The organism is Rubripirellula reticaptiva, assembly GCF_007860175.1.
GTDB lineage: Bacteria > Planctomycetota > Planctomycetia > Pirellulales > Pirellulaceae > Rubripirellula > Rubripirellula reticaptiva.
The window spans coordinates 1-57671 of the sequence record NZ_SJPX01000005.1; the positions used below are offsets into that span (position 1 = coordinate 1).

The window sequence follows — 57671 nt, forward strand, 5'->3', positions numbered from 1 at the left end:
GCCGTAGGGGAACCTGCGGCTGGATCACCTCCTTTCTAAGGATTCTTAGAATATGGTGACACCGGGTGACCGGTATCACTGAATCTGTGAAAATGACTCTCCAAACAACTCAACAGAAAACAGGTTCTTCGGAACCACTTCATCACCAATGAATCTCGAATGACCCGCTCTGGAGCGTCGCCTGCCAGAGCGGGTTTTTTCGTGCGCGCATCGAATGCCCGACGAAACGCAGAACAGACTGCTAGCCTACTCCACGGATCCGCAAAATACCGAAACTCGCCAAGAGTCTCCGCGTGCGCGTGATGAGCTGAATTTTCTGACAATTTTTCGGCGGTCGGAGCGCGGTCCAGGCGGACGGCGCGGCAGCCAGATCCGATGGGTTTGTGGGCTAGGATGTTTGCTTTGGCCACAGTTATTTCGACGACTTGGAAATGCCTGCCTTGAAACATTCGTTGCGACGGACGGTGCACTTTGGCCTGATGTTGGCGGTCATTGTCTTGGGATTGGCGTCCCGCCAATATTCGCTGTCGTTGCCAAACTTCGTTGCGTCGTACGCGGGTGACCTTTTGTGGGCGTTGATGGTTTACCTGGGGCTGGGTGTTTTGATTCCAGCGACGAAGATACGCCGCCGAGTGATCATTGCGTTGCTGTTTTCCTACGCGATTGAATTCTCGCAGCTCTATCACGCACCTTGGATCAACGAAATCCGACAAACCCGACTCGGCGGACTCGTGCTGGGATTTAGTTACTTGACGAGCGACTTGGTCTGCTACACGCTGGGCATCGCAATTGGTGCAGCGGGTGAAATTGGTTTGAACCGATGGACCTGTGGTTCGCCCGAGCATGACAGCGAGAGCTCGACTTAGATTCACCCGGCCAAGTATTCGGCACGTTGGCGTTCAACCGCCCGAACGTTCTTGAGCATCCTGAAGTTTGTGGAATTGGCGGCATCGAACAGCTATGATGCAGCCCCGCCCTAACCCATTTCCCTCCTTTTGGATGAGTGTCGTCGCATGCGTCGTTTGCTTCTTGTTCCCGCCTTGTTGCTGTTTTCGTTTTCCTTTGCCGGTGTTGTTGACGGCGAGGAGTATTTGAATGGCATCACCTGGACGCCAACGCCCATCGTTGCACCAGGTGCGACCGATGATGCACCGCCGGCTGATGCAGTTGTCTTGTTCGACGGCACGGATTTTTCGCACTGGAATGGCGCCGAGAGCTGGACGATCGAAGACGGCGCGGCTGTGGTCGGCAAACGTCAAATCACCAGCAAGGAAGAGTTTGGCGATTGCCAAGTTCACGTCGAATGGTCAGCCCCGCTTCCCGCAAAGGGAAAAGGGCAAGGCCGCGGCAACAGCGGAATTTTCTTGATGGGACGATACGAGCTGCAGGTGCTCGATTCCTACGACAACGAAACCTATTTCGATGGCCAAGCGGGCGCGATTTACAAACAAACACCTCCGGCCGTGAACGCGATGCGGCCACCGGGCGAGTGGAACACGTACGACATCGCCTGGACGGCGCCGCGCTTCAACGAAGACGGAACGCTGAAGTCGCCCGCTGCGATCACAGTGCTGCACAATGGCGTGTTGATCCAAAACAATTTTCAGTTGAAGGGTGACACACCGTTCAATCGGGCACCTGAATACAAGGCACACGGCGAGAAGGGACCGATCTCGATCCAGGACCACAACAACCCGGTCCGTTTCCGCAACATTTGGGTCCGTGAATTCAAAGCGGCACAGGGCGAGGCTACTGAAGCGCCGCATCTGCGATAAACGGTCGTTTGGACCGTTTCGAAATTGATTTTGTCGCGTTGCACTTGCCGCCCCTTGGATGCCATGAAAACCGCTCTCCTTTCGTTTTTGTTTCTCGTCCTAGCCGGCGCGCGAGCGTTCGGCACGGATCAACCAAACATCGTTTTCTTGTTTGCCGATGACCAAACAACCAGTACGGTTGGTTGCTACGGCAACGACATAATCCAAACGCCGAATATCGACGCGTTGGCTGCACGTGGCACTCGGTTCGAGAACGCATTCGTTTCTCAATCGATCTGCTGGGTCAGCCGAACAACGATCCTGACGGGTTTAACAGGACGCAGTTACGGAACGGCGTCAAATCCAGAAATGGCTCGCGCCGATGCTGTCGAGACTCTGTACACCGACATCCTGCGCGACCACGGTTATCGGACAGGATTCTTCGGCAAGTGGCACGCCAAGATGCCCAAGGGATTCCGGACCGAAGATCACTTCGACGAAATGAAGGTAATCGGCCGAAATCCTTACTACAAACGACAAGCCGATGGGACTCTTCGGCACGAAACCGATGTGATTGTCGATCGCGGGATCGATTTCGTTCGGTCACAGCCCAAGGACAAGCCGTTCGCGTTGAACCTGTGGTTCAACGCCTGTCACGCTGAAGATAGCGACCGACGGCCCGGCATCGGCCATTTCCCTTGGCCGCGAGAACTCGATGGGATGTACGAGGATGTCACGATCGCGCCCCCTCGGCTTAGCGATCCGGCCGTTTTTGATGCGTTACCCGATTTTTTGAAAACGACGATCAATCGCGAGCGTTACTTTTGGCGTTGGAACACGGACGAGAAGTATCAAACCAACATGCGAGCTTATTACCGAATGGTGACCGGCATCGACCGCGCGATTGGTCGCTTCCTGGGCGCACTGGACGAGGCCGGGTTGGCAGAAAACACGATCGTCGTCTACACGGCCGACAACGGTTACTACCTTGCTAACCGGGGCCTTGCTGGCAAGTGGTCGCACTTCGAAGAATCGCTGCGAGTTCCGATGATCATCGCTGACCCGCGCGTTCCGGCCGATCAACAAGGGAAAACGTCCGACGCGATTGTGCAAAACTTGGACTTACCTTCGACGTTTCTGGATTGGTCCGGTGCCGAAATCCCCGAGCGATATCAGGGGCGAAGTTTGACGCCGATCGTCAATGACAAGAAGCCTGCGGATTGGCGTACTGAATCTTTCCACGAACACTTTGCCGTTCGCAATCGAATTCCGGCGTTTGAGGGACTGCGAAACGAGAAGTTCAAGTATGTGCGTTACTTTGACAACGACAATCACGAGTTTTTGCACGATCTGCAGCGCGATCCGGACGAGTTGGTGAACCTGGCTAGCGATCCGGCGCATGCTAAAATGGTCGCGGCGATGAGATCTCGCACGACAAAGTTGGTCGACGAATTGGGCGGGCCGCTGGATCCGTTAGCCGGACAGTTTAGCGACTCAACCGTTCCCCATCCCGCTGCATCGGCAAGTGTCGGTGCTCGTGCTGACAAGGATGGCTTTATGTCGGTCTTTGACGGCAAGTCGCTGCGTGGTTGGTCGGCGATGTCCGACGATGCGGATGCCAAGTACTGGACCGTCGAAGATGGCGCGATGACAGGCCGAACGGACGGATCGCTAAAGATGAACCACTTCATTACCTGGGAAAACTCGACGATTCAAAACTTTGATCTGCGAGTGAAGGTGAAAGTGTCCGCGGGTGGGAACAGCGGACTGCAGTATCGCGGAACGTCGCGCCCAGACTTCGGTCTTGATGTCGTGACGGGATACCAGTGCGATGTGGTGGCAGACAATCCAAACTACAACGGCATGCTGTACGAAGAAAAGGGACGCCGCATTCTGTCGCACACAGGCGAGAAGGTCATCATCGACACCGACGGATCACCCTGGGTCGTTGACCAATTCCCGGTCAAAGAATTCGAAGCCGACCAGTGGCACGACTACCGCGTGCTGGTCCAAGGAAATCATCACCAGCATTGGATCGACGGTCATCCGACAGCAGATCTGATTGACCTGGACGAGAACGGCCGGTCGCTCGAAGGAGTGCTGGCGGTTCAAGTCCACGTCGGACCACCGATGAAGATTCAGTACAAGGACTTCAAGATCAAGCATCTGCCCGACGATCTGCCACTGATTGGTGCCGACAAAGCAAAAATCCCTCCAACCGCCCACGGCGTTCGTCCTCAAGCCAAGCTGCCCAAAGATTGGCAACCGCCGATTTACGGCGACCGGAACTAGCGCGTTGGCAACGTCTCGACTGCTTAGTCGTGGTGCACGAATTCTATTTAACAGGAAACCGCTATGCGTCGAATTATCAAACTTCTTGGTTTCGGTTTTCTGTTGGCAAGCGTTCTTCGGGTCGCGCACGCTGATGATGCAGCGGCAACGACGATTCGAATCGGGTTGATCGGGCTCGATACATCTCATTCGCCGGCGCTGGTGAAGACGTTCAACGACCCGAATCCGAAAGACGACTCGTTTGCTGGCCAGCGGATTGTGGCGGCGTATCCGTTTGGCAGCCGAACGATCGAATCGAGTGCTAGCCGAATCCCGAAGTACACCGAAGAAGTCAAACAGCAGGGCGTCGAGATCGTTGACTCGATCGAACAACTTCTCGCCAAAGTGGACTGCGTGCTGCTAGAGACCAACGATGGGACACTGCATCTCGAACAAGCGTTGCAGATTTTCCGAGCGTCCAAGCCGGTCTTCATTGACAAGCCGACGGGGTCGAACCTGGCGGAAGTGCTCGCGATTTTTCGAGCCGCAAAACACTACGACGTGCCAATGTTTTCTTCTTCATCACTGCGGTTCAGCAGCGGGGCTCAGGCCATTCGAAACGGGAAAGTCGGCCGCGTCTTAGGTTGCAATAGCTACAGCCCCTGCGCGATCGAGCCATCGCACGTTGATCTGTTTTGGTACGGCATCCACGGCGTCGAGACGTTGTACACGTGCATGGGATCCGGTTGCGAGTCGGTGGCTCACACGTCGACGGGCGACTTTGAATTTTCCAGCGGCGTGTGGAACGATGGACGCATCGGAACTTTCCGCGGCATTCGATCTGGAAAGTCAGGCTACGGTGGAACCGTTTTTGGCGAAACCGCCATCGAAGGCATCGGTTCCTACGATGGCTATCGACCGCTTTTCGTGGAAATCGCAAAGTTCTTCCGCACGCATCAATCGCCAATCGACGACGCCGAAACGATCGAGATCTACGCCTTCATGCAAGCAGCCTCTGAAAGCAAGAATGCCGGCGGCATTCCCATCAGGATCGATCACGTTATGAACCAGGCCGAGCAAGCGGCGACAAAATTACTGGCGAACGAGTTGCAGTAGTTTGCGGTGTTGCCGTGATCCCGTTGCTAGCTCTCATCAATCGAAAATTTCTAATGCACCCCATTCGATTCAAACTCTCCGTCACGTTGGTGTTGGCATCATTTTCATTGCTGCGTGTTTTGCCAACGGTAGCCGACGATGGTCGTCCAAACATCATTTTGATCTTCACGGACGATCAAGGCTACCAGGACCTGGGTTGCTTTGGTTCGACGACGATCAAGACGCCGAACTTGGACGCAATGGCAAATGAGGGCGTGCGACTGACCAATTTTTATGCACAGCCGGTCTGCGGTGTTTCGCGTGCGGCGCTGATGACGGGGTCGTATCCGATCCGCGTCGGCGAACCGGGCAATGTCAAACGACTGCATACGGTGCCGCATCCGCAAGAAACGACGATCGCCGAAATGTTGAAAACGGCGGGCTACGCTACTGGCATTATCGGCAAGTGGCACTTGGGTTTGAGCGGCCCGGCGGGCGACGACGCATCGACAATGCCGAACGCACAGGGGTTTGACTATTTCTACGGCACGCCGAGATACAACGGAGCCACGGTTTACGTAGACGACTCGAAACTTCGCAGTCCTATCCTGCGGAATCAGGAAGTAGTGGTCGAAGCCGTTGCGGACTGGGACCACATCACGGCAGACTACACCCGCGAAGCGATCAAGTGGATCGAAGCCAAACGCGATCAGCCTTTCTTCCTGTACCTGGCTCACAACATGCCCCACATTCCCCTGGGTGCATCGGAGAATTTTAAAGGCAAGTCGGCCGGTGGTTTCTATGGCGACACGATCGAAGAACTTGATTGGTCATGTGGTCAGATCTTTGAAACGCTAAAACGGCTAAATATCGACGAGAAAACGTTGGTGGTTTTCACGTCTGACAACGGGCCGTGGGTTGAAACAACGCGAGCGATGCAGCCCGACGCGGCCGCGTTCATCCCTCGCGACCATAGCGGCAACGCGGATCCGCTGCGTGGTTGGAAAATGTCGGCTTGGGACGGTGGTTGCCGTGTGCCCTTCATCGCCCGCTGGCCGGGCATGATTCCGGCCGGCTGGACATCGGCCGAGCTACTCAGCACGATGGACTTGATGCCGACGTTTGCGAAACTTGCGAAAGCCAAACGACCAACTGTAACGATCGATGGCAAGGATGGTAGTGATTTCTTGCTAAGGAAAACACCAACGAGTCCACGAAACGAATACTTTTATTACTCCGGTTGCCTGCTAACCGGTGTCCGCAGCGGACAGTGGAAGTTGGTGCTTCCGCGAGCGAAATCGCCTCAAGGTTTGGGATGGTGGGGTCGGATGATCGAAGCGGTTCCGGAATCGATGCTTTTCGATCTGGAAGCCGATCCAGGTGAGACAACGAATGTCGCTAGCCAGCATCCGCAGACGGTAACGGAACTCATGAAGCGGATCGAATGGGCGAGAACCGAACTCGGTGATCTCGACCGCACCGGCAGCGGTGCGAGGATGTTCGAGAAGGGCCCTCGAAAACTGCAGGTTTCACCCAGGCGAAAAGTGTCGGCAAAATGAGTACGCAATCAACGAGGCTACTCTGAAAAGGACAAACCGTCGTCAACATGCTAGCGATCAATACCGCTCTACCTCATCACGTCTCCCCGTCTCGAACCCGACGACTCTCCATGAACTCAATTTGCTCAGCTTTCACATTCACACTCATGCTTGTTGGACTGGCTGTCCATCCGCCGATTTCGGCCTTGGGTGCCGACCAAGAAACGCAACCTAATTTCGTTGTCTTCCTGGTCGATGATCTCGGGTACATGGACGTGGGTGCGAACAATCCCGATTGCTTCTACGAGACTCCGAACATCAACCGCTTGTCGGAATCGGGCATGCGTTTCACCGACGGATACGCCGCCAATCCAGTCTGCTCGCCGACACGATTCAGTTTGATGACTGGCCGATATCCGACGCGTGTTCGCGCCACAAACTTTTTCTCTGGCAAGCGTAGTGGCCGGTTCAATCCTGCGCCGCTGAACGACAACATGCCGTTGGACGAAATAACGATCGCCCAGGCACTGAAAGCAAACGGCTACGGAACTTTCTTCGCCGGAAAATGGCACCTCGGTGAATCGAAAGAGTACTTTCCTCAGAACCGTGGCTTCGACATCAATATCGGCGGTCACACTAAGGGCGGCCCTTACACGGGCAAGAAGTACTTTGCACCGTTCGAAAATCCTGAGATGGAAGTCGAAAGTCCCGCTGGCGATCACCTGCCCGACCGCTTGGCTCGTGATACCGCTGCGTTCATCGATGCGAACAAAGACAAACCGTTTCTCGCCTATTTGTCGTTCTATTCGGTTCACACTCCGTTGATGGGACGTCCCGATTTGGTCGCAAAGTACAAAGCCAAAGCTGATAAAATCAATGGTGTGGAGTTTGCGGAAGAAGAACAAGTGACTGGCGTCACGCCACGAAAGGTACGTGTGCTGCAAAAACATGCCGTCTATGCAGCCATGGTCGAAGCGATGGATCAAGCGGTCGGCAAAGTGCTGAAACAACTTGATGATTCAGGCGTCGCCGACAACACAGTTGTAATCTTCACGTCCGACAATGGCGGACTTTCAACATCCGAAGGATCACCGACCAGCAACTTGCCACTGCGCGGTGGAAAGGGCTGGGTCTACGAGGGCGGGATTCGTGAGCCTTGGATCATTCGATATCCCGGCGTCACGACGCCAGGTTCCGTGTCGGCGGAACCGATTTGTTCCATCGATTTGTTTCCTACGATCGCTTCAGCCGCCAACATCAAAGTTGATCACGAAATCGACGGGATCGACGTTCGGCCTGCGCTTGACGGCAAATCGCTTGATCGTGAAGCTTTGTTTTGGCACTACCCGCACTACAGCAATCAAGGCGGCATACCGGGCGGTGCGATCCGCATGGGCAACTTTAAATTGTTCGAACGCTACGAGGATGGCCGTGTTCATCTCTACGATCTTGCATCCGACATCGGCGAATCACATGACTTGGCAACCGACATGCCCGATCGCGTAACGATGATGCGAAACCGTTTGCATCAGTGGTACGAATCCGTCGATGCAAAGTTCCTGCAACCGAAGGGGAACGCGATCCCATGGAGTCCCGCTTCCGCCGAATAGCGTTGTTCGTTAGCGACCCTTATTTTCGTTGCGAAACCCTGAACGGAAATCGGAGTTGAATCGTTACTCCGATCGGCCACTTATCAACGGCCAAGATTCTCTTCTCTTTCGCTTGATGGAATATCGCAATGAAAACGTCAATTCAGCGTTTCGCATTTTCAGCACTTTTGTTGTGCCCCGCCGTTAGCGTCAGCGCGCAAGAACGCGGCGGACGTGGCCCAGGCCATGGTCCCGAACGCGGCCACCGACCGAGCGATGGTGAAGTCGATGAACATAGAGAGCACGATCGTATCGACCATGCACGTGATGACCACGAGCGGGGCAGAGGTGAACACAGTGCTCGTGAACCAGGCCCAGGTGGACGCCGCTTGGGCGGCGGACCTGGTGCCCCCGGAACCAATGGTGGCCCTGGCCCGGGGATGATGCGAATGATCCCTGTATTGAACGTGCTTGATATTGACAGAAACGGTGAAATTTCGTCTGGCGAAATTGATCTCGCGATCGTCTCGTTGAAGAAGCTCGATCGGAACCACGATGGCAAGCTGACCGGCATCGAACTGCGACCATCCTTCGCCGGCCCACCTAGTCGCGGCCCAAGCGGTCATGAAGAACACGCCGAGTCAGCAGGCCCCGCCAGAAGCGGCGGGCCGCTTGGAGTACGTGGTCCACGTGGACCTCGCGGTCCATTGGACCAAATCGACGGCGTACGCGGTCCCCGCGGCCGACGTGGCGCGGGTCCAGGTGGTCCCGGTGGCCCAAGAAACCATGGCCGCCCGGATTCAGGCGAGCACGGTCGTGATCACAGCGAATCGAAATCCAAGGACACAAAACAAGCCACCGGCGCTGATTCGGAAGCTAAGCCAGTCGTCGTCGAACGAGAGGACGCAAAACCCGAAGAAGCTGAATCAGTTGTCGAATAACATCACAACGTGCGCACGTGCAACGGCCTACGCGATGGCGTAGGCCGCTGTGACCGCCGATCGGCAAAGTAACTGTGCTGCGAAGTTTCTTGGGATAATTCTGCACCCTCGAGTGACATTGCGGTGCCACAGCGCCCCTTTGAGAGTAGGACAGCAATGATCGTCCGACGACGCATTGTTCGCCTTCTTCTCTTCTCAAACCCATGAGGGTAGCGTGATGGCAAAATTCTGGAACCATTGGAATGTACGTCCCAAACCGTCTCAAAGAAACGGGCGTAAACGAAAGTCTCAGCATCGCCGATCGCGAGCAGAGAATCTAGAAACACGCCAACTGCTGGCCGCCAATCTCTTTCACAATGAGCTGATGCCCGAAGACGTCAACGAGGACGGCGTCGTATCGGCACTCGACGCGCTCGCAATCATCAACCAGATGAGTCGCCAATCAGCCGATGGCAATACTGCTTCGACGGATTCTGCGACCGATACCCAACCCAGTCGTGGACGGATGACAGACGTCAATAACGACGGGCGGAACAGTTCGCTAGACGCGTTGATGGTCATCAACCGAATAGCCCGAGATCGCGGTCGACTTAATACACCAAGCGATCGTCCGCCAAACGATCAAACGCCAACGGACGAAACAGACGCCGAGGCTGCCGAAGTCCGCTCGATCGATGGTACTGGAAACAACGTCGAGAACCCGGAACTTGGTTCCACCGATACTGCATTGCTACGCGTAGTCGAAAGCGACTACGCAGACGGCATCTCGAAACCATCCGGCGAAGACCGCCCCAGTGCACGTGAAATCAGCAACACGCTTTCGGCGGCTGATCCTGAAGGCACGACAAGCCAGCGCAATCTGACCTCGTTCGTGTTCGCTTGGGGACAGTTCCTGGATCACGACATTGACCTGTCCCTGTCCCCCGCCGATTCCGACGACGCCGAATCGTTTGACATCGAAGTTCCTCTAGGTGATCCGCTGTTCGATCCGTTCTCGACCGGCGAGGCAACGATCCACTTGACTCGGTCAGCCGTCGCCGATGGAACTGGCACGTCGACGGACAATCCGGCCGAACAAGTCAATTCGATCACCGCGTGGATCGATGGTTCGCAGGTCTACGGCAGCGATCAGGAAACGTCAGATTCGCTTCGTGAATTCGTCGGTGGTCGATTACTCGTAACTGATGACGGTTTGCTGCCAAGCAACGATAACGGAGGTATTCTGGCGGGCGACATTCGGGCCGCTGAGAACATCGTGCTGACGTCGATGCACGCTCTGTTCGTGCGCGAACACAACCGTTTGGCCGAAGAAATCTCGACCGCAAATCCAGATCTCACTGACGAAGAAATCTTCCAAGAAGCACGTGCCCAAGTGATCGCTGAAATTCAGTCGATCACGATCAACGAATACTTGCCGGCTCTGTTGGGCGAGGACGCGTTGTCCGAATACGAGGGATATGATTCGACCGTGGATCCATCGATCGCGAATGAATTCTCGACCGCCGCGTTCCGTTTCGGTCACACGACGCTGAACGACAACTTCCGTTTAGTTGACAATGACGGCAACGACATCGCCGAACCAATCGCACTTGCCGATGCGTTCTTCCAACCCAACATTTTGGATGAAACGGGCATCGACTCGCTACTGAAGTACGCATCGTCGACGCTGTCGCAAGAGATCGACTTGGAAGTTGTTGATGGGTTGCGAAACTTCTTGTTCGGTGCACCCGGTTCAGGCGGATTGGACTTGGTTTCGCTGAATATTCAACGAGGCCGCGATCACGGGCTGGCCGACTACAACTCGACCCGTCAAGCATACGGGTTGGATCCCGTTGAATCCTTCGCCGAGATCACCAGCGATACAGAAGTGCAAGCGAAACTTGAATCGCTCTACAGCGACGTCAACAACATCGACTTGTGGGTCGGGTTGTTAGCTGAAGATCATACCGAGAACGGATCGCTTGGCGAAACAGCCACGGCAATCATCACGGACCAGTTCGAACGACTGCGTGATGGTGACCGGTTGTGGTACGAGAACGTGCTGAGCGAAAGTGAAATCGCAGAAGTCGAAAGCACGTCGCTTGCTGACATCATCGAGCGGAACACCGGACTGGATTCGTTGCAAGAAAACGTCTTCTTCTTCGCACCCACGGTGACAGGAACCGTACTCGCTGAAACCACTGTCATTCAAGACGACACGCTCCTGAGCGCGAATTCGGTCAGCGAAGCGGATCTGGATTTGTTGGCCGCCGATCAGGTGCGAAGTGCGCCTGGTCAGCCCAGCGGGCCACTATCTGCCGATCCGCTTGCCGGTGGCCGAGGAAACAATGGGCAGCGTCCCGGCAATTCTAAACCGAACGGTCAACCCACAGACCAACTGAGTCCGCTTGCGGGCATGACGGTCGAGTTGCTTGATTCGGACGGCAACGTCGTCGATACTGCGGTTACTGACGACGCGGGCGTTTTCATATTCAACGACTTCGATCAATCGGGATCGTACGTCATTCAAATGGCGGCAACGAATGAGGTTACCACCACCGGCAATGACACGTTCGAATTTACGATCAGCAGCGGCAAAGAACGCTTGGCCGGCCTGAACTTCTATGTGACCGTCTAGTTCCCCATTTCAAAATACCTTCGTCGATTCAGTTTCGCCACGCCGCCTTGCCAAAGGCGGCGTGGCTCGTCTACCAACGACGTCAAAATCGGAAACCGAGATGACGAAGCTAACGACACCCAAAGTCATCTGGTGCAAAAGGAGTTCTCGTTTCCGTGCTAGGACTCCTCGCGGCAGGCTGGTTGATCGCCCGCACCGCCGAGTGAGAAACGACGCTGTTGCTGACGATCACTTTTTTGGGCGTTCTGTCGCGCGTACTATTTTGCCTTCTATGTGATCCAGCGTTATGTCGATCCCTGAATTCGATTCGCCCGACTGATCGACTTTGCACAGTACGCGGTGCGGGGAAACCAGCCGATCGCCAGCAACAGAATTCACGCGAGCCAAAGTAGTACTGAGATCCATAAACTATGGCTTCTCGACGTCGATCACCGTTGTTCGATTACCGTAGCGAACCAGTTGAGCGGCATTGACCGACGTCCCACTCGGCAAGTCTCGTGTCTCGAACGGATACAGATCCCTTGCTTCGTCAGGAATTCCGAACGAGGTCAACAGCGAGACGGCGTCTGCTTTATCGAAGTCTGGCAAAGTAGCTTGCGTACGATCAAGTGACTTTTCTGCCGTAACCCAAGCCGCTTTCATCGTTTTGATTCCACCGGTCCATTCGACTGAGGTCAAGTATCCGAGACTCAGTTTATCGCCGACGCGTCTCACGAACAGATCGCGGACCGGATGTCCGTCAAGCATCGGCAACACTTTTACAAAACCGCGCAGTTCGACGTGTCGATCAGTAACTGCGACGTTACCGATCAAATGATGCGGTTCAGCATCGTCAACGGCAACCGCCAAACTGCCCGAGGGCGCGAACGCGTTCTTGAAACTGGCCGCATGGCTGAGCACGAAGTCGCCCGTCCATGACGGCCCGACAGTGTTGAAGATGACGCAGCGACCGTCGTCTTGAAACCGAACGCCAAAATTGGGACCGGAACGGTCGGAGTCCTGGTGAATCCAGTCACCCAGCATCGATGTCCGCGCCATCGGCTGAACGGTCCACGCTGAGTATCCGCAACTGATTCCTGCCAACATCAACAACGTTGCGACGATCGAAATGGCGAGTCGCGGTCGATAGAAACGCCGCATCCCGAGGATCGTCTGACAGATGAACGACGGACTCTGAATTTCCAGGGCTGCTTCCTTGCAAATTTTCTCCGCAGACTTAGCAATTGCCTCGCGAGACCTCACCGTTGCTTCGGCTGCCTCTTCCGCCTCTGCTGCCGACCTTTCTGCGTCCGTCACCACAAGCATTGGCCGATTGGCAGCATCACGTACGGCTTCCTTTGCGAGCGAACGTGGAACTTTGGCATTCGCAGTCAAACTGGTCACATGCGTAGTTGCCGAAGTCCGTGAAACAACTTGCCCGCGATTACCAACCAGCACCAATTCGCCGTTCAAACAAGACGCCAAAATCGGAATGCGATCCGCGGCAAGCGATCTGGTTGAATTAGTCTTTTCAATCGCTGGACTTAGCTCATTTGTGCCTGCGACATCAATCTCTACCACTGCGTCAGGCGGCAGCAGTCCGCGGGCGGCGAAACCAATCAACTCGCGTAACTTGAACGCACAGTCGTTGCCGCCCGCCATGCCTCGGACACGATACATCGTGATTTTTACATCTGCTGGATGCGGCAGCGGGACTTTTTTGTCGGAAAACAATCCGACGTTCATCACACTTAGCCAAGGCCCAATGCGTGATCCGCCAATCACCGCATCGGATCGAATGATTCCCGCCAATGCCGCCTCACGCACTTCGACCCCCGTAAAGGGACCGGCAACCGATTGATCCGTTTTGACAAAGAAGTCAGTCATTGAAGACACTTTCGTGCAGCAAATCAGTGGAACCTACTGGACGTTTTCGCCTATAACGGGATGGGCGTCAACCAATTTTTGTCGGCACTCTCAGCGATCGGTTTCCTAAAACTAGTCCGGTTCACCTTCGAGAAAAGCACGATGCAACGAAAACGAATCTCGACCGGCTTGGGACGAACCGCCCTGACGATGATTGAATTGCTGGTCGTGATTTCGATCATTGGCGTGATGATGGCTCTGTTGTTGCCGGCCGTTCAGGCTTCACGAGAATCAGCGAGACAAACCAAGTGCATCAACAACTTGAAACAGATCGGTTTGGCGATTCACAATTTTGAATCCCAGCGAAAAGAACTCCCGCCCAGTCGCAACTATGACCACTTCACTTCGTGGGCGTTCTTGATCCTTCCCCATCTGGAACAAACCGCGCTTCCGGACCAATGGGACGCCCAACTGAAGTACTACTACCAGAGCGATACTGCGCGGCTGACTCAGATCCCCTTTTACTATTGCCCGTCTCGTCGCGATGCGAATGTCATCAGCACGGCAGGCGATGACATCGTGTCACCGTACGAGAGCAGCGACCATGTTCCAGGTACTGTTTCCGACTACGCCTGTTCAGCGGGACACGGCCCGCCCGGGATTTGGAATTGGATTCATTCCAATGGTGCGTTCATCATGGGAGACGGAGTGACTGATCCACCGACCGTTCCGGCTGGCAACTTCCCGCCGCCGCAAGCTCGCCTGGTGACTTGGAAAAGTCGCACGACGTTCGCCAGCATTACCGATGGGACCAGCAACACGATCTTTGTCGGTGAAAAGCACGTGCGTCCATCGGGACAAGGGATCTCGCCCGAGGACGGCGCGATCTACAACGGCGATCATCCCGCCAACTTCTCGCGTTGTGGTGGACCGGGCTATCCACTGGCTCGTTTCCCAACTGATCGGTTTGAAACAAACTTTGGCAGCTATCACGTTGGCGGTGTCAATTTTGTGTTCGGCGACGGCAGTGTGCGCACCCTGAACACTCACATTTCAACCGATGTGCTGGGCAAGTTGACCAACCGAAACGATCACGAAGTTGTGACCGACCCTTAGGACAGGCCGAACGACGAACCCGTTGAGATCCGCTAAGTCCCGTCCTTGGCGTACCGAACCTCAAGCACGACATTATTCGTTTCGGGCTTGACCTCAACCTGCAATCCAGAAGTTCGATAACTGCGGTACTTTGCATCCAGTAGTGATTCGGGGATCAGCCCAGGGCGTTCGGCACCGTTACCGATCTCGTAATCCGACAACACCACCACACGATGATTGCCGACTAACGCACCGTCATCCGCTTGGTAGGTTCCCATGGTAAAGGTTCCGTCAGGCGAAATCCGTGCCGTCGCAGTGATCGGATCTTTTTGCCCGATCAACTCGAATTCGACCGTCCCACTACGCAGCAATTTGCCGTCGGGGAACTGAACAATGCCGTTAACCGGATAGACGTCGCTAGCAGGTCCGCCGCAGCCGAAGCCTCCGATCAACGAAACAAACGCGATCAGACCGATCGATAACATCCTATGCAACATTGATTCGGCAAAACGTTAGCGAGCGAAAGTGTCCGTGAACAACACATCATTCTAACATCACCGCGACTCGCGTGGTCATGTTCGCTGGATCAAGGCTTACAGTCCGACCATCGCGTCGGCCGATACCGTGTTAGCCGACATAAAGTGACTCGTTCCAACCGGCGGCCCCACGCAGACTCGTTTCGAGCGTGCCGATTCTAGCCCCTCGCGAATTGCCATAGCCAGATCCACATCACCGGTCGGTTTCGTCAAAAACCGAAACACTCCGCCGCGATTGATCATTTCCTGGGCCAACTCGACTCGGGCATTGCCCGTCAGCATGATTCGAACCGTTTCAGGAAAATGATCGGCAATCCAAGTGATCAGTTCGGCCCCGGTCATGCGGTCCATCTTGTGGTCCACAACGACCAGATCGAATGCACATCGTTGAAACATCTGCACTGCCATTTCACCTGAATTGGCAATGTAGAGATCGTACGGTTGATCGCGCAAGACTCGTCGGAGCCCTCGTAAAAGGTTCATGTCATCATCGACCAATAGAATGGCAGTCATTGCATTACTCGGCAGTCACGGGTTGAGGATCAGAGTTGTTTGTTTTTGTCGCAGTCGCCGGTTGGACAACGACCGTGCGAACCGAGATCGGCTCACGAACGCCCGTTTGAGAACGACGCAGACGAATCAATTTTTGAATCAAGGAATCGTGAATCTCGGTGCCCGAGGCAATGAGAATTCGTCCCGACAGATCGGTCACATGGCTTTCAAGAACCATTCCATCAGTCAATTGAGCGACAGCAACTTCCTGGTTTTGGAACATCGCTTGAACGACCGCCGACAGATGTTCAACAACGACAGGATCGTACTGAGATCGGTGCTCCATCAAACGCAGCGCCGCCAACGGTGATCTGTCGCCACGAAAACGCTGAAAATCACCGACGGCTTTTAAGATGCGAGCCGCAATCGGAGTTGGATCGCAAGCCGGTTCGTTTTGAGCAGCCACCAAATCGGCAACTCCCTGCAATCGCGGAATCGCAGAAATCAGATCGTGACCTAGCTTCGGCGTTTGCTCGATCAGGGCTTCGTCGTCTGACGAAAGTGGCTGATGATTCAAATATCGATGAATCACGTCCGCAGGCAAAGAGACACATCCGACTCGCATCAGCATCGCTGCCATTTCAATTTGCCACATCGGCCCAATGCCGATCCGCTGAGCCACGGCGCGAACCATGGCTCGTGCTTCGCCAGTCAATCCAAATGCTTCGGGCATCGCCATCGACAATACCTGCGTCAACATGCGAACACTGCCAGCAAGAGTTTTGTTCAACAGCTCGGCTTCCGCGGTCACCAGTCGGTACTGTTCGAGTCCCGCGTCGAGTGTCTTGGCTAATTGGTCTGGCGGACAAGGCTTGCTGAGAAATCGAAAGATATTTCCTTCGTTGACAGCATCAACAGCAGTCTTTTGGTCGGCATTGCCGGTCAACATCACTCGCACGGTTTGTTCGTTACGGTCGCGAATGCTGGACAGCAATTCAACGCCCGACATTTCCGGCATCTGCATGTCCGAAACAACAACAGCAAAGGGGCCGACCTTTTCGATCATTTTCAAGGCAGCCTCGCCACCCACTGCAAAGTGCAAGTCGTACTGATTCCGCAGATTTCGTTTGAAACCTTGCAATACGTTCGGCTCGTCATCAACAAGCAAGATCTTCGTTGTCATGACACAGCCTCGGGTCGCAGCAAATCGATCCAGCCTGCAACTTTGTCCATTCGTCCCAACGAACTTAGATATTCGCGGTCCAGACAGAGACCATCCACCGAACAATTCGCACCGGGGAACTTATCGCAACCTTGCCCACAAATAGCGTTTGCTGCATGGACGGCCGCGACGGGGGAAAACTCAGTGCACTCGATGTTCGTTGCGGACGGTTGATGATGAAACGCGACGGCTTCGACAATCGGATTAGGCAGCCCCCACAGCCCCAGCAGATGAGCGCCAACGGCGGCATGAGTGGTGCCGAAGACAGACAATTCGGCCTGCCAAAGCGGGATGGATTCCTTTTCTGCCATTGCTATCGCCAGCCGATAAGGATCGGTCAAGTGAACGGCCAAGATCATCTTCCCGATGTCGTGCATCATTCCAGCAATGAACGCATCATCAACAACTTCGATGTCGCTTGTTTCTTGTTGTGCGATCTTGCGAGCCGCGATGGCGACCGCCAAACCGTGATTGACCGAATCCTCTAGCGAGAAACCTGCTAAGTTTGGATCCTTGAACTCACCAAAAGCGCTAGCCGATAGTGCTAGCGGACGAATGATATTTAGCCCAAGCATCGAGACCGCGTGTTTTGGACTCTCCACATGATGGGGAAGCCCAAAAAACGAAGAATTGACCAACTGCAAAACCTTCGCGCTCATCGCCAAATCGCTGCCGATCACGTCAGCAACTCGGTCGAGCGAGGTGTCGTCAGACTCTAATTCTTGAACCAACTCGCGATAGACACGCGGCAAGCTTGGCAGACTGTCAATCTTTGACGTGATCTGTTGCAGCTTTTCATCGTGTAACTGATGCTGCAAACCACATGCGCGTTGAACCGTTTTGATTAATAGATCCGGCTCGCAAGGCTTCGACATGAATTGATGCGCTGGCCCGATCGCACGAAATATCTTTTCGTGTTCAGACTGACCGCTCAACACCAACCGGATAGTGTGCGGATACTGTTTCGAAACCCTCGTCAACAATTCAGCTCCATCGATACCCGGCATTCGCATGTCGGAAACAATGACATCGACGGGCTGAGTCGCCAACAAATCAAGTGCCTCTTGCCCGCCGCCGGCAAAATGCATGTCCCAAACGCCGCGCTGTCCCCGCAGCATCCGACGCAGCCCTGACAAAACGTTGACTTCATCGTCGACAAACAGAATGCTGGTTTTTACTTCAGTCGTCGCGATTGAATGCAGCATATTCATGACGTCAACTCCGCTTCGAATGGCGATGCAACGAGTGAACCCGAGATCGGTGCCGTGACTTGCTTCGGTCGCTGCAAGGGAAGACGGATCGTGAACACGGTCCCTTGCCCGACAACACTGGCGACATCGATCGTCCCAGCATGTTTTTCGACGATCACGCTATGAGCGATCGCCAAGCCTTGCCCGGTACCTTTCCCTGCCGCTTTGGTAGTGAAAAATGGACTAAATACTTTGGCTAGGTTTTCCGGTGTAATCCCTCGGCCGGTATCAGCGACTCGAATTTCTGCTTGCTCATCACACCGTTTGGTCGAAATTGTGATGCAACCCTTTGCGTCGGCTGATCCGTTCATCGACTCACCAATCGCATGAGCAGCGTTGACGATCAAATTTAGCAAGACTTGATTCAACTCACCCGGGAAACACTGCACAGGCCCCAAAGTCGAATCAAAGTCTGTCTCGATGGTGGCGACATACTTCCATTCATTGCGGGCGACCATGACCGTGTTGTTGATCGCTTGGCATAGATCCGTTTGTGCCATTTCCGAAACGCCGGGATGGGCAAACTCTTTCATCGCACGAACGATCTTTGCGACTCGATCAACGCCTTCAAGCGTTTGGCTGATCGCCGCCGGAATTTCTTCGATAAGATAGTCAACATCAGCCGAATCAATCGATAACCGCAAGCGGTTCGCCGCCTCGGCCAGATCAACAGTCTGATCAGCAAGCGCGGCAAAATTTTGGCAGTCAGCTAATAGGAGGGCTAGACCTCCAAACGCCTCTTGCACAAAACGTGTGTTGTCACCGACGTATTGAATGGGAGTATTGATTTCATGCGCGATTCCCGCCGCCAGCTCGCCAATCGACTCTAGCTTTTGCGCCTGCGCCAACCGTTGTTCAAGCTTGTCTAAATCTTTTGCGTGAGAAAACTTAGACATAAGCTCGCTGTCACTGCAGCTCTCGCCAACACAGTCGTGTACCCCTAGACGATATGCTTGCTCGGTTGAATTAGGGCTGTCATCGACGACCGCGATCAGGCAACGGCACTTGGCATGCAACTGCAACATTGTCTTATCAATATCCGTAGTCCAATCCAATGGAAAGCGCATAAAGACGGTCGCAAAAGATCCTCGCGTCAGTTCGGTTTCAACCTCAGAATGGCAAACGGCAACGACAACATCAGCGTTAGATTGAGCTGCGAATTCTCGCACCCGAGCAATCCAATCGACATGTTGTTGTGAGTCAGGTTCAATAAGCAGAACGTGCATGAGTGCGCCTCTGGATGCTGGAATCACACTGAATCGGCAGCCGAACAACCACTCTCGTGCCGCCCTGTGGGGGTGATTGCACGTAGATGATTCCGCCGTGTTTTTCGACGATCACGTCATGAACGAACGACAAGCCTTGACCGGCCCCTTTTCCTACTTCTTTGGTCGTGAAGAACGGTTCAAAAATTCGCTCTTGGATTGCCGCAGGAATTCCGGGGCCGTTGTCTTCGAAGCAGACTTCGACTTCATCTTCTAGCGAATCGTTGGCCACTAGCCGAGTCGAAATACGGATGTGTCGTTCACCCTCGGCTCGATGCTCGGTGACTGCGTCAAGGGAATTGGTTAGTAGGTTTAACCAAACCTGGTTCATCTGCCCGGCCAAGCAGGACACTAAACCCAAATCGGCGGATAGGTCGAGTTCCACGTGGCCAACATTTCGGCACTGATTCGCGGTCACCGCAAGAGTGTTTTCGATCGACCGATTTACATCGATCGAAGTTTTCGCTTCGGACATCGGCTGCGAAAACTCTTTAAGCGCTCGCACGATTTTTGCGACACGTTCGATTCCCGACAACGATTGCTCGATTGCACCGGGAAACTCTTCGCGAAGAAATGGCAAGTCAGCGAGTTCGCGCTCAGTCGCAATCTTTTCGAGCAATTCGGCCGTAGGTGTTTCTTCCGCTACTGCCTTCTCTAACTGCTCGAACAGGTCAATCAGACCGGCAAGGTCGTTGAATGCCGACTGCAAGAACTGGATATTGTCGCCGACGAATTGAATCGGCGTATTGATTTCATGTGCAATGCCGGCAGCGAGTTGGCCAACCGATTCCATCTTCTGAGCCTGACGCAGGCGAGACTCCATCGCCTTGCGTTTGGACAAATCACGTACCACGGCCGTAAAAACGACTCCGTCGCCGCGTTGACAGCGACTGACAGCAACTTCGGACTGGAAGGGTTTACCGTCAAACTTTGTCGCTGCAACTTCGATCGCGTCGGGCAGAGTGAATTGGCAGACTTCCGTGTCGTCGGTTGTAGCAAGTTCGGCACCGGGCGGAAAAACGTCGGTTGCGACATTCGACGCGGGGAACAGAACCGCACGGCAAGAATCGTCCATGGCAAACACACTGGAAATGGATTTACCAACCATGCTTGGGCACTTGAAGATCAAGCGTGCCGAACGATTGAAAGCAGAGATGGTGCCGTTCTCGTCGTACGACAAAATTCCCTCGGCCGCGGTTTCGACGATAGCGCGATTTTGGTCCGCCATCCGTTGCAACTTCTGATTCGCCTCATAAACCGCCAACGACTTTTGCTCGAGAAGACTTTCAGCTTCCTTGCGAGCCTTCCGCTCTCGCTCAAACCGTCGATTCAATAGTTCCAGTTCGGACATCAGACAGTCTCGGCTAATAAGCAGTTCGTTGTCTTAGGAGTCAGCGTGAAAGTGGCTTCGGTACCATTTTTCTCACCAATGTCCGTTCGAGCGACTTCGATTGCGTCGGCAAAGTGATCAACACAAGCAAGGACCAGCCCCTCGGCCAAGTCGGCAAACGGACGCTTGGATCGGTACGTCATGGCAAGCACTTCACCGGTTTGCTGACACTCAAAGGAAGGCAATTCAGCATCCGGATAGAGTTTGCGGACCTCAACGTGAATGTAGGTCTCAACTAAGGGCAAGAACTGCGTTGCCGATTCAATTCCTGAAAAGAATTGAGGATAGAGCTCGAAAAAGCGAACAAATAAGTGCTTGCCGAACGTGCGAACCAATTCAGATACAGGAATCGAGGTCTCTTGCGAAAGCGCTACAACTAGATGAATCAGTTCGGCGTGATCGTAGGTGCCGACGGCGGTATAAGCGCCACTGTTTTGGGTGTTACCGCCCGCAATCATGCGGTCGGCGATCTCGATACCAAGATCGCTTTCAACCATCTCGATCAATTCAGTAAAGACGATGCCCTTCATAATTCATCCAATGCAATAGGCGTACGTGCGAGAAATTCCCCAGCCAACTAGTTTGCGCTGAGTACCGGTTCGGTGAACTCGGATCGACGCCAACGCCCGCGTCGGAAACCTTCGAGAATCTGCCGCATGCGTTGCGAGTCGCTTTTCAAGTCAATGAACTTGGGCGACTGTCCGGCGGCGCAACTATCGGAAGAACTCGAACCCGGTCCCTCTGTGTCGCGTTGTGCAAAGAAGTCGACGAATCCGGGCAGCAGATCGATGACACCCTCGTCACGAGTGAACCCCATCTGCCAGTCGCCAAAGTGTCGGCTGTCGATCTCTTGCTCGGACAGCACGATCATGTTGCAGTGACGCGGATCCGCAGAGATCCGGCGAAAAAGCTTGTCGACGGCGTCCGCCGGTCCTTCCATTACCTGAAAAAACGTGCGGTCGCGAAATAACAATACTCCGGTGATCCCAATCGACTGATTCGATGATCGCGAAAGACGAAGTAGTCCATCGAGCTCTGTTTCTTCAAAGGAAGCGACGGCAGCACTGGCATACACCATTTGCTTCATCAGATTCGTTTTGGAAGATTTACTATTCATAATTCGCCCCATTGGCCAAGAACGTGTTTCCCCCGCGCTCGACCTGCCCAAGATAAGCAAACGACTCATTCGGGCAGTTGAAGCCTGTGTCAACTTCTCTCCCGACGCCGACGAATCTCGCCGATATTACGGCTCGCCCCGCATGAAGTGTTGAACGATGACGGTTGTGCCGGTTGATTCGGCATATCGCGAAAATGGAGACCCGGATGGCAGCCCACTTAGGATTGAGTGCAACCATAGGAATGGGTGGCAATGAATCTCCCAAAACTCGCCACACCCTGCCGAATCAGTTTCAGCCTAAAACTTCGACTAGAATGATATTGTTCTCTTCACGCTCATTCCACACGCCCACCTATCACATCCCCGCCCCAGCACGGAACCACCGATGTCGACGAAGTCTCTTGTTGTGATCGCGATTGCGATTTTCTCGTACTTTCCAACGACGGTTTTTGCCGAGGCGCCGAGCGGCCGAGGGAATGGAGACTACGTCGTTGGCCCCGAATATCGATTATCGGACGATCTAAGGAACAAAGGCAATGTGCGCGGCCAGTCATTTGAGTTTTCGATGCCACTGGCTGACAGCAAGATTTTCCGTGGCGACGATTCGACTTTGGATCCCAAGAAGGAAGTCCGAACCGATCGAAAGATCTTTGTTTACGTTCCGGCCGCCTATCAAGACGGCGACAAGGCGCCAATCCTGGTGACGCTTGATGGCCCCAGCCGGATGAATTTGGTGACCGCGGCGCTGGACAACCTTACCGCGTCAAAAGATCCGAAACGCGCATTGCCGGCGTTCATTGTGATTGCAGTGCAAAACGGTGGGGACGACAGCAAGGGCAGCCAACGTGGCTTGGAATACGACACGATGTCAGACCGTTTTGCGCGGTTCATCAACGATGAAGTTCTACCCGCGGTATTAGACAACGCAAAGATCCGGGCTGCCTTTCCAAACATCGCGTTCACGTCCGACCCGTGGGGCAAAGCCGTTATGGGATGCAGCAGTGGCGGAGCGGCAGCGCTAACGATGGGCTGGTTCCGCCCTGATTTGTTTCGGCGGCTGATCACTTACTCGGGGACTTTCGTCGACCAACAAGATGACGATGCTGCCGAAGAGGCCGCCTTCCCGTTGGGCGCGTGGGAGTACCACTCGGGGATGAAGCTGATTGAAAACAGCGACAAAAAGCCGCTACGCATCTTCACTCACGTGGCTGAAAACGACAACCGCGCGGGCGACGCCGAGGAAACCTACCATAACTGGGTAATGGCAAACCAACGGACCGCCGCAGCACTGAAAGCAAAAGGATACGACTATCGATTCGTATTCAGTAAAGCGTCCCGGCACTGCGACAACCGTGTTTTCGAGCTAACGCTTGCCGACACGCTGGTTTGGATGTGGGACGGATACGAACCGGAATAACCGTCCGTTCCGCGGCGTAATCAGTGGGATGAAGTACTACTGCGGCGCATCATCGCAGAGTTCAAACGTTTTCTCGGCGACGACGTTCCCATCGAGTTCCAAGTAGAGAACCCAGTCGCCGATTTTGTCGGCGATCGGATCCCAAATCGTATCGCCTAGGTAAAAATTCCAGTCGTTCGTTTTCACATAGACCGTTCCATCGAACGGTTCGCGCCGCTGGCCACGATCATCAAGAATGCCGGGATGATCGATGCAGTAGTCGAGCACTTGGTTTTTGCAGTTTTTGATATTGACGATAAATCCGAATTCAATGCCGACCTTGGCTTGGATCCGAGTCGCCGTCTGCATGAACCGCGGCAACTCTTTTGATTCGGCGTCCCAATGAGCATAGACGCCGTAGCTGCGCATCTTGATTTCCGGTTTGCGTTTGGCCATGAAATTCCCTGGTCGTGTCTGCGCTGCACTTTGTGTCATCGGTTAGTAGACGGCGGATCTTCCAACGCCATCGCAGCGCGAGTTTAGCTGGCTAGCGTAAGTCATCAATGGTGTTTTGGGTGTTCACGAGTCCAGTTCCATCGCGAATGCACAAGACCGAATCGCTACAGTCGTCAAACTTGATATCGTCAGTCGTTTAGCTCGACGCAATCCGCCTGTTTTGCCTTGGCAAACTCTTTTGCGTGCTTAACGCTTCACCCGTAGTCGATGAATCCAGTGCAACGACTTCCTCTTCGCCAGTGAGCACAGATTACGCGATTCGGTTCACCCGCCTCGCTCGTGCAACTCGCCCAGTTTGAGGTGCCGGATTTGCGAGACGTCTGCAAAAGAAACCAGACAAGGGTCGTCCAAAAATCTGCGTGCTGCGTGTCGCACAGGAACATCGATTGTGAGTTTACCGATGCCGGAGCATCGGGAGTTTTTTAGCTACGTCCAACGCAACCTAACGGTTGCACCTAGTGGAGAATTGAATATGAGAAAGCTTTGGTTGTTGCCTGCCGTTGCGATCATTGCGATCGTATCGGGAGCAAAATCGGTTAACGCCGCATATTGCGGTGCGATTAGCTATCAGGGTTGTAGTGAGTGTGGCTCGAGTGTTGTCGATGGCGGCATGGCTTCAGAAGGCGTCATCGTCGACGGCAGCGTAATTGCTGACGGCGGCTCGATGGGTGCCCCAGTTGCTGGCGGCACCTACACGGTCATGCGTTCGGTTCAAGAAACCGTCTACGATCAAGTTGAAGAAACTCGTTACCGTTCACGTAACGAAGTTTACTACGAAGACAAAGAAGTGTCGGGAACACGAAGCGTTCCTTACACCGAATCCCGTGAAGTTCAGTACACGGTCATGGTTCCCTCGTATGAAACCAAGACCCGCACACAGAACTACACCGTGATGAACAAAGTCGTGGAGAATCACTCCAAGACGATCAACTACACGGTCAAGGTTCCTACTTACGAAACCAAGACTCGCACGATCAACTACACCGTCAACAAACCGGTGTACGAGACTCATCAAAAGACGATCAACTACACGGTCAAGGTTCCTGTAACGGAAACTCGCCAAAAGACGATCAACTACACGGTCATGAATCCGGTTCGCGAGAACCACAGCAAGACCGTCAACTACACCGTCATGGTTCCAGTTCAAGAACAAAAGTCGCGTACGATCAACTACACGGTCTACAACACTGTTCAAGAACAAAAGACTCGAACGGAAAACTACAGCGTTGTTGTCCCTGTGACAACGACCAAAATGGTTACCGTCAAGGGTGGAAACTGGGAAACGATCACCGAAGAAGTTCCTGGCAAGATGATGAAGCGCACTGTGCGTGAACCAGGCACTTGGACATTTGATCCGTCGACCTGCAAGAACGTTTACTGCCCCGGCGCTTGCCGCACAGAATGCGTTCAAGGTTGCCCAACGACTGTCTGCAAGAAGGTTTGGGTTCCAACCTGCGAGCAAAAAGAAGTGACTTGCACTTCTTACACTCGTGAATGCCGCACTCGTGAGATTCCTTACACCGTATGCCGTAAGGTTCCAGAATGCCGCACCAAGGTTGTAAACTACACCGTTTGCAAGATGGTTCCTGAATGCCGCAGCAAGGTTGTCAACTGGACAACTTGCAAGATGGTTCCAGAATGCCGTAGCAAAGTTGTAAACTACACCGTTTGCAGCACTCGTTGCGAAAACCGTAGCAAGGTTGTCAACTACACGACTTGCAAGATGGTTCCAGAATGCCGTACCAAGACTTGCAACTACACCGTCTGCAACACTGTTTGCGAACAACGTAGCAAAGTTGTCAACTACACGACCTGCAAAATGGTTCCAGAATGCCGCACCAAGACCATCTCGTACAAAGTGTGCAAGATGATCCCAGAATGCCGCACCAAGACCGTTTGCGAAACCAAGTGCCGCACTGAGTGCTTCACAAAGATCGTCAAAGTTGCTAAGTGCCGTAAGGTTTGCGAACCTTACACCGTTACCAAGTGCGTTCCACGAGTTGTCTGCAAGCAAGTTCCAGTTCAAGTTTGTGCTCCTGCACCAACTTGCTGCGATCCTTGCTCGGCTGGCGCCATGAGCAGCGACTGCGGTTGCGGTGCTGCTTCGGATTGCGGTTGTGCAGCACCTAGCTGCGACGGCCCAGTGAAGAGCTTGCTGAAGAAGGTCTTCGGCGGACACAACTGCGGTTGCGACACTGGTTGCGACGTTGCACCAGCTTGCGGTTGCTAATCACTGTTTGGCTAAACCCAAAGTTTAGTTAACTACAACTCGCTGCCGGGCGGTGACCGTGCGGCAGCGAGAACTCAACAGTTGAATTCGCTGGACGTAAGCGAAAAAACGAGACGGGTCGAGGCTTTGAAAAAAGCCCCGGCCCGTTTTTTCGTTTGGCGACGGCTCTCGTCCAACTACTAGCTGGTTCAAAGTGACAGTACTTTTCGACCAGTTTCTGTCCCAATCTTGGACTTGGAAATGCTAGTTTTGGCCATACTCACTCCTGCAAGTGTTCCGCAAGACTAAATCCAGGCAAATCTGGTTCGAATTTCTATTTTCCAACTTGCCGAATTCGCTGAGACCGCTAGGTTTGGATAAGCTAGATGAATTAGTGCGGCGCAATCGGGGGATCACCTTCCCTGCATCCCCGCCCGTCTGGTTTGCCACGGATCCAATTCTCCCAACCCCTACATCAGGGACCTACCATGTTTCGACGCTTCTCTTTGGCTCTTTCGATTTTCGCCGGCATTTCGTCGATCGCTTGCCTAAACCTAGTTTCGTCGAACGTCCAAGCCCAGGATTGGACTGCGGCTGCGTTCCCAGTTAAGACTCACCAATTTGGAACGGTAGCGGTCGGTTCGAAAACGGAATTCGTTTTCCCGGTCGTAAACACGATGTCCAATACAATGCACATCCAAACGGTCCGAGCAAGTTGTGGATGCACGACTCCCATCGTTCAAAACCAATACATCGCTCCTGGTGAAACCGGATCCATTTTGGCTCGGTTCAACACTGACACATTCAAAGGGCAAAAAGGCGCGACACTAACGGTGGTGATTGACCAACCGTTCTACAGCGAAGTCCGTTTGCGAGTGGACGGCTATATCCGCAGCGATATGGTTTTCTTTCCGGGAGCCATTGAATTTGGCAATCTGGCACAAGGCGAAGCTGTCGCAAAATCGACAAAAGTTCTGTACGCCGGCCGTAGTGACTGGCAGATCATGGATGTGCGAAGCAATAAGTCTTGGCTGATGCCCGTCGTGAAAGAAACGGTCCGCGAAAACGGCCGCGTCAACTACGAATTGACCGTCGATGTTCGCGAAGACGCGCCGACAGGATATTTCCAGGACGAGTTGGTCGTCGTTACCAATGATCGCTCGATGCCAAACGTCCCGCTTAGAGTTTCCGGTCAAGTCGAGTCGGCCCTGTCGATTTCGCCACAAGCGATCGCACTGGGATCACTGAAGCCTGGCGAAGCAGTCAGCCGAAAGTTGGTGCTGATCGGCCGCGAACCGTTCCACGTCGACACGATCACCGCCGATGGCTGGAAAATCAATTTCCAACCGACGTCAGAATCGAAGAAGATGCAAATGGTCGATGCAACGTTCACCTTTGTCGGCGACACCGCGGGACCGAAAAAGGAATCTTTCGTCATCAAGACTGCCGGTGGAAATTCGGTCACCGCCAAGGGACTGATCACCGCAGAAGTTCGCGGCGAGTAAGCAGCTTGTCTTCGACAATCTAGTGCAGGCTGCCAGCCTGCAGTTTCAGACGAACAGTTTGTGCGACCCGTTTCCGCGAAGATTCGTTTTCAGGCCGCGTGATTGAGACGCTAACGTTACTTGATCGCGTAAGACAATGCGCCGATCACAGATGCTTGGTCGCCGCAGACGCTGAAACTGAACTCGTGGAAATCACGGAATCCGTCCAGTGCGTTTTCATGGTACGCACGACGGACCAAGTCCAAGTATCGATCTCGCAGTGCGGGTGCTAAATCGCAAACGCCACCACCGATCACTAGCCGGTCATAGTCACCCAAGTAATTGACCATCAGCAAGGTGATCCCGAGCGCCGTGGCTTGATCGTCGAGCAGTTCGACGGCCAACGTATCACCATCGGCTGCCAACTCGCGAAGTTGTTTCGCCTTGTCTTTCATGCTGCACGTCTGTTTGTTCAGCACGTGGTCACGATAGGTGTCGAGAGTCAGCCGATACGCTAATTGATGCGTCAGCGACGTCAACGAAACCGCACTCTCGGCGGTGCAATAGGCGTTACCCACTTTCAGGTTGCGATCATGTTCATAGCGGAACGCATGCACCGGCAACATCAGGTGCCCAGCGTGACCGGCGCGGCCAAAACTGCCTTGCACGGGCTTTCCGCTGCGCACTTCGCCACCACCTAGGCCGGTGCCGACCGCGACCATGAACAACGAATCAAACTCGTCTTGTTTGCCGTCCATCGGTGATTCGGACCAATGCACGAGCCCGGTGCGAATCGCTGACTCGCCCACCGCCGCGGCTTGGCCGTCTCCGACATAGCTAACTTCGATTGCCTTACCATTGTTGGCCCAGGCGGTTTGCAGTCGTTCACGAATCGGACAGCGATTCCACAATCGCGAATCCAGGTTCGGCGTCGACAACAGGATGCCGTCTTTGGTCGCTGGCCCCGGTGTTGCCAGCGTGATGCCAGAAACCTCATCACACTGACGCCCCAATTTTTCCAGCTCGATTTCGATTTGGTTCACAATATCCGCGATCGTGGCATCAGGCCCATCGATCGAGCGGGTAGGAAATTGCTTCGAAATGCACAGCAAGTTGCGATCCGAATCACCGATTGCAATCGTGCTGGTGGTTCCGCCGACGTCGACACCGACAAATAGTGACACTGGTATTGATTCCATCTGGGGGTAAGTGCATCCTCCGCAGCCACTGCGACCGGGAAGTTTGCATGTACAGTGTTACGGCAGCGGCAGCTTTGCGAAAGGTGAATCCGACGATGATGACGACAATTCGAACTCGCGGGTTTCTCTATTTGGTAGGAACCTTGGTCAACAAATTAGTGCCAGAACGAGTCTTTCGATTCCGGATCTTCCGAATCTTCGAGCTCGAAGAAATCGACCTGGACGCCAATGCCGGACGATCCCAGGCGAATGCGCCGCGTGCCCATGAACTTATGTTTCGGTGGTGCGAAACCGAGGCCGAAATCGCGGATGCTTGCCGTCTGACCTTTTTTCGTCCCGATGGATCGGGCGCTCCCCAACAAGCTTGTCTAGCGATTGCTAATTCCGAACCGGTCGGTGGCGTCTGGATTGGCCGCGACTATTTCAACGAAACGGAACTGGGCCTTCGGATTTGCTTGAACGAGGATCAAACGTGGCTCTTTTCGGCTTTCGTTGAAAAGCAACATCGTCGCACGGGCGTCTATCGCCGCCTACTCAACCATGTCCTTGCCGATCAACAGCAGACGGTTTTTGCGTCGATCAATCCAACCAACAAAGCGTCCATCAAATCTCATTCGCCGTACATTCGCCGAACGGCGGGGACCTGCGTCGCCGTCCGCTGCTTTGGATGGTCAAAATGCTGGGCCAGTGGTCAATTGCGAGTCGACGGTAACGAAATCACGATTCTTGCCTACACGGAATCGAATTAACGTCTAAGTGATGTCTGACTAACGCAGCGAATCGAGCCACAGAATCCACTCGGCTTGTTCGTCATCTGAAATCGCGGGCTTGGGCAGCACCGGCAATTTCGTGCTAGACGCTGTTCCCGTTGATTGCTTGCGAACGTTTAGCAAACCATTGACGTTGATTTCAAAACCGATCATTCGACCAATCGGTTTTTGATCGCCATTGGAAAGTTTGCTTTCCGGAGCGACGCGGGCTGGTTCTGATTCGATTTCATATCGGCCCAGTGAATGCCAGTCGTCACTGAGAATGCCGGACGATTCGACCAGTGACAACGTCATGGACTGGCGTTTCTTCGACAGCGTCAAACGACGATTCGTTCGCGCCGGCAACAACGTTCCTCGGGGAATGATGGGCAGGATTCGTCGACGGCCCTTTGCGTCTTCGACCACGATGCCGATTTCTTGACTCGTAACGCCTCGCGGCGGCATCGCGACATCGCCACGCCCAGGCAATTCGGCTGCCAAACACGCCGCTGCGCCACGAGCCACATCGGTGCGATCAACCACTCGCCGCTGAGCGGTCGCCGACACGCCATCGGTCACGGCGTCTCGCACTCGGGCAATCCGCATCACGGCGCCCATCGTCACGCACACATCAACGTCCGATAATGATACCGACGCTTGATCGCACGTTCGTTTTACTGCTGCGACGATCCCGGCAATCAGGTCATCGCAATAGTCCAACCAATCATTCCGACTAACCGAGACCGCGATCTTTTTACCGCTCGACTCGATTTGAACGGTCGCCGAATCGGCAAGCAGCATAGTGTTCATCGCCCGCTCGCACGCAATTTGCAACTGAGCACCGGTCTTCATCGAACGACGAGGATCCAAGCCAAACTGAGTGACGAATTTCGCGGCAACTAAATCGACCAAACGATGCAACCAAGGTAACGTCCCCTGGTGCCAATGCCCGCCGTTGGCCAATTGATGCAACCGTGTTTCGTCACGGCGTACGATCGCAATCTCAGTCGCCTGGCCAGATACGCCGACAAAGAAAATGAGCTGATCCTGGTCCGAATCAAGTTCGCCGATCCTGCCACCCAATCCGCCCTCAATCGCGGGGCCGGCCCCTATTTCATGATCGGGATCAACCAACAACGACTGAACCGCTGCGATCGATCGATCCACCAATCGCACTGACGACATCCCCGCCATCTTTGCCGCCTGCAGCACGCTTCGGCGGTGCAGTTGATCGTAACTTGACGGCACCGTAATCGCAGTTGCAAGCGGCTGCGTATTGCCAGACCAAGCATTCTTGCGGATCTTTCGCAACAGCATCGCCATCAAGACTTCGGGCGGACAAGATCGCCCTGCGACTTTGCGATCGACCACCGGTTTGCCGATGTACATCGGCAAACAATGCACCAGACTCTGCGGAAACTCGCGCCGACGTTCGATCGCATCTTGGCCGTAAATCAACTGTTCGCCGTCCGATGCGATTGCCATCCGAAACAGCGGATGATCGCCACCACCAGCCGACAACTGATTCATCCCACCGATGGGCGACGCCGACGCAGCCGCGGAATAGAACATTCCAAAATCGATTGCGAAAACCCTGGCAACAGTCCTCGATGTCGAACCGCTGGCGTAGGTGGAGCCTGCGCCTGCCGTTGATTGATCGCCCACTGTATTCCGCTGAGCAAATTCGGACAACCAAACCGGTGCATCGGCCAGAGTGGCGTACGGCGACAGATCGTCGATCACTTCGTCAAGCGACGCGTACCGTTGATCGGGCTTCTTCGCCATCATTCGGAAAAATATGTTGGCAAAGTTCATGTCAACGTCGCCCCGGGCCTGCATCAGATCCGGAATCTCGCCGTGCCGGTGTCCGTAGACTTGGTCCAAGTACTCGCCGCTGAACGGAGGACTCGCCGTTAACAAGAAATACATCGTCGCACCGAGCGAGTAGATATCGCTTCGCGCGTCGGCTTCATCCGGGTTCTCAAGTTGCTCCGGTGACATGAATGGTAACGTGCCGACCAGACGTCCCTTCGCACTTTTCAAAGGATCGATATCTTCGCCGTCTGCATCGACAATCGGCGAAACATAATCGGCCTCTGAAATTCTGGCCAAACCGAGATCCAGAACTTTGATCGTTCCGTCGGTCGCACGCATCAGATTGCCTGGCTTGACGTCGCGGTGAACAATCCCGGCACGGTGAGCATGCAGCAGCCCCAGGGCGGCTTGGCGAATGATCGAAGCCGCTTCGCTAACCGGCAACGGACCTCGCATTGCGACCCAACGTGTCAGTGTGACGCCATCGACATGTTCCATCGCCAGATAATGGATGCCGTCATCGGATTCGCCGGCATCAAACGCGGTAACGATATTGGGATGCAATAAACGCGATGCGGCTCGAACTTCGTCATAGAATCGACGAACCGCCAACTCGTCCTTCATCCGTTTGATCGGCAGCATCTTGATCGCCACCATCCGCTGCATCCGTGTATGCTCGGCCAGATAGACGTTGCCCATGCCACCCGACCCGATCAGCTCGCGGATGACGTAGTCGCCGATTTTTTCGGGCACGTCATCGATCGTGTCACGTTTTTCGATGTCCGCAACGTCAAACGAATCGATTTCGTCACCCTGGGACACGCAATCCTGAGTTGGAAGTTCGTTGATCGGTAGGTTTTCGTACGATGAAGACAAAGGTGCGTTGGACTGAGATGTTTGATGTTGGGTTTTAGGAAACTCGCGAGACACTATCATATCCGATCCGGTACTGATCTTACCCCCTAATATCTAGCTCCCAATAGCCTCCCATGCTCCGAATTGCGACCCGACAAAGTCCGTTGGCCCTGTGGCAGGCCGAACATGTGGCCGCACTGCTAGCATCGGCGGGGATTCAAACCGTTTTGGTCCCGATGGTCAGCAGCGGCGACACCGACATGCGTCCGATCGATGGGACTAGGCAAGTTGGGTTGTTCACAAAGCGAATCCAACAAGCATTGCTGGAAGACGAAGGCGACATCGCGGTTCATTCGCTCAAAGACTTGCCGACCGAAGTCAACGAGTTGCTAACCCTTGCAGCCGTTCCAGTCCGCGAAACCGTTACAGACTGTTTAGTGTCCAAGTCGGGTGTGAAATTTTCGGATTTACCCAACGGAGCAAAGATCGGAACGGGTAGCCGGCGACGGGCGGCTCAGATCCTCAGTCGTCGGCCGGACTTGAACGTGGAAGGAATCCGCGGCAACGTGCAAACGCGATTGAGCAAGCTAGACGAAGGATTTGACGCGATCGTTTTGGCCGATGCCGGTTTGGTGCGATTGGAAATGGCAGATCTGCCGCGATATCACTTTACGTTTGACGAGATGCTGCCCGCGCCCGGGCAAGGTGCCCTGGGAATCGAAGTCCGCGCCAACGACAAACAGGCGCTCGAAGCAGCCGCGACGATGGACGACATGGCAACCCGAGCCGCAGTGACGGCCGAGCGAACATTGTTGTCGTCACTGCACGGTGGATGCCTGGCGCCAATCGCTGCCTACGCCGTCGTCGATGGTGACGTGCTGAGAATGTCGGCTGTCGCTCTTAGCCCGGACGGCAGAAAGCGTATCGATGAAACCGACGAGATCGAGTTCGCAAACGATCTGTCGGCAGCCGTCGAACTGGCCAACCGAATCAGCCAAAGAATGGTCGACGCCGGCGCAATCGAAATGGTTCGCGGCTAGTCGATGGTGCTCGTGCTGACTCCCCTACCCTGCCAAACCCTGCCCTGCCAAACCCTGCCCTGCCAAACAACGTTCGGCAGTGGCCGCAGACTAGCGATCCATACGATCAGCGGATCGTTAGCGTAGTAATCCGGTTGTTTTTCATCAAACATCGACCCTCGTTTTGCACGGCCCCAATCCGCAGCCATTGCCGCGATCGCGTCCGTATCACCGTACCCGTCGTCATCGATCATATCGACCAGTCGTCGTACAAACGAGTCAATGTTTCGATCCGCTCGATTGCGTTCGATCGCAAACTTATGCGACATGCTGTTGAGCATGAGTTCCCCCGCGAAGTCCTTGATGGGCACTTGAGGGTCGCGATCAAACCAGCCGCGTCGGTTGTAGCGTTGCCATTCGCCGATCACGCCAATGCGGCGGGACTTTTTGCGCAGCTCGGGGGATGGAAACATCGCAGCAAGCAGCTTGTCGGAACCGACTGATTTTATTCTTGGTTGGGACGCGAACACTTGCAACGCAATCTCCTCGGCGGGCTCAGCAATACGAATCAACGCAAGCAACCCCTCTTCTCCGTCCGCCACATACTGGCGAACCAGGTTGGCCCATTTCAACAAGACTTCGACGGCCAAGTCGCGCTGTCGAAAAGCAACCTTTAGTTCTGCTTCCGTTGGCTCTGGGGGTACAAACACGCTGAATTCTTCGTTCCAAACGACCTCGTCCGACGCAGCAACGAAGCCCCTCGATGTCCGCTCGACAACCGACCGGAGCTCGGCGAACGAAACATGCCGACCGACCGAGTCTTCGGCTTTCAATTCGTTTTTCAAACGTTGGGAAATGTCCGCACGGACGTCAACGTTGACATAATAGAGTGGCTGCATCGCCTCGGCCGAAACCTTCGTCGAACTTGGCATGCCCTCCCACCGAGTTGCGGGGCGTTCCAACGTTGGCAAGTTGACTGCCATCATGCGGGCTCGCCAATCCGTCATGACGGGCGGCGTTGTCCACCAACGCAGGCCGAACACCAACAACATCGGAACGGCAACTGCCATCCCTGTCCAACCGATCACTCGCCAGTGGAATCCACGGTCAATCCGGCCCTCGAGCCAACGTCCCGTCAATCGACGAGTCGCAATCAGCAAGATAGGCACCATCAACAAAATTACGATCACATAGTGCGCGTACGGAATGAAGAACCACACCAACACAAACGACGCGAACATGCCGTAGGCCGGCGCCGCAAAGAACGACAAAACTGGACGCTTGACCCACATCGAAACCAATTGCCCAAACGCATAGCAACACATCAGATACACGGTGGCAAAAGCACGCTCCTGCGTCGCATTTTGCGGACCATCGATCCGAGGCGCTGACAACAACAAAAACGCTAGCAGTAATAGCGCCGGTACAAGTGTCGGCAGCACGCGAGTCCACCAGACCATGCGGTGCGAGATGCCGCGATCGGCAAAGTAACGGCATTGCTGACGGACCGAGTCGCCATAGAACGTGACCGCTCCCATCCATAGAAACGAAAGCGTTGCCAGGGGAATCACGCCGCCCCGTACCCGACCTCGGTATCCATACGAACTGGCAAGTTCAACGAGAACAAAAACGAACGTGATCGAAAACAACGATGCCACGATCACGCAGACCTGACGCCACTGTTGCCACAACATCGCGTAAACGGGCGTTGGCTGGAACAGACCCGAGACGACGACGGGTGGCGGACGATAGGCGTCTTCACGCATGATCCCACCGGCCGGATTCCGGAACGTCAACGTTGCCTTTGATAATCGATACCTCGCCAACCAGCGCTGCAGCGCAAACAGTGCCACCAACACCAAGGCGCAGGCGACAATCATGCGGATCCAGTTGGCGACCGGTGCGCCGATTTGCGAAATCGACGAAGCATACGGAGAGTCCAGCAAGTAAACCATCATCCAGTAGGCAAAATACCAGGCGATCGAGATCACTGGTAACAACGACACTAGCCCAGCCACCGGTGATTTGATCGCGTACGAAGTCACCAAGCCGACCATCAACAACAGGCACGTAAAGAAGAACGCTTGCCCGATCCCAACCGTCGTCAACAACCCACCAAAACTGTTTTCAGAACTGGCATCCTGCCACGTCCAAGTCGAAAGCCACAGTGCGACCGACGCCAGAACCCACGCACTAAGCATGCAGACCAACGCGATCGCAAACTTCGTGTCCGCGACCGACTGCCAACGCACCGGCAACGTCCGCAGCCAACCCAACGTTCCATTTTCTTCTTCCGTGCCGATCAACATCGGTGGAAGACCGATCGCCATCAAATTGGGCAACAAGATCCACATCATGACCGACCATGCGACCGCTGACCGTCCACGATCATCCGACAACATCGACGCAAGCGCAGCGATGATCGGTAGCGCCAGGATCGCCAATCCCACCGCCAACAACAGCGGCCGAATCGTGACCAGGTCTTTCCAGCATAGGCTTTGCCAAACTCGCGAGGCATTCATTGAAGACTCCCGGTTTTTTGGTCATCCGTGCAAACCGCGACAAAAATTTCTTCGAGCGATGCGGGAACCGCGGATGCATCTGCCACACCGCTTTCGGTGCCATATTGGGATCGCCAATCGTCGGCCAGATCGGAAACCACAAATCGCAGTTGGCGTCCGTTCTGAACTTCGGAGAGGACTTTTCCTTCGGGGATCGCAACGGTCGATCCAGCGTGATCGAGCGTCATCGTGACGATGAAGGTTTTCGCTCGCAAAGTGTCCAGTGGCTCGCAGACTCGCAGTCGACCCTTGTGCACGATCGCCACCCAGTCGGCCACGCGTTCGACTTCGCTGATCTGGTGACTCGACAACAAAACCGTTCGTCCAAGCGCCGCGCGGTCCACCATCGACTCCAAAAACTGGCGCCGCACCATCGGATCCAAGCCGCTAGTCGGTTCGTCTAAAATCAGAAGTTTCGGATCATGAGCGGTGGCTAGTGCGAGTGCCACCTTAGCCCGCTGGCCCTTGCTCATGTTCTTTAGCTTCACGCCCGCCGGAACGTCGAATGCGGCCAACAGTTCTAAGTAACGCATTGGAAACGTTTCATCGTAGAACGCCGATGTGAACCAACCGATCTCCTCGGCCTTCATCCAGTCGTACAGCGCCGGTGCGTCCGACACGTAGCCGATCGAACGACGAATCTGCATCGCCGCATCACTGGGCGACTTGCCAAGAACGAGTGCTTCGCCCGAGTCCGGCTTTTCGAATCCTGTCAGAATCCGAATCATGGTCGTCTTGCCAGCACCGTTCTCGCCAAGCAAGGCAAACACGACGCCTTCGGGTACCTCCAACGTCACATGATCCAGAGCCTGGGTGCGGCCATACCGCTTGGACACGTTGTCCAATGAAATGATGGAATTTGCCATGCTTCAAGACTCCGATTCAATGGATTGTTTTGCCAGTTCAACTTCAAACAAAGCACGAAGCTCGTCCGCCGTCATACCGCCCGCGATCGCATCGGCCAACGCACGGCGAACCGCATCGACGACTAGCGTATTGCGAGCCTTGGTGCAGCGATTGATCGCGTCGCGGCGGACCACCATGCCTCGGCCCCGCAGTGTCTCAAGCACGAGATCGTTTTGCAGTTCGGTATAAGCCCGCGCGATCGTGTTCGGATTGATCGCCAATTCATGGGCGAGCTGCCGCACGCTGGGCACCATCTGGCCGCCAACCAATACGCCATCGGCAACACCCAATTTGACCTGCCGAACAATTTGTTCGTAGATCGGCGTGTCGCCAGACGGGTCAATGGAAAAGAACATTCGTCACCCCTAAACGTGGACGTCATGTGTACTGCCGTGATGGTACACCGAGTCGCTGGCGAATGTCAAGCAAATTTCGCAAGGAACGTTCTTGGGGCGTTTCGCCACTTAGAAACGACGCATCCATCACTGGTGTAGTGGACGAGGCAACGAGTCCTGCAGCACGGGACCGTTGCCTCGTCCACTAACATTTGCGCCACTTATAGCTAAGCCGGATGCTCTCTTACGGCCCTCGGCTCACTTAGCGGGCGACAACGCATCGCGAAGCTGTGACTCGCCGCCGACGATCGGCAGCGTGATCGAGGTTGCGTCGAGATCGACGGTCAGTTTCGTACCTGGCGTTGGATGCAGTGTGAAATCGCGATCGCTGGAAAAGATCATCAATCCGATCTGCTGACCCTTCGCGATGATTTGGTCATCGGGTTGAAGATCAAAACTGAGCTCATAGAACTGTCCTGGAACGAGGGGCTCACCCTCGGTGAGTGATCGGTGGTTCTGCGGATCGGCCCAACCACGTGTGATGATGTTGTCAGTGATCCGCGTTTTCTTTCCCTCTGTCCACGGCAGCGACACCAGCCAAACGGACAGGTTGGCTGCCGGTTTGCTGCTGGCCACTTTGACGGAGATGCGAGACGCCCCCGAGACATGAACGGGTTCCGTCAGCGGATCCGACACGTAGATCAAACGGTGTTCGGTCCACGGTGCACGAGCCAGTGCGTCGCCGTCGAACGAGAAGTTGTCCACCAGCGTCTCGGTTCCCTGCTTGGCGCTCGGCGACATCGACAAGCTTCCCTGCTCGGGCGCGCCTGCTTGCAGGTATAGGGTAACGGGCGAAGCGGCTGGGTTCGGAAAATCTTCATACGGCGTCGGTTTGTCTTGGTCATCCTGTTCACGGACGATCCAAGCACGCGGGTCTTTTTCGACATCGTTTTCGATGCCGTGCAGATAACGCGTGAACCAGCGATTCATCATCTTCATCGGCGGCGGTCCGCCGTGGCCGCCTTGATGAAAGAACGCTTGGCAGGGGACACCCTTTGCCTTGAGTGCTTCGTAAATGCGAACGCTGTGCTCGGGAACCACGTTCCAGTCGTTGAACGCATGCGCCATCAGAACTGCGGCTTTCAAGGGTTGCAGATCGTTCAAGTAATCGCGACCGGCCCAGAAATCGTTGTAGTCACCGGTCACGCGATCCATCCCGTCCGCCATCTCTTTGTCACGGACCTCGCAATCACAATACTCACGCCGAGCCTCATTGCCGCTGTGGATAAAGTCGTACAGATAGTCGATGTCTTCGCCCAAGAATCCGAACGGGTGCCGCACCAAGCCGTTGGATCGATAGTAGTGGTAGTAAGACGTGTTGGGAGCAACTGGAATGATCGCTTCTAAGCCCTCGACACCTGTGGTTGCGGCAGCAAGCGGAATCGTTCCGTTGTAAGAAGTCCCCGTCATGCCCACCTTGCCGGTACACCAATCGGCCACGACTGGCTCGTCACCGTCCGGCGTCGTGAAACCTTTCCCGCGACCATACAACCAATCAACAACCGCCTTGGGTGCGAGCGATTCGTTGTCGCCACCGATCGTTGGGCAGCCCTGCGACAATCCGGTTCCCGGCGACGAAGAATGCACCACGATGTATCCGCGAGAAACCCATTCTTTGACGTGCGATTTTGAAATGATCGGGCGAGTTCCTTTCAGCTCAACGGCCGGAAAGTGCTCCCGTTCTGGCGGTTCGGCACCTACTTCTTGTCGAGGATTCCAAAAGTACTGCTGGCCTTTGTCGCCGGTCCCTGCAAAGTAGGGACTCGATACATAGACGACCGGCAGCTTCAGTCCTTCGCTTTCGGTTTGCCGAGGACGCGTGACGCTGACGTGCATGCGATCGTTCTTTTCGTCGCCGTCCGAATCAAATTCCGTTTCGACCCACAAGTCATGTCGAATCCAATAGTCGGAATCTTCGAATGCTTTCACAACTTGCGCTTCACCGTCTTTAAAGACGGGAACGGCAGGCTCGTCTCCGCTGGCGGTCACAGCACCGAAAAATGAACCGATAGCAAGGCACACGACACGGTGGTTTGAACGGTCGAAAAGAAAACGAAGCATGTTGAATCTCTCGCAATGAACAACGAACGGAAAATCAAATCTACTTGGCCGGCACGATCGCGTGGGCGGTTCGGTCGCCAACAACGAAGTGTCCGAGCGGTTTTTCGTCAGCGTTGGTGATCATCCAAACCGCACCCGGACGCGTCTTGTACGGTTTCCGCCAACCGGCTTCCAAGGTCCCGTACGGCTTTGGATTGCCTTCCCGATCCATCCAATAGACCTTGACCGGCTGACCATGTTTGTTGGTGAACACCAAATCGAAGGGGTCGCCGTCTGGATTCGATGCGGGTGCCGCTGAATCTGCCGCCGCATGCCACATCAATTCGGGCAGTGTTTCGACGCTTGCTGCCACGTACTTCGCGTAATCTTTGGGTGCACGCGACCGCAGTGCCGCGATCGTATCAGCATGCTCGGGATTAATTGCCAAATTCGTCCATTCATACGGATCGTTTTCAATGTCATACAGTTCGTTTTCGCCGGTGTCGTACTCGATGTAACGCCACCGATCATCGCTAAGCCCATAGTTGCCCGGTTTATTCAAATGGGTGATCGACACATGCGGCCAATCGCTATCCGGTTGCCGTAGCAGCGGCAGCAAACTGGGGCCATCGTTGGTTGACTTGTCAGGCAAGCCAGCGAGCTGAGTCAGAGTCGGAAATAGACTCAGCAGGTTCACCGGCTGGTCGCAATGCGTTCCTGGCTGCGCGCCCATCGGCAAACCGGGTACGCCGGGTGGGACGCGGACGATCAACGGAACTCGCGTGCAAACTCGCCATGCGGTGTACTTCTGCCAGTGTTGCTTCTCGCCCAAATGCCACCCATGGTCGCTCCATAACACCACCATCGTGTTATCGCGATTCGGGCCATTGTCGAGAGCGTTGATGACTCTTCCAACCATTGCGTCGGCAAAGGCGATCGAGGCGAGGTAACCTTGGATGCCATTCTTCCACTGGCCATGCTCACGAATGTGCGGGAAGTATCGATTCGGGCCTCTGCTTTTGCCGGCCGCAGGCAGGTCGTCGAGGTCGTCCGCCTTGTAGCCCGGCGGTAGCTGTATCTCGTCGAGCGGAAACAGATCAAAGTACTTCTGCGGCACGAACCATGGTTCATGCGGCCGATAGATTCCGCACGCCAAAAAGAACGGCTTGTCATGCTGCTTGCCAAGGTGTTCGCCGATCCATTTCGACACCAACCAGTCGCCACCGAATTCTTCATCGGTCGCGTCGAGCGCCGCCCAGTCGGTTTCGTTGTATTGCCACGGCCCGCCGACTGGAAGATTGACGGGACGGTTCTTGGGGTACATCGTGCGAGGAAACGGGTCTTCGGTTTCCTTCGGCGGGTAATACTGATCCCACGATGCGGCATCGATGAAGTAGTGCAGAATCTTTCCAGAACCCGCTGACCAATATCCGTGCCTCGAAAAGTACTTCGGCATCAGCTCGGCATCCGGCATCAGCTCACGCATCTTTTGACGGTTGTCGTAGAGCCCCGATTTGTGCGGCGAGATCCCGGTCATGATCGCGCTGCGAGACGGATTGCAGGCCGGCGCCGCGCAGTGCGCGTTGGTGAACAACATGCCGCTGTCCGCCAGTTGGTCAATGTTGGGGGTCTTTGCCTGCGGGTGACCGCCCAGACATCCAACCCAATCATTCAAGTCGTCAACGGAGATGAACAGAATGTTGGGCTTGTCTGCCGCACAGGTCGTCGTCAGCCCCAGCACGATGGCGGCGACTGCGGTTGCGAAAATTTTTCTCAATTGGTCTTCCTGTGTCAGAGAAGATCCTGTTTTACTTCGCCGGCGCAGATCGATGTAACCACTTCAGCAATACCGCATGGGTATGGCGGCGAAAACGCCCGAATCGCGACATTGTTCGGGCGGCTAGCCAATCGTTTTCTTTACGACTTCTTTACGACGCGTGTCGTATCAATGATTGTCCGGTCCCGGCGTTTACGCCGTTGGTGTACCGGTACAGACACAAAAAAAGCCCGGCAGGGTACGACCTTGGTCGTCCCAGCCGGGCTTTGCGTTTGTTGGGGCCGCGGTTAATTCCCTGGAAAACCTGGGATGTTGAACTGCGGGCCACCTTGGCCGGGTGCTTCGGCTGCGGCGGCGTCACTTGCGGATTCGAACAAGTCGTCACGCTTGATCGTCAACTTCGAATACGTGTCCTCGGGGATGACGTAGTACCAATCGGCGAATCGCTCGTTGAGTTCTCGCACTTTGCGTTCAGCGATTTCGATCTGATCCTTCCGAGCGTCCAACATTCGTTGGTTCTCTTTCGTGATCTTCTCTTGCTCGGCTTCCAAACGTTCTTGGAGTTCCTCGTCCGTCAGTTTTTCATTAGCAGGAGTTTCCTCAGCAGCCATTTCAGCAGCAGACTCAGCGTCGGCTGGTTTTGCCTCAGCATCAGCATCAGCCTTGGTCTCGGTTTCCGGTAATGAATCAGCCTTTGCTTCATCATCGCCGTCATCTTGCGCCTCGCCCTTTCCGGTCGCCTCGCCCTGCCCTTCCGTTTCGGTTTCGCCGGACTCTTCGGCGGCTTCTTCAGCCGATTCAGTTTCTGGGTTCTCAGACTTCGCTTCTTCCTTTACCGACTCTTCGGCTGCCGATTCCTCGGATTCCTCGGACACTGGTTCCTCGGTTTCCATTTCTTCGGTCGCAGGCTTGTCGGCTTCCTCTTTCATCTTCGATTCGTCCGCGGGATCATCGGCTGGCTCGGCGTTGTTCTCTTTCACTTCACCAACCGGAGCAGTTTCAGTGTCAGCCTCTGGCGCGACCTCCTTGGGTGGATTCAGAATCATTTCGAGATCTTCCAATGTTTGCGGGATCTCACGCAGCTCTGGCGCGGGGAACTTCGAATCGTCCACCATCGTCGTCACGAAAAGATACCGGTTCACGCCACCATCAGATTTTTCCGCACCTTCATCCGCCGCATCTCCGCTGTCACTTACGCCCGCGATGTTGCCAAACCGGATTAGATACTTGACGCCATCTTTCAACGAAACCGCTAGCTCGCCGTTGGCCGACAAGATTTCCGCTTCGCCGTCTGGTCCAACATCGATCGGGTAGAAACCACGCTGAGCCAGGGATTCAATCGCAGCTTGATCGGACAGCAAATCCTTGCTCGCCTTCAGCGTCGCACTGACGCCTTCAGGTTTACGGAAAACGTTGACGATCTTCAGGTCGTCCAGAGCATTCTTCAGCTCGTTCAGCTTCGTCTTGTTCAGCGACTGACCTTCGGGAGCCTCAACGTTCTTGGGTTCAACGCGAGGATCACGCGGATCAAACTCCAGCAAATTGGTCAGACTGTACTGAGCTCCCTCCACTGCAATCTCGGCGGTGTACTTACGGCTCAGCGAAATGCCGCCCTGCCCCAACGTCGCTGTGTAGTCCTTCATTTCCAGGCTGTCGATGTCGATGCTGCTCAGCTGCAGCAAGTCATCTTCGATCCAGTCGCGAAAATTCGTCGTCAGCGGTGACTCATCAAATTTGACGACGTAAACCGGATCCTGATTTGGGATTCGGACGAAGCGTTTGGTCGGATCATCCTTTAACGAATCGCCGATGATCAAAGACGCCAAAGTTTCTTGAGCTTCGTTCTTGAACGTCACCAATCGACCGACGCCTTCGTCACCCACTTCAAGATCTTCCAGAGCCGGTTCGGCGACTCCGAGATCATTGTGGTCTTCGGCGTTCGACGTTTGGATGTCCAGAATCTTGACCCCAACGAGTGCGTTGGCAGCATCCTTCATTTGTTCGAGAGCGTCGGCGGGATAGCCTTCGCGAGACGGAATCGTCCATTGGCCGGACACCTTGTCCTTGCGGACCTCGAACGTATCGAGCGTGCCTTGCGCTTCGTCAAAGGTCACGATCTTCATGCTGGCGGCAGCCAGCGGATCGGTGAATTTTTCGAACAACATTTGGCCGGCACCGTTGTCGGTTTGCACGACCTCGCGGGGCCAGGAGACAAACGTGGCGACGGCGGCCGTCGCCACAGCAGCGACCCAAAAGAGTCCGGTTTTTTTGCCTTCGTTCATAGAAATAGGTTTTAGGTATTGGGTTTTTAGGTGTTAGGTAAAGCAAAGAAATAGCGTCAAGTGCGAGGGTGGGTTCCAGTTTCCTAAAACCCGATCCCTAACAGCTAATACCTATTTCAGACGGCTCTTCGAGATATTTTCGCGTTCACGCAGTCGGCGGGCCGCGAACACAATCACACCCACGACCAACGGTGGGATGCAGGGCAATGTCACGGCAGCTGCTTTGACCTTGTTCTGAATCTTGGTCACCTCATCCGCTGCGGTCCGTTCAATGTCCCGAACCTTCAATTCACGGTCACGTTCCAACTTGGTCCGGCGAACGTCCAACTTGCGCTGTTCCAGCTCTTGTTGAGTTTGGAAGGTTTGCAATTTGGCTTGCAGTTCGGCTCGGGAAACCTGTCCGTCCGCGTTTTGCGTTTGCAGTTTTTCGACTTCTTCTTGCAAGTCCTTCATTCGTGCCTGCTGAGCTTCTTGAGCTTCGCGCATCGCATCGTCGTACTCGACTTGAAATTCCTTACTGCCGTTTCGCACGTCGGTCCGAGCGATTTCCTTCACCGAGTCGATCATTCGCAGCGAAGCAAAGATCGGTTCGTGCTTGCGAACTTCGATAAAGTCATATTCGCCCGTCAACCAATCGATCACGTTCAACACAAACGTGACGTTTTGGAATTGGAATTTTGCTTCGCTGACCGTATTGGGGTCGGCGCGAATCATCAAGAACTCAGGCAACATCATGTCTGTATCCGCCACATAAACTGCCTTGATCGGTTTCGCCGCAGCAGCCGGTTCGGCTTCGCCATCGGTCGTTTCCTTTTCAGGATCTGCCGCCGGTGTTTCGACCGCTTTGCCTTCAATCGACATTGCGATTGGCAACGATGGTTTCAGGCCTTTGGCTTCGCGAGCGATCGTGCTGCGGCGTGACATGATCTCTTGCATCTTGTCCCCGCCGATCAGGCCGCTCAATCCACCGGTTTGCAATAGCGGCGTGTGAGTCAGCGTCGATTCGCCCTTGGCCATGACGGCTCCACTGACGATCGCCAATACTTCTTTCAAGCCCGACGTAATCACGTTTTCGCTGCTGAGAGCCTGCCCTTCACCGGCACCGGGTGCTTCTTCGTCGATGAAGACCCACAACTCGTTGGCTTGGTCGTCCAGCGTCGGGTAGGGGTTGTGTTGTTGCCAAACAATGTCGGGTGCGTACATGCCTTGCATTCCAGCACGACCGGGCACATCCAATTCCAACAAGTCCCAAAGCTGGCGAATGTCAGCCTTGGGTGTCTGCCCGCCACCGCCGAACATTCCGCCCGGTGCTTGCTTGGGTTGACCGGTGGGAGTGATATAGCCGGCCCCGACGGGCGCGGGGTCTTCGAAAACAGCCACAGGTACGCCTGCGCGAACGGCTTCAAGAAGTCGTTCGAATTGCGGCGGTGCCAGCGACGAGGGTTGGACGCATAAAAGAGCGGCATAGATGTCCGCCGAAACAGGCGAGTTCAAGTCGACTTCTTCGACGTCGTACTGTTTACCTAGTTCGTCCATCAACATGTGACGCGGCACTTGCTGGGCTGTCATGCCCGTCATCACGCTGCCGCCCATCAAGCGAGCGTCGGTGGCGACGATCCCCAAACGCTTCCTTGCACCGGAGGCGACGGTATTGATTGATCGCACCAACTCGTACTCGACTGGAATCCCATACTCGAATATCGGCACGGTGACCTTTTCGAGACCCGACTTGAATGCCGCGCCCATGATCAATTGCTTTTGCTGGGACGATCCGCGTTCCTTCACCAATCGAGTTTGCGGCGCAATGCCGAAACGTTCTTCGGCCAACGCGGCTTCGTCCGAAAACAGTTCGATGTCGTCATACAAGTTGACTTCGATCTCGCGGCCGCGAGCGCCCGCTTCGCTGCGGAACTCCTTCAGCAGGTTGATCAGTTCGTAACGCGTCTTCGCGTAGACTTCGGGAATGTCTTTGCTAATGAACGCGTCGATCACGATCGGACGATCGGCGTCGAGTTCGCGGATCAGTTTCTTTGTCGCCGAAGCCAGCGATGACACTTTGCCTTCGGTGAAGTCATGGCGGTAAATGTCTTTGTTGCGGAACAACGTCACCGCACCGGTCGTGATCACGACGAGCGCGATCACACGTGCGATGTAGTGCCAAGCCATCGTGTTGCCGTCTTTGCCGCCGGTCCAGTGACGTCGACCGATCAAGACCATGCAAACGTACAAGGCGACACTGGAAACCAGCACGAAGTACACGACCGACGAGGAACTGACCACGCCGCGGCCAAAGTCGTCGAACGGACGAGCGATGCCGCTTTCGGCCAACCACGCAGCCAGTTTCTGGTTCGGCGAAACGGATTCAGCGAGCGAGGCAAACGCTAGCGGTGCGTTGAACAGGGCGCCCAGGATAAACCCGACCGTCAAGTTGCCGGTCAAGAACGATGCGATCATGCCGATCGCAATCATGGCCAGGCCGACGAAGTAATAACCCAGGTAGCTGGTGAAAATCAGCCCCGTGTCGAGTTGTCCTTCGGTCAGGATCGCCAGCGTCACGAAGGTGCTGATCTGGCTGAACAACAGCGACGCGGTGAAAATCGCCGAGGCCGCCATGTATTTGCCGATCACGATGTCAAAGTCGTCGGCCGGCAGCGTCAACAGCAGCTCGTCGGTGCCCTGGCGTTTCTCTTCCGCCCAGATGCTCATCGTGATCGCTGGGATGAAGACCAGCATGATCAGCGGGAACCAGTAATTGAGTTGGTCGAGCGTGGCCAGGTTCTGGTTAAAGAACTCGTAGGGCCAGAACGCGGCGACCGACGTCAAGAAGACGAAGATACACAGGAACACGTAACCGGTCGGGTTGCTGAAGTAGCCGACGAAGTTTCGTTTCATGACCGCAAACGCGGCCCGTTTGGTGCCGGCGAGGACCGCAACGATCGCGACCAAGATCAACAGAAAGATCAGGTCGTAGACCAGCAAGCTAAGCAGTGCAGTGGTGACGTTATTGAGCGCCATGGGATCTTTTGGTTGAGTAAGGAGGGAATGTTTGGATCAACCTTCGTGCCCCCGCAGGCGAAGTTCGCGGGGATTTGGCAGACTCTGAAATGCTTGGCAATTCAGACCTCGCCAGCGGCGCCAGCGGAGACACGAGTAGGTGCTTGAATTTTTCTAGGACGAAGTCGTTAGCGTGTGGAACGCATTGTCCAAGTCGCCGCTGCCGATTTCTCGCAGTTTTGTGACATCGCCGTCGTAGACCACTCGGCCTTCGTTGATCATCACGACACGGTCGGCCATCGCTTCGACTTCTTGCAGAATATGCGTGCTAAGCAAGATCGTTTTCGTCTCACTGAGCCGCTTCATCGTCGCCCGAACGCCACGAATCTGGTTGGGGTCCAAGCCAGCGGTCGGTTCGTCCAGAATCAGGACGTCCGGTTCGTGCAGCAGCGCTTGGCTCATGCCGACCCGTTGCTTGAAACCCTTCGACAACTTGCTGACGGCCTTGTACAAGACGCTGGACAAGTCACAGATGTCGACAACCTTTTCAATACGGTCTTTCTTCATTGCCTTGGACATGCCGCGAGCGTCGGCAAAGAACTCCAGCATCGTCAGCGGCGTCATTTCCGGGTAAAGCGGCCCGTTTTCGGGCAGATAACCCAAATGACGCGAACCTTCGATCCGGTCTTCCATCATGTTGTGGCCAGCGATCCGTGCGGTGCCTTCGCTGGCCGCAATGTAGCCGGTCAACATCTTCATGGTGGTGCTTTTTCCAGCACCGTTGGGCCCGAGAAACGCTACCAACTCGCCTTCGCCGACGCTGAACGTGACATCGCGAGCCGCAGCAAACGGACCATAAAACTTGCTCAATCCCACCGCTTCGATCATCGGGCGACGGGGCGTTTGGGTCTCGGTCATTCGTTTCCTGTTCGATCCATGGACGGGGTTACAGATGGAAATATAGCGGACGGTACGTGATCACGGAATGATCGGTTCGCCCAGCCCCAATGCCGCCGATTTCAGCGTCGCCGGTTTTCCCGACGAGCGAATCGGCGTTCATGGAGCCGGGGCTCTGCCAGACTTATGCTGCCCGCGACATTGTTGACAGTCCGTACGACGTGTCCGCCTCGAAGTCTCCGCCTCGGAGAGGCGGACCTACATGGCAGTGCGGATCAAACACCCAGGCCCTCCACAGGACCACCCCCAAACACCCCAACGGCGACAAGCCCATACTTAAACGTACGTTACGGTGCGTCAAACCACCACAACGCCGCCGCCAAGCACTAAACTGAGCCCCTAATACGGGAGCAGTGTTCAATTCATTTTCATTCTGGATTGCTGCGTACAGGTACTCGAAAGACTCGGGCTGACCGCTTTGGCTGGTTCGAAAACAAAGGTTCGCCATGGCATTGGGCAAATCCGTTTTACGTCAAGCTTCGACCAGTTCCAAACGACGCGTGCGCGACCAGAAACGGCGGCGGCTGTTCCTGGAAACGCTGGAAACACGGCGAGTTTTGGCGACGTTAACCGGCGCGGTGTGGGACGACGTCGACGGCGACGGCTTGCGAGATGTGGCCGATCACGGACTTGCCGGTGTGTCGGTTTACGTCGACTCCAACAACGACGGCGTTCGCGACGCCGGCGAACCAACGACTGTGACCGTGGCTGATGATCCGTCGACGACCTCGATTGACGAAGCCGGGACGTACTCTCTTAGCGGTTTGGCGACGGGCCAAGTCGACGTTCGAATCGACATCGCCGGCAATTTCCGAGCATCCTCGCCGCTGACGGCTGCCGATGGGACCTTGCCACTGGAATTGTTCGAGAATTTGCCGGTACCGACCGGTATCTCTGGATCATCGCCGATCGACATTGATGTGTCACCCAACGGAAACGTGGCGGTCGTAGGTTGGGGAACCAGCTCGCGAGTTTCTTCGTTTTATCGAAACCCAATTGACGGATCGCTGTCGCATATTGGCGAAATCTACAATCCGAATCTGAACGGAATCACGGACGTTACTTTCCATCCCAATGGAAAGTTTGTTTATGTGGCTGCGCGCGTCGCTGACGCAATTAACGTCATGTCCGTGGCCCCCAATGGCGCACTGTCGTGGGTCGATGCCGAGACGTTCAGCGACAATAGTGACTTGGATCAAGTGCGATCTTTGGTCGTGACCCCTGATGGTTCTCAATTGGTCGCCGTGGCGCCACAGGCCCAGTCGATGCTGGTGTACGACATCAATTCCGTCAACGGAACGTTGACACTTGCGCAAACCGTCAAACAGGGAGTTGACGGAGTCACGAACCTGCCGGGGCCGGCAAAAATTGCGATCTCACCGGACGGATCTTTGATCGCGGTTACCAACTACACGGGCAACAATGATCTGCAATTCTTCGACCGCGATGTGGCCACTGGAGCCCTCAGTCCGGGGCAAACCGCGATCGACTTTAACAACAGTTATTTCACGATCTACCAGGTTGCGTTCTCAGCAGACGGAAAGAACCTCTACATTGCCGACAGCTCCAATTTCATCCGGACACTCGATCGCGACCCAACGACGGGCGGTGTCACGTTGGCTGGATCGACGGACCTAGGCGCCCTGAGCCCCGAATTTTTAGTGACCAGTCCGGACGGGTCGAGCGTGTTCGTGACGGCGCCCGGAAGCGACGCGATGATTCATCTGAGTCGCGATTCGACCGACGGCTCGTTGACAATTCAGCAAACTTTCCTAAACACGACAGACGTTTCCTTGCTGGACGCGCCTCAGGGCATCACTGTCAGCCCGGATGGTCGCAATGTCTATGCTGTCGCAACGACGGGCAAGCGTTTGATCAACTTTTCGATTGACCAAGCGGGTCGATCAGCCAGCTCTCGATTGGTCGAGCTGGTAGCTGGTGAAACCGCCGCTGATGTGAACTTCTCGACAACGATTGATTCGCCTATGGTGACTTCGTTTGCTTCTATACTTTCGGGGCCGATTGATGCGACGACGGTGGATTTCCAGGTCCAATTCAGCGAACCCGTCACGGGCGTCGACGTCTCGGCTTTCCAGTTTCATCAGACGACCTTTACCAACGCTTCGATCGACGCGGTCACCGGTAGCGGAGCGAACTGGACAGTAACAGTCTCCACGCCGACAGGCCAAGGGTTTCTGCAGTTGGAACTGGTGGACAATAATCTGATTCGGGATGCCGATTCGGCAGCACTCGGCGGTGCCGGGACGGGGTCAGTCGTCGCGCGGTCGAACCGCATTTTGGTTGACTCGGTTCCGCCCAACGTTTTAGCCATTGCGCCGTTCAGCAACACGTCTGCGGGCGCGACGGAGATAGACTTCTATGTCTCTTTCGACGAGCCGGTGACGGGCTTGGATGTTGGCGATCTGAGCACCACGGATACCGGCGCTGTCGTTAGCACGGTGCTATCTGTCACACCAACGAGCGACCCGCAAGTGTTCGTCGCGACGATTGGAGTGACCGGCATCCCAGGCACCGTTGCTTTGAACCTTACCGATGACGATTCAATCGTCGACGCTGGGTTGAAAGCGTTGGGCGGTATCGGGACGTCAGGCCCAGGCAACGGTAGTTTTGTGTCGTCAGTAGTGGTCATCGATACGCCGGCGATTCGCGGGACCATTTGGAGCGACGCCAACCAAAACGGACGCCGTGACGTGGAGGAATCCGGCCTTGCCGACGCGATCATCTTTGCCGACTTGAACGACAACGGGTTGCGTGACGCCGCAGAGCCGATGGCGGTCTCGATCGCCGATAACCTTTCCACGACGGGCGTTGATGAATCGGGCCAGTACACGATTAGTGGCCTGGCCGCGACCACCACCTACTCGATTCTGATCGACAACGCGATCCACACGCAAACCAACCCGGTGGCGTTTTCGCAAGACGACGGTTTGTTGACGTATAAGGATGACTTCATCGCCAAGGCACAACCGGATATCAGCTTGCTGAGCGCTGAAACGGTAATCGCCAGCGATGACGGGCGACACCTGTACACAACGTCGCTTAACGGGCACACGCTGGGCGTTTTCGAACGTGATTTTTCCAACGACACGTTCACTCGAGTGCAGTCCATTCGATCGACGACGGCTGGCTTTGCCGGTCTCAATTTCCCGCGTCACTTCGAGTTAACGCCGGACGGACGGTTCGGGTATCTGGGCAGTTCCGCAACGATCTATGTCGTCTCGCGAGATCAGGCGACTGGCCTGTTGACGTTTGCATCGAAGTTAAACCCAGGCGACGCGGGACCATCGGGACAGACCGGTTCGACTTCGTTCGTGGCCAGCCCCGATAGTCGGTGGTTGTACGCGTCCGGTCCCAGCGCTGGATTCTCTGTGTTTGCGATTGACCAAAGCGACGGTTCACTCGCTCTGACGCAACAGTTTGTCAGCGGAGAAAACGGTGCATCGGGTTTGAATTCAGTTGCGAATGTTGCCGTGACTCCCGACGGGTCCCAGGTATTTGTCACCACGGATCCCGATCGTGAACTGCAAATCTATGACGTCATCCCAGGCACGGGACGCTTGGTTTTGACGCAAACCTTCACGACGGTTTACAACAGCGAAGACACAGCGTTCTCGCCGGATGGGAACTTCGCCTATGTCGCCGAAACGGATTTTTCCTACATCCGTCTGTACCAACGCGACCCGCTGACTGGAACATGGAACTATCTGAGTCGGACTCAGTACAGTTCGGGTGACGCGTCGGGAATCGATATCAGCACTGATGGCCGATTCATTTACTTGGCCAATGAAGTCACCCATTCGATCACCGTTTTGCAGCGAAATGAAACCACCGGTGCATTGACAGCCGTACAAACATTGCTCGACGAAGCCCCTCATTCTGCGCTCAGCGGCGTTCGCCAAGTCATCGTGACTCCGGATGACCAAGAAGTGTTTGCGGTTTCCTACAACGACGGTGCTTTGACGCGTTTCGGACGTGTCAGCGGGACCACATCCGTCGTCGCTCGTGACATCACCACAAATTTCGTCAACAACAACGGTGGTGATTTTGGTGTCTTCAATTCGCCGCCCACCGTCGTCTCGCTGTTGGCCGACGGGCCGAATCCGACTGGCGCCGACACGGCAACGTTCACGTTGACGTTTGACGAATCGGTTTCGGGCGTTGACCTGACTGATTTCAGTCTCGTCGAAACTGGCATCACAGGATCGACAATCGCCAGCGTGACCGGTGGCCCGGCGCAGTACACCGTCACGGTCAATACCGGGACTAGCCAAGGCACGGTGCAGTTGATCCTGGACGACGACGATTCGATCGTCGATTTGGGTGGACAGCCACTGGCCGGAACGGGCGACAACGGCTCGACTGGGTCGGCCTTGCTGAGCGTTAACAAGACACCGCCGGTCGTATCGTCGATCACTGGGACCACCCCGCTGCAAACAACCGCGTCTACGGTTTCCTTTGCCGTTGCATTTTCGAAACCGGTCACAGGTGTTGACGCCGGAGACTTTGCCTTGGATGTCACCGGGCTGACGACGCCTGCGCTGGTCAGCGTCACCGAGTCGACGCCAAGTCTGTATCTGGTCGAAGTTTCCACGGGCCCCGGCGAAGGCACGTTGCAATTGAATCTGGTCGACAACTCGACGATCACAGACCTTGATTCAATCGGATTGTTGAGCGGTTTTGGTGACGGCGACACTTACACGATCGATCGCACGGATCCGACGTCGGTTTCGCTGGCACCCGCCACCGAATCGCGATCGGGCGACTTTGAGGTTCGGTTTGTGGCCACGTTTTCGGAATCCGTCAGCGGTTTAGATACGTCTGATTTCTCGCTCACGTCGACCGGTCTGGTGGGCGCCGAAATCATCGGGGTCGAAGGTTCCGGTGCGACGTACAATGTGATCGTAACGACCGGGGACGGCGTCGGCACCGTGGGCGTGTCGCTGATCGACGACGACTCGGTGACCGATGGTGCGGGAAACCCGCTGGGCGGTCCTGGGGCGGGTAACAGCAATGTCTCCAGCCCACTTCATACGACGCTCCGCTCAACGCCATTTGTCATTTCGCCGACCACATTTGTCGACGAGCTTGATGGCGATACGACCTCGTTGGCGGCACTAAGGTCCAGTCCAGGCGGCAGCGGGATATCACTGCGTGAAGTGATCGTGGCGGCCAACCAGTCGCCTGAGCGGGTCCACGTCAACTTGTCCGCAGGAACCTATACATTGTCGATCTCGGGCAGTCGTGAAGACGTGGGATTGTCCGGTGATTTGGACATCACCGAAGACCTGACCATCATCGGAGTCGCGAGCGAGACGGTCATCGATGCGTCCGGACTGGGTGACCGCGCGATCGACTTAGGCTACTACACAGCCCTGCACATGCACGGAGTCACCGTGACTGGCGGTACTGCATCGGGCGCAACGGCGACGGGCGACTATCGCGGTGGCGGGCTACGTTCAGACTTCGGAACAGCGTTGTACCTTGACCAGGTCAACTTTCACGACAACACCGCGATCTCATCGAACTCGGGATCCGGCGGCGCGTTGGATTTGTTCGGCACCACAACGATCGTTCACTCCACGTTCAAGAACAACGAATCTAAAAACGACGGCGGCGCGATCGCAACGGCAGGTAGCCAAGGCACGTTGACCATTTTGGCGTCCACTTTCGACGGCAACAACGGACCCGGCGGTGGAGCAATCTATTCGGTCCAAAGCTTACTGATCCAAGACAGCCTATTCACCGGCAACAACGCCACCTTGCCGACGCCCAACGGAAGCAACGGAGGTGCGATTAACGCCAACGCTGGTTCGAGCGTGACGATCACCAACAGCACGTTTACGGGCCACGTTTCAGGTTTTGGCGGAGCTATGTACCTGACTGGCGATGCCAACATTTCCAACAGTACGATCGTCAACAATTCCAGCCCGAATTGGGGCGGTGGAATTTACTTTGGCGGGTCTGCTTCGAAGACGCTACAGATCGGCAATTCAATCATTGCGGGCAACACGTCCGTCAACGGCGGCCCCAACGTTTACGGGACGCTCACAAGTCTTGGAGGCAATTTGGTCGTCGGCACTTCGGGATCAACTGGCTTTGGTGTCAGTGGCGATATCTTTCCATCCGACGCGATGCTTGAATCGCTTTCCGATAACGGCGGACCAACAATGACGCATCTCCCGCTTGCTGGCAGTCCCGCCATCGATGCCGGCAGCAATGCGATTGCAACCGATCGTGACGCACGCGGCATCGCTCGTCCGCAAGGTACAGCCGTGGACATCGGCGCCGTCGAACTCTTCGTTGGCAGCAACCAAGCACCGACGGCGGCCGACGACTCGGTCAGCACTAGCGAAGACACCGCAATCACTTTTGACGCCCGCACCGGCGACACCGATCTCGAAGGCGACACGCTGTCGGTCACCCTGCTGCAGTCACCTCGATATGGCGTCGCCACCGTCGGCGGCGACCAACTGGTCACCTACACGCCGTCGACCGACTTCTCTGGATCCGACAAACTGGTCTATCAGATCACCGACCATGCCGGCGACGTCGATTTAGCGACCGTCATCATTTCGGTTTCGCCACAAAACGATGCACCGAAAACCGTTGATGACGCGATCGAAGCCGTCCGTGAAACGTCAACCATCATCGCTGTGCTTGCCAACGATAGCGATGTGGAAGGCGATCCGTTTACGATCGAGTCGTTCACTCAGCCCACAAGCGGTGTCGTCACAGACAACGGCGACGGCACGCTGGCATACACCGGCAACACGGGCTTCATCGGTACCGACACGTTCACCTACACGGCAACCGACGGAAACGACGTCTCTGCCTCGGCAACGGTGACCGTGAATGTGTCGGCGATTCCAGTCGCCAATGATGACTGGTTCAACGTCGAAGAGAGCGGCGAGCTACGGTTCTTTGCCTTCCTGAACAACACGTCGCTGATCATGAACAGCGACTCAGGCGACTGGATCGGACAAGGCTTGTCGTACGATTTTGATGCCAGCAATTCTGGGATCTCCGTCAGCTACAACCGGGTGACCAGTTCGAACAGTCCCGACCAATGGCGAATCGGCGTCGATGTCAACAACTACACCGGCGCCAGCGGGTTTGCCGGCGACAATTTCGACATGGACTTTGTGGCCAAGGAAGGTGACGAAATCACGGTTGGCAGTTACACCGGCGCGACGCGTTGGCCGTTCAACGATCCGGCCAATCCAGGCATCGACATTTCCGCGACTGGCCGTGGGTGCAATACGATTCTGGGCGACTTCGACATCGACGCTTTGGACTTGCGAACATCAGGCCGTGTCGCACGGCTGGAGATGAGTTTTCAACAGCAATGTGGTGCCAACATCACGCCGACGTCACCCGGACTGACCGGCACGCTGGTGTACTCAAGTCCCTCCTACGCGCACAGCATCCTGACCAACGACGTCGATGACGATAGCGATGCTCTATCGGCGGTTTTGGAAACAGGCCCGAATCACGGGACACTGGAATTGCGCAGCGACGGCAGCGTGATCTACGTCGCCGACACCGGCTACACCGGCCCCGACTTGTTCACGTATCGCGCCGTCGATCCGCTGGGACTGCTATCCGCTCCGGCCACGGTTTCGCTCAGCGTCACCGGCATTAACGAGGCACCGGTCGTGACGGCGATCACACCACTCGATTCGACCAATACGTCCGGAACCTCCGTCCGCTACCAGTTGGACTTTAACGAGCCCGTCTACCTCGCACAAAGCAGCTTGAATTTGGTCACGACTGGCTTGACCGGGGCGACGATCGACAGCATCCAAACCAACGGCAGTCGCGCATCCTACATCGTGACGATCGATGCTGGCAGCGGCAACGGCACCGCTCAGTTGCAAGTGATCGACGACAATATCACCAAGGACTTCGCCGAACTTCCACTCGGTGGTCCTAGTGCTGGCGACGGCAACTTCACGAGCGCGGCGACCTACAACATTGAAACCAATCCGCTGCGCGACATCATCGGCGACGTTTACATCGACGCAAACTTGAACGGCGGGCGCGACGCAGGCGAACTGGGTGCCGGCGGACAGAGTGTGTACATCGATGCGAACGACAACCAGACACTAGACGCTGGCGAAACGATCGCGATCACCGACGCGGCCGGCCACTACGTGCTCGCCGACCAGCCGCTTGGCACTTACACCGTTGCAGTCGCCGACCAGCCCGGATGGTTCACCACCGCCGCATCGACCGGTTCGGCGACATTGGTCTACTCCGGCGGTGACGTCACGTTGGACATGGGGATCGAAGAAAATCTGACACAAATTTCGGGCCTCGTTTACCGAGACGACGACGCCAATGGCATGTGGTCGGGGACTGAAGTCGGCTTGGGCGAATGGGTAATATTTCTTGACGCCAACCAAAACGGGCAACTAGATACGGGCGAGACTTCGGTGCTGTCCCAGCGTGACGATCCGAACACGCCCGGAGTCGACGAAACGGGCTACTATTCGTTTGCCGATTTGCCGATCGGCGATCACTACGTCACCATCGTCCCGCAAACCAACGTGCACGCCACCACGCCGACGATGGGCTGGGTGACGATCGCCGACAGCAACGATGTCGGCTTGGTCGACTTTGGCATGTATCCACTGGACACGCGAATTTCGGGCGTGCTGTTCGAGGACACAAACCTTAGTGGTACTCTCGATTCGGGCGAAGCCGCACTGTCAGGTTTCACGGTCTACTTGGATGCTAACGCCAATGGAGTTTTTGATTCAGGCGAGACTTCGGTCGTGACGACAGCGGACGATCCGGGCACTCTGGCAGACGATGAAACAGGAAGATTCGAGTTTATCGATTTAGACGAAGGCAACCACTTGGTCGCCGTCGTCGGACAACCGGGGCACCTATTCCTGAATCCGATATCACTCGTTTTGGGTTTTGGTTCGGAACCGCTTGAAATTGAATTGCCAATCGAAGCGAACTTGACCGAGATCTCTGGCACGGTGTTCGACGACATCGACTCGGACGGCATACGCCAAGCTGGCGAGTCTGGGTTGGCGGGCTGGCTCGTGTTTGTCGACCTGAACTCAAACGGCTCTTACAACGCTGGCGAGCCCTACATGCACACCCTTGCGGATGACGCTAACACGGCCGGCGTCGACGAACTCGGCACTTTTTCGTTCACCAACTTGGACCTGGGCAACTACAGTGTCGCAGTCCAACCACCAACCGGATTCTTGATCACCGGTTCGGCCAGTTTTGCAGGGACACTTGCGTCTAGCACCGACCAGTTCAGCGGCGACTTCGGTGCGCACTTCAACGGTGCGGACGTCGGCGGAATTCTGTTCGATGACCTGAACGGTGACGGGTTCCAGGATACAGGCGAACTGCCACTGGCCGGTCTCGTCGTGTTCGCCGACTACAACGGCGATGGAGCGGCCGGGGCGTCCGAACCATCGGATACGACCGCGGCCGACGGTTCGTACTTGTTGGCCAACGTGATCGCAGGCGAGACAGCGATTTCGATCATCACGACGGAGCCGCAAATCGTGACCAGCGACGTGGCTCCGATCCCTCGATTGTTTGTCGAGTATGGCCAGGGCATCCGCGAACTCAATCCGCGCGACGGATCGGTCCTGAACTACCTGAGCGTAAATGTCAGCCCGACGCATGGCGTTGAATTGTCGGGCTTAGCGTTCGACGGCACGAATCTTTATGCGATGGATTCATTTCTGGATGTGGTTCTGGTCATCGATCCGAACAATGACGGCACTTTGTCGACGAATATCCTGTACACGCTTGATCTGAACAACCAGTCCAACCAATCCATTACCGGATTGGCGGTGATCGGCACGACGTTATACGCACTGGATGAAAACACCGACACGATCCTGACCTACGACTTAGCGACCAACACGTTGGGCGCTTCCTTTAATATCCAAGCTCTCAACGTCAGCACCACTCATCATCCAGGCGGGTTCAACCTCAATAGCGGCCTGGGCGAATCGGCCGATGGAACCCAGTTGGCGGTTTCGACAACCGACCAGTATCGATTGTACATCGATCCGGCGACGGGACTGATCACGGGATCCGATGTTGGCTTGAACGTGAACGACGTCGGCTCGGGCCTGGCCGGTGCATCGAACCGAATCTATTCAGGCCGATCGAACGCCTATGGGATCAAGGTGCATGACACCGCAGGCGGATTCCTGACGCAGCTCGGTTACTACGGGACGGCGGAAAGTTTGGCAGCCGGACCAAGCGGCCGGGTCGGAACGCTGTTAACCGTGGTGGCTGATCAAGATGTGACCGAACTGGACATGGGCCTAGCCAGTTCCGTCGGCTCGATCACCGGCACTCAGTTCACCGACGCCAACGGCAACGGCGTTTTCGACACTGGCGAATTGCCCGTTGCCGGAGTGACGGTCTTCGTCGACACCAACGGTAACTTCTGGCCCGACGCTGGCGAACCGCAAGCCACCAGCGGAATCG

At 55.4% G+C, this 57671-nt stretch carries 35 protein-coding genes (1 of these 35 running past the window's edge); 15 read left to right on the top strand and 20 right to left on the bottom strand.

What is annotated here, in order from left to right; translation table 11 throughout:
* The first annotated feature begins 431 nt into the window (after positions 1 to 431).
* The 8 genes from Poly59_RS21230 to Poly59_RS21265 all read left to right on the top strand — a co-directional run bounded on the left by Poly59_RS21230 (position 432) and on the right by Poly59_RS21265 (position 11805).
* Positions 432 to 866, top strand: a complete 435-nt coding sequence (locus Poly59_RS21230) for a ribosomal maturation YjgA family protein (protein WP_146536137.1) — start codon at positions 432 to 434, stop codon at positions 864 to 866.
* 147 nt (positions 867 to 1013) lie between these two features.
* Positions 1014 to 1775: a 3-keto-disaccharide hydrolase gene (locus Poly59_RS21235; RefSeq protein WP_146536138.1), complete on the top strand. Its 762-nt coding sequence runs from the start codon at positions 1014 to 1016 to the stop codon at positions 1773 to 1775.
* 63 nt (positions 1776 to 1838) lie between these two features.
* Positions 1839 to 4046, top strand: a complete 2208-nt coding sequence (locus tag Poly59_RS21240) for a sulfatase-like hydrolase/transferase (RefSeq protein WP_146536139.1) — start codon at positions 1839 to 1841, stop codon at positions 4044 to 4046.
* A gap of 63 nt (positions 4047 to 4109) precedes the next feature.
* Positions 4110 to 5141 carry a Gfo/Idh/MocA family protein gene (locus tag Poly59_RS21245; protein WP_146536140.1) on the top strand — a complete coding sequence of 344 codons (1032 nt, stop codon included), beginning with the start codon at positions 4110 to 4112 and terminating at the stop codon, positions 5139 to 5141.
* A 53-nt stretch (positions 5142 to 5194) separates the two neighbouring features.
* A complete protein-coding gene (locus Poly59_RS21250) occupies positions 5195 to 6679 on the top strand; it encodes a sulfatase family protein (protein WP_146536141.1) in 1485 nt (494 codons plus the stop codon).
* A gap of 146 nt (positions 6680 to 6825) precedes the next feature.
* A complete protein-coding gene (locus Poly59_RS21255) occupies positions 6826 to 8268 on the top strand; it encodes a sulfatase (RefSeq protein ID WP_146536142.1) in 1443 nt (480 codons plus the stop codon).
* Between the two features lie 128 nt (positions 8269 to 8396).
* A complete protein-coding gene (locus Poly59_RS21260) occupies positions 8397 to 9188 on the top strand; it encodes a hypothetical protein (RefSeq protein WP_146536143.1) in 792 nt (263 codons plus the stop codon).
* Between the two features lie 217 nt (positions 9189 to 9405).
* Positions 9406 to 11805 (top strand): peroxidase family protein, encoded by a 2400-nt coding sequence (locus tag Poly59_RS21265; protein WP_146536144.1) that lies wholly within the window; start codon positions 9406 to 9408, stop codon positions 11803 to 11805.
* Between the two features lie 408 nt (positions 11806 to 12213).
* Here Poly59_RS21265 and Poly59_RS21270 read toward each other — a convergent pair whose 3' ends face one another.
* The gene (locus Poly59_RS21270) at positions 12214 to 13671 is read right to left on the bottom strand and encodes a hypothetical protein (protein WP_146536145.1); all 1458 of its coding nucleotides are present in this window, start codon (positions 13669 to 13671) and stop codon (positions 12214 to 12216) included.
* Positions 13672 to 13812: 141 nt separating this feature from the next.
* Between Poly59_RS21270 and Poly59_RS21275 the strand changes: the two genes are divergently transcribed.
* Positions 13813 to 14766, top strand: coding sequence for a DUF1559 family PulG-like putative transporter (locus Poly59_RS21275; RefSeq protein WP_146536146.1), 954 nt, complete (start codon positions 13813 to 13815; stop codon positions 14764 to 14766).
* A 32-nt stretch (positions 14767 to 14798) separates the two neighbouring features.
* Here Poly59_RS21275 and Poly59_RS21280 read toward each other — a convergent pair whose 3' ends face one another.
* The 8 genes from Poly59_RS21280 to Poly59_RS21315 form a co-directional block, all read right to left on the bottom strand.
* Complete coding sequence (locus Poly59_RS21280) at positions 14799 to 15242, bottom strand: hypothetical protein (protein ID WP_246151832.1); 444 nt, start codon at positions 15240 to 15242, stop codon at positions 14799 to 14801.
* Positions 15243 to 15338: 96 nt separating this feature from the next.
* Positions 15339 to 15794, bottom strand: coding sequence for a response regulator (locus Poly59_RS21285; protein ID WP_146536147.1), 456 nt, complete (start codon positions 15792 to 15794; stop codon positions 15339 to 15341).
* A gap of 4 nt (positions 15795 to 15798) precedes the next feature.
* Positions 15799 to 16956: a response regulator gene (locus Poly59_RS21290; protein WP_146536148.1), complete on the bottom strand. Its 1158-nt coding sequence runs from the start codon at positions 16954 to 16956 to the stop codon at positions 15799 to 15801.
* On the bottom strand, positions 16953 to 18206 hold the full coding sequence (locus tag Poly59_RS21295) for a response regulator (protein WP_146536149.1): 1254 nt from the start codon (positions 18204 to 18206) through the stop codon (positions 16953 to 16955). The genes Poly59_RS21290 and Poly59_RS21295 overlap by 4 nt, the downstream gene beginning before the upstream one ends.
* Positions 18203 to 19141: a sensor histidine kinase gene (locus tag Poly59_RS21300; RefSeq protein WP_186776434.1), complete on the bottom strand. Its 939-nt coding sequence runs from the start codon at positions 19139 to 19141 to the stop codon at positions 18203 to 18205. The genes Poly59_RS21295 and Poly59_RS21300 overlap by 4 nt, the downstream gene beginning before the upstream one ends.
* Before the next feature lie 310 nt (positions 19142 to 19451).
* A complete protein-coding gene (locus tag Poly59_RS21305) occupies positions 19452 to 20861 on the bottom strand; it encodes a PAS domain-containing sensor histidine kinase (RefSeq protein ID WP_146536151.1) in 1410 nt (469 codons plus the stop codon).
* Positions 20861 to 21430 carry a heme NO-binding domain-containing protein gene (locus tag Poly59_RS21310; protein WP_146536152.1) on the bottom strand — a complete coding sequence of 190 codons (570 nt, stop codon included), beginning with the start codon at positions 21428 to 21430 and terminating at the stop codon, positions 20861 to 20863. The genes Poly59_RS21305 and Poly59_RS21310 overlap by 1 nt, the downstream gene beginning before the upstream one ends.
* A 47-nt stretch (positions 21431 to 21477) precedes the next feature.
* A complete protein-coding gene (locus tag Poly59_RS21315) occupies positions 21478 to 22017 on the bottom strand; it encodes a BLUF domain-containing protein (RefSeq protein ID WP_186776435.1) in 540 nt (179 codons plus the stop codon).
* A gap of 385 nt (positions 22018 to 22402) precedes the next feature.
* Here Poly59_RS21315 and Poly59_RS21320 point away from each other — a divergent pair, with 385 nt between their 5' ends.
* Positions 22403 to 23434, top strand: a complete 1032-nt coding sequence (locus Poly59_RS21320) for an alpha/beta hydrolase (RefSeq protein ID WP_146536154.1) — start codon at positions 22403 to 22405, stop codon at positions 23432 to 23434.
* Positions 23435 to 23470: 36 nt separating this feature from the next.
* Here Poly59_RS21320 and Poly59_RS21325 read toward each other — a convergent pair whose 3' ends face one another.
* Positions 23471 to 23869, bottom strand: coding sequence for a DUF3859 domain-containing protein (locus Poly59_RS21325; RefSeq protein WP_146536155.1), 399 nt, complete (start codon positions 23867 to 23869; stop codon positions 23471 to 23473).
* A 532-nt stretch (positions 23870 to 24401) separates the two neighbouring features.
* On the opposite strand from Poly59_RS21325, the gene Poly59_RS21330 reads away from it, so the two are divergent.
* Together Poly59_RS21330 and Poly59_RS21335 are read left to right on the top strand one after the other, a co-directional pair.
* Positions 24402 to 26159 carry a hypothetical protein gene (locus Poly59_RS21330; RefSeq protein WP_146536156.1) on the top strand — a complete coding sequence of 586 codons (1758 nt, stop codon included), beginning with the start codon at positions 24402 to 24404 and terminating at the stop codon, positions 26157 to 26159.
* A 467-nt stretch (positions 26160 to 26626) separates the two neighbouring features.
* On the top strand, positions 26627 to 27643 hold the full coding sequence (locus tag Poly59_RS21335) for a DUF1573 domain-containing protein (RefSeq protein ID WP_146536157.1): 1017 nt from the start codon (positions 26627 to 26629) through the stop codon (positions 27641 to 27643).
* 116 nt (positions 27644 to 27759) lie between these two features.
* On the opposite strand, the gene Poly59_RS21340 is transcribed toward Poly59_RS21335, so the two are convergent.
* On the bottom strand, positions 27760 to 28806 hold the full coding sequence (locus Poly59_RS21340; protein ID WP_146536158.1) for an ROK family protein: 1047 nt from the start codon (positions 28804 to 28806) through the stop codon (positions 27760 to 27762).
* 110 nt (positions 28807 to 28916) lie between these two features.
* On the opposite strand from Poly59_RS21340, the gene Poly59_RS21345 reads away from it, so the two are divergent.
* Positions 28917 to 29570: a GNAT family N-acetyltransferase gene (locus Poly59_RS21345; protein ID WP_146536159.1), complete on the top strand. Its 654-nt coding sequence runs from the start codon at positions 28917 to 28919 to the stop codon at positions 29568 to 29570.
* 18 nt (positions 29571 to 29588) lie between these two features.
* Here Poly59_RS21345 and Poly59_RS21350 read toward each other — a convergent pair whose 3' ends face one another.
* Positions 29589 to 32261, bottom strand: a complete 2673-nt coding sequence (locus tag Poly59_RS21350) for a protein kinase domain-containing protein (RefSeq protein WP_186776436.1) — start codon at positions 32259 to 32261, stop codon at positions 29589 to 29591.
* Between the two features lie 113 nt (positions 32262 to 32374).
* On the opposite strand from Poly59_RS21350, the gene hemC reads away from it, so the two are divergent.
* Entirely contained in the window at positions 32375 to 33280 is a 906-nt protein-coding gene (hemC, locus tag Poly59_RS21355) for a hydroxymethylbilane synthase (protein ID WP_146536161.1), read from the top strand.
* Here hemC and Poly59_RS21360 read toward each other — a convergent pair.
* The 8 genes from Poly59_RS21360 to Poly59_RS21395 form a co-directional block, all read right to left on the bottom strand.
* Positions 33277 to 35781 carry an ABC transporter permease gene (locus Poly59_RS21360; protein WP_146536162.1) on the bottom strand — a complete coding sequence of 835 codons (2505 nt, stop codon included), beginning with the start codon at positions 35779 to 35781 and terminating at the stop codon, positions 33277 to 33279. The two genes, hemC and Poly59_RS21360, sit on opposite strands and share 4 nt — an antisense overlap.
* A complete protein-coding gene (locus Poly59_RS21365) occupies positions 35778 to 36686 on the bottom strand; it encodes an ABC transporter ATP-binding protein (protein WP_146536163.1) in 909 nt (302 codons plus the stop codon). The genes Poly59_RS21360 and Poly59_RS21365 overlap by 4 nt, the downstream gene beginning before the upstream one ends.
* Before the next feature lie 3 nt (positions 36687 to 36689).
* A complete protein-coding gene (locus Poly59_RS21370; RefSeq protein ID WP_146536164.1) occupies positions 36690 to 37082 on the bottom strand; it encodes a GntR family transcriptional regulator in 393 nt (130 codons plus the stop codon).
* Between the two features lie 237 nt (positions 37083 to 37319).
* On the bottom strand, positions 37320 to 39182 hold the full coding sequence (locus Poly59_RS21375; RefSeq protein ID WP_146536165.1) for a Xaa-Pro dipeptidyl-peptidase: 1863 nt from the start codon (positions 39180 to 39182) through the stop codon (positions 37320 to 37322).
* 40 nt (positions 39183 to 39222) lie between these two features.
* Positions 39223 to 40938 (bottom strand): sulfatase-like hydrolase/transferase, encoded by a 1716-nt coding sequence (locus Poly59_RS21380; protein WP_186776437.1) that lies wholly within the window; start codon positions 40936 to 40938, stop codon positions 39223 to 39225.
* A gap of 287 nt (positions 40939 to 41225) precedes the next feature.
* The gene (locus Poly59_RS21385; RefSeq protein WP_146536166.1) at positions 41226 to 43220 is read right to left on the bottom strand and encodes a DUF4340 domain-containing protein; all 1995 of its coding nucleotides are present in this window, start codon (positions 43218 to 43220) and stop codon (positions 41226 to 41228) included.
* Between the two features lie 111 nt (positions 43221 to 43331).
* The gene (locus Poly59_RS21390; RefSeq protein WP_146536167.1) at positions 43332 to 46235 is read right to left on the bottom strand and encodes a Gldg family protein; all 2904 of its coding nucleotides are present in this window, start codon (positions 46233 to 46235) and stop codon (positions 43332 to 43334) included.
* Between the two features lie 153 nt (positions 46236 to 46388).
* Positions 46389 to 47132, bottom strand: a complete 744-nt coding sequence (locus Poly59_RS21395) for an ABC transporter ATP-binding protein (protein ID WP_146536168.1) — start codon at positions 47130 to 47132, stop codon at positions 46389 to 46391.
* A 485-nt stretch (positions 47133 to 47617) separates the two neighbouring features.
* Here Poly59_RS21395 and Poly59_RS21400 point away from each other — a divergent pair, with 485 nt between their 5' ends.
* A protein-coding gene (locus Poly59_RS21400; protein ID WP_146536169.1) for an SdrD B-like domain-containing protein crosses the window boundary here: on the top strand, positions 47618 to 57671 show its 5' portion. 4676 nt of this gene lie beyond the right edge of the window; 10054 of the gene's 14730 nt are visible here — the first part of the coding sequence; the start codon lies at positions 47618 to 47620; the stop codon falls past the right edge of the window.

Coding starts and splice junctions, on each gene's coding strand:
- Poly59_RS21230 (WP_146536137.1), top strand. CDS start 432: ATGCCTGCCTTGAAACATTCGTTGCGACGGACGGTGCACTTTGGCCTG.
- Poly59_RS21235 (WP_146536138.1), top strand. CDS start 1,014: ATGCGTCGTTTGCTTCTTGTTCCCGCCTTGTTGCTGTTTTCGTTTTCC.
- Poly59_RS21240 (WP_146536139.1), top strand. CDS start 1,839: ATGAAAACCGCTCTCCTTTCGTTTTTGTTTCTCGTCCTAGCCGGCGCG.
- Poly59_RS21245 (WP_146536140.1), top strand. CDS start 4,110: ATGCGTCGAATTATCAAACTTCTTGGTTTCGGTTTTCTGTTGGCAAGC.
- Poly59_RS21250 (WP_146536141.1), top strand. CDS start 5,195: ATGCACCCCATTCGATTCAAACTCTCCGTCACGTTGGTGTTGGCATCA.
- Poly59_RS21255 (WP_146536142.1), top strand. CDS start 6,826: ATGCTTGTTGGACTGGCTGTCCATCCGCCGATTTCGGCCTTGGGTGCC.
- Poly59_RS21260 (WP_146536143.1), top strand. CDS start 8,397: ATGAAAACGTCAATTCAGCGTTTCGCATTTTCAGCACTTTTGTTGTGC.
- Poly59_RS21265 (WP_146536144.1), top strand. CDS start 9,406: ATGGCAAAATTCTGGAACCATTGGAATGTACGTCCCAAACCGTCTCAA.
- Poly59_RS21270 (WP_146536145.1), bottom strand. CDS start 13,671: ATGACTGACTTCTTTGTCAAAACGGATCAATCGGTTGCCGGTCCCTTT.
- Poly59_RS21275 (WP_146536146.1), top strand. CDS start 13,813: ATGCAACGAAAACGAATCTCGACCGGCTTGGGACGAACCGCCCTGACG.
- Poly59_RS21280 (WP_246151832.1), bottom strand. CDS start 15,242: ATGTTGCATAGGATGTTATCGATCGGTCTGATCGCGTTTGTTTCGTTG.
- Poly59_RS21285 (WP_146536147.1), bottom strand. CDS start 15,794: ATGACTGCCATTCTATTGGTCGATGATGACATGAACCTTTTACGAGGG.
- Poly59_RS21290 (WP_146536148.1), bottom strand. CDS start 16,956: ATGACAACGAAGATCTTGCTTGTTGATGACGAGCCGAACGTATTGCAA.
- Poly59_RS21295 (WP_146536149.1), bottom strand. CDS start 18,206: ATGAATATGCTGCATTCAATCGCGACGACTGAAGTAAAAACCAGCATT.
- Poly59_RS21300 (WP_186776434.1), bottom strand. CDS start 19,141: ATGTCTAAGTTTTCTCACGCAAAAGATTTAGACAAGCTTGAACAACGG.
- Poly59_RS21305 (WP_146536151.1), bottom strand. CDS start 20,861: ATGTCCGAACTGGAACTATTGAATCGACGGTTTGAGCGAGAGCGGAAG.
- Poly59_RS21310 (WP_146536152.1), bottom strand. CDS start 21,430: ATGAAGGGCATCGTCTTTACTGAATTGATCGAGATGGTTGAAAGCGAT.
- Poly59_RS21315 (WP_186776435.1), bottom strand. CDS start 22,017: ATGAATAGTAAATCTTCCAAAACGAATCTGATGAAGCAAATGGTGTAT.
- Poly59_RS21320 (WP_146536154.1), top strand. CDS start 22,403: ATGTCGACGAAGTCTCTTGTTGTGATCGCGATTGCGATTTTCTCGTAC.
- Poly59_RS21325 (WP_146536155.1), bottom strand. CDS start 23,869: ATGGCCAAACGCAAACCGGAAATCAAGATGCGCAGCTACGGCGTCTAT.
- Poly59_RS21330 (WP_146536156.1), top strand. CDS start 24,402: ATGAGAAAGCTTTGGTTGTTGCCTGCCGTTGCGATCATTGCGATCGTA.
- Poly59_RS21335 (WP_146536157.1), top strand. CDS start 26,627: ATGTTTCGACGCTTCTCTTTGGCTCTTTCGATTTTCGCCGGCATTTCG.
- Poly59_RS21345 (WP_146536159.1), top strand. CDS start 28,917: ATGATGACGACAATTCGAACTCGCGGGTTTCTCTATTTGGTAGGAACC.
- hemC (WP_146536161.1), top strand. CDS start 32,375: ATGCTCCGAATTGCGACCCGACAAAGTCCGTTGGCCCTGTGGCAGGCC.
- Poly59_RS21360 (WP_146536162.1), bottom strand. CDS start 35,781: ATGAATGCCTCGCGAGTTTGGCAAAGCCTATGCTGGAAAGACCTGGTC.
- Poly59_RS21365 (WP_146536163.1), bottom strand. CDS start 36,686: ATGGCAAATTCCATCATTTCATTGGACAACGTGTCCAAGCGGTATGGC.
- Poly59_RS21370 (WP_146536164.1), bottom strand. CDS start 37,082: ATGTTCTTTTCCATTGACCCGTCTGGCGACACGCCGATCTACGAACAA.
- Poly59_RS21375 (WP_146536165.1), bottom strand. CDS start 39,182: ATGCTTCGTTTTCTTTTCGACCGTTCAAACCACCGTGTCGTGTGCCTT.
- Poly59_RS21385 (WP_146536166.1), bottom strand. CDS start 43,220: ATGAACGAAGGCAAAAAAACCGGACTCTTTTGGGTCGCTGCTGTGGCG.
- Poly59_RS21390 (WP_146536167.1), bottom strand. CDS start 46,235: ATGGCGCTCAATAACGTCACCACTGCACTGCTTAGCTTGCTGGTCTAC.
- Poly59_RS21395 (WP_146536168.1), bottom strand. CDS start 47,132: ATGACCGAGACCCAAACGCCCCGTCGCCCGATGATCGAAGCGGTGGGA.